Genomic DNA, 57,671 nt, shown 5'->3' on the forward strand with positions numbered 1-57,671 from the left:
CACGCATTACTCACCCGTTCGCCACTCTCACCAAACAGCAAGCTGCTTGGATCCCGTTCGACTTGCATGTGTTAAGCACGCCGCCAGCGTTCATCCTGAGCCAGAATCGAACCCTCCACAAAAAAAACTTGCAGAAAGCATCCGAATAGATGACTCTCAAAAACAAAATTGACAAGCAATCCTTTTAAGGAAAAGGACACACTCACAAAAACCACACCCCAATTCAACCCCTCCCAGGGAACCCAACAGCACAAACACCATCAGGCTTGAGGCATACTGGCAATCATTGACTATAAAGAAGTAGTACAAACACGCTCTTGAGTTCTCAAACCACCACCACACATCCACCGAGCAACTCTCTGAAGCAGAGAACCACTCGCTGAGCGGCAGCAAGAGATAAACTTACACGGTCATTGCGATTCGTGCAAATCAAGGCGCGCAAGAATCCAAGGAATCGGCTTTATGGCGCGGTTCCTTCGGCGTGTCGCAAACAGCCTTCGAACGCTGTTCTGATATCAGAATATCCTTCTTTGCGTTGCTGGGGAGTAACACACTCACCTGTTCATCGGCATGTCACGAGAATTCATCGTTGGTTCACTGACTCCGGTTGCTGTAATGACACCGATACCGAATATGAATCGATAACTTGGATACTTCTGCAGCCGCGATGTTCCGCAAGTCGTTGCCGACACATCGGGAGATGGGCATGCAAAGGCTCAGTCACATCAAAAGGCTCTGTTAAACCAAGATTGACATGAATTCCACCGGACTACCCCTCAGTCGGCTCCGCCGACAGCTCCCCTGACAAGGGGAGCCAAGAATAAGGGGGGGCATGTCAATCTTGGTTTAACAGAGCCATGCAAAAAAGGGACTTCCCTTGATGGGAAGTCCCCTTTAGGTAGCTATGCAGCTAGAGCCTTACTCAGGCCAGGGTGTTCGGATCGACCGGAACGCCCGGGTTCATCGTGGAGGTGATGGTCGCCTTGGTCAGGTAACGGCCCTTCACGGTGGCAGGCTTGAGACGCTTGACCTCGTCGGCCACAGCCTTGAAGTTCTCGTCCAGAGCGGCCTCGTCGAAGCTCATCTTGCCGATGAGGAAGGAGAGGTTGCCGTTCTTGTCGACGCGGAACTCGATCTTGCCGCCCTTGATGTCCTTGACGGCCTTGGTGACGTCCATGGTCACGGTGCCGGTCTTCGGGTTCGGCATGAGGCCACGCGGACCGAGCACACGGCCGAGGCGGCCGACCTTGCCCATCATGTCCGGAGTGGCGACCACGGCGTCGAAGTCGAGGAAGCCGCCCTGAACCTTGGCGATCAGGTCGTCATCACCGACGATGTCGGCGCCGGCCTCGGTGGCCTCGGTGGCCTTCGGGCCACGGGCGAACACGAGGACCTTGGCGGTCTTACCAGTGCCGTGGGGCAGATTCACGGTGCCGCGAACCAGCTGGTCGGCCTTGCGCGGGTCGACGTTCAGACGGAACACAGCCTCGACGGTCTGGTCGAAGTTGTAGGAGGGCATGCTCTTGAGCAGAGCGATGGCCTCGTTGGCGGTGTAGAGGTTGTTGCGATCGACGCGCTCAGCGGCTTCGCGGTACTTCTTGGAACGCTTTACCATCTGTCTATCTCCTTATCAGTCCGTAACCGTGATGCCCATCGAGCGAGCGGTGCCCTCGATGATCTTCATGCCGGCCTCGATGTCGCGAGCAGACAGATCTTCCATCTTGGTCTCAGCGATCTCGCGAACCTGCGCCTTGGTGACCGAACCGACCTTGTGGGTCAGCGGGTTCTCGGTGCCCTTCTCGATGCCGGCGGCCTTCTTGAGCAGAGCCGCGGCCGGCGGGGTCTTGAGAACGAAGGTGAAGGAGCGATCCTCGTAAACGGTGATCTCGACCGGGATGACCTGACCCATCTTGTCCTGCGTCTGGGCGTTGTACGCCTTGCAGAAGTCCATGATGTTCACGCCATGGGAGCCGAGGGCCGGACCCAGCGGCGGGGCCGGGTTGGCCTTGCCTGCCTGAATCTGCAGCTTGATCAGCGCTGAGACTTTCTTCTTGGGAGCCATATTATGGTTCTTCTTTCTATAACGCGGTTCAAATGGTCGCCGTCGGCGGTCCCGCTCCCATCATGCGCGGTCTTGACTCGTTATTTTTTCCGTACATGGCAAGGGGTTGGTGCCGCGGGCGGTCTCCTCCCGCAACTTATATTGCTGTGCTGTGCTAGCGGGTCTTCCCTCCAGACACAAGCTTTCCTATTATGCGGAAGCGAGTGGACAAATATGACGGGGCGAATGGCGTGGAGAAACGCGGTAAGGATTAGGCTCTGTTAAACCAAGATTGACATGAATTCCACCGGACTACCCCTCAGTCGGCTCCGCCGACAGCTCCCCTGACAAGGGGAGCCAAGAATAGGGGGCTGTCAATCTTGGTTTAACAGAACCAAAGATTAGTAAGGAATCGGCCTGCGATGCTGCTTTGTCCGCAGCTTGGAGGCTGCTCTTCTTCTCTCCCCAGTCCGCTTCCGCGGTCAGCCCCTCGTCAGAGGGGGCCAGGTTGAAATAGCAAAAAGCCCGACCACTGGGTCGGGCTTTAGAAAGGTTCTGAAATTCGTCGGCGCGTGCGGAGAACGCCGTCCGAAACCGAAGGCGTACGAAGGTACGTCGAGGCTGAGGAAAGGCGTTATACGCTCTGCTGACGGGAACTGACGTGCAATGATGCGTGCGACTTCAAGGCGCACCGAAGGAAGCGGTACAAAGGTACCGCGACTGAGGAGCAACGCGGAAGGCGCTCCATCATTGTGCGTCAGTCGAGCTTTTGGACCTGGTTGAAGCCCAGCTCCACCGGCGTATCGCGGCCGAAGATGGACACGAGCACGGTGAGCTTCTGGGTGGTGGGCTCCACATCGGAGACGACGGCGGCCATGGTGGCGAACGGACCATCGGTCACGGTGACCTGATCGCCCACGGAGTAGGAGACCTCGACGGTGCGCTTCTTGGCGGCGGCCGGCTTGTCGCCAGCGGCCTTGAGTGCCTCGGAAGCAATCATCGGAGCCATCATCTGGACGACTTCCTTGCGGGAAAGCGGAGCCGGATCCTTGGTGGGGCCGACAAAGCCGGTCACACCTTCGGTCTCGCGGACCACACGGCGGGCGTTCTCGTCCGGCCACATGCGAATGAGCACGTAGCCCGGCACACGCACGCGGGTGATGACCTTCTTGCCCTTTTCGGTGTGCTTTTCGACCTCTTCCATGGGCACCTCGACCTGGAAGATCTGGTCTTCCATACCGAAGGAGGCCACACGGGACTCGATGTTGGTCTTCACACGCTTCTCGTAGCCGGAGTAGGTGTGCAGCACGTACCACTTGCCCTCAAGGGTGCGCAGGGACTTGGAGAATTCGTCGACGGCCTGCTGACCGGCATCGGTCTCTTCGGCCTGCTCGGACTCGTTGATCTCGGTGTCCTCATCGTCATCGAAGGAGACGACGGGAGCGGCCGGAGTTTCGGCAACGGGAGCTTCAGGTTCAGCGGAACCTTCGGTTTCAGCCTCGGCTGCAGCGGCCGGCTCGGCCTCGACAGCCGGTTCTTCGGCGGCAGGAGCTTCGGAAGCTTCAGCAGCGGGTTCCTCGGTGGGCGCGACGGCGTCGAGGTTCTCGAGATTCAGTTCATCACTCATGCGTTGTCATTCACCTTCAGGTTGTACGGATCAGCCGAACACCCAGAGCACGAGCTTAACCAGACCGAAGTCCATGCCCGTGACCAGGGCCATCAGCAGCAGCACGAAGATGAACACGGCCAGAGACCAGAAAAACAGTTCCTTGGCAGTGGGGGTCACGACCTTGCGAAGCTCGTCGACGATCTGCTTGATGAACAGACCGATACGCATGAAGACATTCGGCTTGACTGCCTTTTCACTGTTGCTCGTCTTAGCCATTCCTGTACCTCGCGTCAGCTACTTGATTATCGAAAGACTTGGCAGGGAAGGCGGGACTCGAACCCACAACCTACGGTTTTGGAGACCGTTGCGCTACCAATTGCGCCACTTCCCTAGGTGAAATCCACCTCGGCGTGCATTCCGTAGAGAACGCTTCGCCATGGCGAAACCGCCGAATCGACATATTAGCGGGTGCCGCGGATTATGGCAAATCGCGTGTTGGATGAGCGGGCCGAGAAACGTTGCCGAATACGCGAACAGCCGCCCGGCACAAGGGCTGAGCGGCTGTGGTGATGCGTGGAGGCATCGGCGTGTCTTATAAAATCTATTCGACCCATTCCTTCATACGACGCATGCCTTCGGCGAGGTCTTCATCGGCGAGGGCGTAGGAGAAGCGGAGGTAGCCGGGGGCGCCGAAGGCCTCGCCGGGGACGGCGGCCACATGGGCCTCGTCCAGCAGGGCGGCGGCGAAGTCGGCGGAAGTAGCGCACACGGTGCCGTTGGGGCCGAGCGGCTTGCCCAGCAGGGCGGTGATGTCCGCGAAAGCGTAGAACGCGCCGGTCGGGGTCGGGCAAATGACGCCCTCAATGTCGTTCAGGGCGGCCACGATGGCGCGGCGGCGCACGTCGAAGGCCTTGCGCATCTCGTAGATCTCGTCCAGCGAACCGGACACGGCGGCCAGGGCGGCGCGCTGGGAGATGTTCGCCACATTGGAGGTCATATGGCCCTGCAGCTTGGTGGCGGCCTTGGCCACCGCGGCCGGGGCGATCATCCAGCCCACGCGCCAACCAGGCATGGCGTAGGTCTTGGCTACGCCGTTGAGCACGAGCAGCTGATCGCGGCATTCGGGCACGGCGGCACCGATGTAGGTGGTGTGGGCGTCGTCGTAGTTCAGGTGTTCGTAGATCTCATCGGAGATGATCCAGATGTGGTGCTCCACGGCCCAGCGACCGATGGCCTCCACGGTCTCCGGCTTCCACACGGCGCCGGTCGGGTTGTTCGGGGAATTGACGATGATGGCCTTCGTGCGCTCGGTACGGGCGGCCTCCAGGGCATCCAGGGACGGCTCGAAGTTCACGTCGGCACCCGCGAACACTTCGACGGGCACGCCGCCGGCGAGCTTGACGGCCTCAGGGTAGCTGGTCCAGTACGGGGTGGGGATGATGACCTCGTCGCCATCGTTGAGCAGGATCTGGAAGGATTCGTAGACGGCCTGCTTACCGCCGTTGGTCACCACCACCTGGTCGGGGGTGATCTCGTAGCCGGAGTCGCGCAGCACCTTGGCCGCGATGGCCTCGCGCAGTTCCGGCAGGCCCGGGGTGGGCGTGTACTTGTAGTTCTTCGGGTCCAGGCAAGCGTCAGCCGCGGCCTTGACCACGTTGGCGGGAGTCGGGAAGTTCGGTTCGCCGGCGCCGAAGCCGATGACGTCCAAGCCGGCGGCCTTCATTGCCTTGGCTTTGGAATCGACGGCGAGCGTAGCGCTCGGTGCCACATTGTTGATACGGTCGGAGAGAGTCTGCCAATCAGCCATAGTCATGGTGATTATGGTAGGACTACCGCGCGAGAAAACGCCAGGGTCACACGAGGACGAGGTTGTCGCGGTGGACGAGGGGGTGGGCGTACTGGGGGCCGAGGAATCGCTTGAGCTGGGCGGTGTTGCGGCCGAGCATCTGCGGAATCTCCTCGGAATCGAAACCGGACAGGCCGCGGGCCAGATGTTCGCCGGATTCGGCGTCCACCCACACCGGATCGCCGGCGGAGAAGTCGCCGTGGACCTCCAGCGCGCCGGCGGCCAGCAGCGAGGCACGGCCGCCGCGAATCGCCTCGGCGGCGCCGGCGTCGACCACGATGGAGCCGCGCGGGTCGGCCGCGAAGCCGATCCACAGGCGACGGGCGGAACCGCGGGCCTTGACGGGGGCGAACACGGTGCCCACCGGGTCGCCCATGAGCGCGGGACCGGCGTTCGAGGCGCACGTCAGCACGGTCGGGATGCCGGAGACGGCAGCCACGCGGGCGGCCTCCAGCTTGGTGACCATGCCGCCAGTGCCCACTTTGGAGCCGGAACCGGAAACCTGCACGTCGCCCAGAGCGTCGATGACGTTCGGCACGTATTCGATACGACGGGAGCCGGGTTGCGAGGGCGGCGCGGTGTACAGCGCGTCCACGTCCGTGAGCAGCACCAGCGCCTCGGCACGCACGAGATTGGCCATGAGCGCGGAAAGGCGGTCGTTGTCGCCGAAGCGGATCTCGTTGGAGGCCAGCGAATCGTTCTCATTGATGATGGGAATCACGCCGAGGTCCAGCAGACGGTCCAGCGTGCGTTCCACGTTGCGGTACTGGGTGGCGCGGATCGTATCCTCCGCGGTGATGAGGATCTGGCCCACGTGGATGCCGAAACGGGCGAACGCCGTCTCGTAGCGGGCCATGAGCAGGCCCTGTCCCACGGCCGCGGTGGCCTGCTGGGTGGCCACGTCCGTGGGACGGGAATCGAAGCCGAGCGGGCCGAAGCCGGCGGCGATGGCGCCGGAGGAGACCAGCACCACGCGCGCGCCCATGAGCCGCACCTGTGCCAGGGCGGCGGCCAGCGCGTCGAGTTTGCCGGGGTCAAGGTGACCGCTCGGCTGCGTCAGCGAACTGGAACCGACCTTGACGACGATGGTGCCCGCGCCGGCGATGGCCCGGCGGACTTCGGCTTGACTCGGAGTGCTCATGGTTCCTCGATTATGTGCGTCGATTGTTTCGCGAAGGTGGCGGTTGAGGCTGTACATGTTGACTTGGACTCCCCTCAGTCACGCTTCGCGTGCCAGCTCCCCTCAATGAGGGGAGCCGAAACTACTCGTCCGAATCCTCGCCGCGGCCGAAGAGACTGGTCTCGTCGTGACGGTCGTCGTCGATGGACGGGTCGGCCCAGTGACCGGCCTTGCGTTCGGCCATCATCGCCTCGCGGACGGCGGCGCGCGCGTCCATCATCTCGTGATACTGGGCGCGGCGTTCGGAGTTGGAACGGCGACGGGAACGCGGGTCCAGCTCCTCCAGGCGGAGGTCCTTGCCTCGGGTGCCCAGGTTGGAGCCGTCCAGCATTTCGGCGCCGGCGGAGATGGTGGGATCCCAGTCGAAGTCGACCATGCGGTCGCCGCGGCCGATGCGCACCTCGTCTCCCGGATGCGCGCCCTTGCGGCGCAGTTCATCCTCCACGCCGAGCTTGGCCAGACGGTCGGCCAGGTAGCCCACGGCCTCGTCGTTGTCGAAGTTGGTCTGCATGACCCAGCGCTCCGGCTTGGAGCCAAGCACCTCGAAGAAGACGTCGCCGTTGCCGAGCTCGCGGCGTTCCACCGTGAACTCCAGCGCGTTGCCGCCTTCGTCCGCACGACGGGAGCGGCGGGACGAGGACTCGAGCGGCTTGATGACCACGCGGGCCTCCTCCTCGGCCTGCTCGCGGTTGGCCACCTCCTCGCGCATCTCCTTGACCAGCGCGGACAGCGCGAAGTTGAGCTCCTTCAAGCCCTCGTGCGAGGCGGTGGAGATCTCGAAGACCTTCAGTCCCATGGCTTCGAACTCCGGGCGTACGAAATCGGCCAGTTCCTTGGCCTCCGGCACATCGACCTTGTTGAGGATGATGAGGCGCGGACGTTCGGGGATCGGGATGGCGCCGAGCGGCAGCTCCAGCTTGTCCGCGTAGAGTGCCAGCTCCTTTTCGAGTGCCTGGTAGTCGGACATCGGGTCGCGGTCCGGCTCCAGCGTGGCGCAATCGATCACATGGGCGATGATCTCCGTGCGCTCGATGTGGCGCAGGAACTCCAGACCCAGGCCCTTGCCCTCGGAGGCACCGGGAATCAGGCCCGGCACGTCGGCGATGGTGTAGCGGGAGTCGCCGGCGATGACCACGCCGAGGTTCGGGACCAGCGTGGTGAACGGGTAGTCGGCGATCTTCGGCTTGGCGGAGCTCATGGCGGCGATCAGGGACGACTTGCCCGCGGACGGGAAGCCGACCAGCGCCACGTCGGCGATGGACTTGAGCTCCAGGATCACGTCGCGTTCCTCGCCGGGCTCGCCGAGCAGGGCGAAACCGGGGGCGCGGCGGGTGCGGTTGGCCAGGGCGATGTTGCCGAGGCCGCCATTGCCGCCCTGTGCGGCCACGAAACGGTCGCCCTCGTGCCTGAGGTCGGCGAGCTGCTCGCCGGGGTGCTTGGGGGCGCCCTGCGCGCCTCGGGCGGTGAAGATGACGGTGCCGCAGGGCACGGGCAGGATGAGGTCGGCGCCCTTGGAGCCGTCCTTGTTGTCGCCCAGGCCCATGGTGCCGCTGCCTGCGGTGCGGTGCGGCATGAAACGGTAGTCGAGCAGGCTGGTGGCGTTGCGGTCCGCCACGAAAATCACGGAGCCGCCGTCTCCGCCGTTGCCGCCGTTGGGGCCGGCGAGCGGCTTGTACTTCTCACGACGGATGCCGGCCGAGCCGTTGCCGCCGTCTCCGCCCTTGACGTGGACGGTCACGCGATCTACGAAATCACTCATATGGTTAACCTTACAAAAAAGCCGCGTCCTTACGGGCGCGGCTTTACAAGCTGATGATGAATCGTTCAGGCGGCGATCACGTCAACGACCTTGCGGTCACGACGGACACCGAACTTCACGGAGCCGTCGGTGAGGGCGAACAGCGTGTGGTCCTTGCCCATGCCGACGTTCTGGCCCGGGTGGAAGTTGGTGCCACGCTGGCGAACGATGATGTTGCCGGCCACGACGGCTTCGCCGCCGAACTTCTTCACGCCGAGGTACTGCGGGTTCGAATCGCGACCGTTGCGAGAGCTGGACGCACCCTTCTTATGTGCCATGATCCATGGTCCTTTCTATGACTCAGGCGATCGCCGTGATCTTGACGGCGGTCAGCTGCTGGCGGTGGCCCTTGCGACGAGCAACGCCGGTCTTGTTCTTGTACTTCTGGATGTTGATCTTCGGGCCCTTGGCCTCGTCATCAACGACCTCAGCCTTGACGGACACCTTAGCCAGATCGGCGGCGGCCAGCGTGACGTTGGCGCCATCCACCACGAGGGCGACCGGGAACTCCACGGTCTCACCCTTCTTGGCGTCGAGACGATTCACGAGGATGGTATCGCCAACCTCGACCTTTTCCTGATGGCCACCGGCCTTCACAATCGCGTACATAGTAATTCCTTTTATGTTTTGGAAAGCTTGCTTGCCCAACGCGCACCGAGCCTGCGGTCAGACACCGAGTTTCGAATCTACACCTACACACGGACGAAATCAAATGATTTTGTTCCGCGTGTCAAGCGCAACACACCAGCTCCTGCGCCGGTTCTTCGGCCGGGTTGGCCGGGTTGGCGCCGACCCGATGCCGCAGTCCGGCACCGGCTGATGCCGGACCGTTGCCGGCTGGTGTGTTGCGACCGTCAAGACTTTAGAAGTTCAGGGTTGGTTCCATGGCCCGCCACGCGGGGCCGGACTCAGGCCGCCTCCCCCGCGTTGTTCGCCGCGACCGCGGCGGCGGCGATCTGCGCCAGCTTGGCCTTGACATCCGGGCTGGAACCAGCCGGTTCGGGGGCCGGCGCGGTGCCGCGTCCATGCTTGTTGGTCTTGACGAACGGGTCACCACCCCTCAGGGCGTACGGATCGTCGTAATCCGCCGAGACCGTGGGCTGGTCGTGGAGGATGAAGCCGCGGCCCTTGCAGGTGGGGCATTCCTCCGAGAACGCCTCGACCAGACCCTGGCCGATACGCTTGCGCGTCATCTGCACGAGGCCGAGCGAGGTGACCTCCGCCACCTGATGCTTGGTGCGGTCGCGTGCCAGGCATTCGATGAGGCGGCGCAGCACCAGGTCGCGGTTGGCGGGCATGACCATGTCCACATAGTCGATCATGACCATGCCGCCGATGTCGCGCAGGCGCAGCTGGCGGGCGATCTCCTCGGAGGCCTCCAGGTTGCAGCGCGTGACCGTCTCCTCCAGGGACTTGCCCTTGCCGATGAAGCGGCCGGTGTTGACGTCGATGGTGGTCATGGCCTCGGTGCGGTCGATGACGATGGAACCGCCGGAGGGCAGGTAGACCTGACGCTCCATGCCCTTCCTGAGCTGGGAGTCGATCTGCCACTTGTCGAACACGTCCTTGCCCTCGTGCTCGGCCGGGTCCCACTTCTCCAGCTTGTCCTTGAGATCCGGGGCCATGGTGTCGAGATATTCCTCGATGCGGTCGTAGACCTTGTCGCCTTCCACGATGAGCTTGGAGAAGTCGTCGTTGAAGATGTCGCGCACCACGCGGATGGCCACGTCCGGCTCGCCCTGCAGCAGCTTCGGGCGACGGCCGTGCCAGAACTCCTCGCGCTTGGCGTTGATGCGCTCCCACTGGCGCACCAGCGATTCGAGGTCCTTGACGATGGCGTCCTCGGAGGCGCCCTCGGCGGCCGTGCGGATGATCACACCCATGTCCTTCGGGGCGATCTTGGAGACGATGTTCTTCAGGCGCGAACGTTCGCGCTCGGACAGCTTGCGGCTCACGCCGGTCATGCCGCCGGAGGGCACGAGCACCAGGAAGCGGCCGGCGAGCGTGACCTGGCTGGTCAGACGGGCGCCCTTGTGGCCGATCGGGTCCTTGGTGACCTGCACGAGCACCGGATCGCCGGACTTGAACGCCAGCTCGATGCGGCGCGGCTGGCCTTCGAGGCGGGCGGCGTCCCAGTTGACCTCGCCGGCGTACAGCACGCCGTTGCGGGCCTGGCCGATGTCCACGAATGCGGCCTCCATGCTCGGCAGCACGTTCTGCACGCGGCCGAGGTAGATATTGCCGACGGTCTGGACCTCCTGGATGTCGGAGACGTAATGCTCCACGAGCACGTTGTCCTCGACCACGGAGATCTGGGTGTGATGGTCGCGTTCGCGCACCACCATGAGGCGGTCCACGTTCTCGCGGCGGGCCAGGAAGTCCTGCTCCATGAGCTGGGACTGGCGGCTGCGTTCGCGGCGGTTGTCGCGGCGACGCTGCTTCTTGGCCTCGAGACGGGTGGAGCCCTCCACGTCCGTGATCTCGTCGATGTACTGCTGTTTGCGGGAGCGGCGGATGACCTGCTCGCCGTTCTGGTCGTCGGCGTTGTCGCCGCCCTTGCCACGGCGACGGCGACGGCGACGGGTGACGGTCTGTTCCTCGTCATCCTCGTCACGATCCTCGCGCCGGCGGGAACGGGCGTCCTCGTCGGTGTTGGTCTCGGCGTTCTCCTCCTCGCCGGACGCGGACGCGGCCTCGCTGCGGGAGCCGCGGCGACGGCGACGGCGACGGGTACGGCCGGAATCGGCCTCATCCTCGCCATCCTCCTCGGCGATCGGGTTGTAGACGATGTCGTCCAGCTCGAGGTCCTCCTCGATCTGCTCGACTTCGGCGGCGGCACGGCGCTCCTGGGCGTTCAGACGGCGGGAACGACGGGAACGACGCGATTCGGAGGCGTCCGCGGACTCGTCCGAATCGGACTGGCCCTGCTGGCTCTGCTGACCCTGATCCTGGTTCGCGGAGGCACGACGGCGGGTGCGGCGGGAATCGGATTCCTCGCCTTCGTTCTCGTCATGCTCGTCGCCGGAGTCCTGATCGTCACGGTCGTCACGCGCGGGACGCTCGGCACGGTCGTCGCGATTGGCGCGACGGGAGCGGCGGCGGGACGGACGTGCGGAATCGTCGTCCTCATCCTCGTCGTCGGCGGCACCATCGCGGGAATCACGGCGGTCGTCCGCACGGCGGGAGTCCTCATCGGACTGGCTGCGGGAGCGACGGGAGCGGCGGGACGGACGCGGCTCGTCATCGTCATCGTCGGTGGCGGCGGAATCGGTTTCATCGCCGTCATGCAGGGGTGCGGCGGGCAGCACCGGCTCTTGGAAGAGCAGAGAGGTCATCGGCTTGGCGCGACGGGGCGTGTCATGGCCGCCGATCGGCAGGGAATCGACGGCGTCCAGCAGACGCTCGTCGGCGGAATCCTCGTGGTCGCCGCGGGAGGCGCGATCATCGCGGAAGTCGCGCTCGTCATGCTCGTCGCGGAAATCGACGGAACGACGGGAACGACGGCGAATCGGACGATCCTCGTCGTAGTCGTCATCGAACGCGGCGGCACGACGGGAGCGGCGCGACGGACGCGGCTCGTCGTCATCCTCGAAATCGGCGGCGCGGCGCACACGGGAACGGCGGACCGGACGGATATCGGCCTCGTCATCCTCGGCGGCACGGCGAGACGGGGCGTCCTGAGCCGCGGAATCGTCCTTCGTCTGGGCCTGGGTGATGACGGACAGGGAGGGGGCCTCGAACAGGGGCGCGGTGCGGGCGGAATGCTCCTGGACCTGCAGCTCGAGGGAGGCACCGGCGGCACCGGCGCCACGCACCACGCGGCGACCGCCACGACGGCGACGCACGGGGGCGGGGGAATCGGCCGGCTGGGATGCCGAGCTTGCGGAGGAAGCGGCGTTCACCGTGTTTTCGGCGCCCGCGACGGCCTCGGAAGCGGCATTGGATACGGTTGAATTATCGGTTTCGCCGTTGACGAAACCCTCACGGTTGTCAGTGGGCACAATGCTCCTCGCGACGCGCTGCATCACGGCGCCATCCAGGCCTGTACGCATGTCACACCGTGCTCTCACCACGGCCGCGCGGTTCCGCGCTTGCGTAGAGGCAACTTCGTCTCAAGTCTGTCCTGCGAACGGCGGACACCGGCGCTTGCGTTGTCTCACTTTCGAGAGCCGCAAGGGGATCGACGCCATCTCGCACGCTGACGGTCATGCAGAACCGCCGTCTTTCAGTATGCCACACTTTTCGACGGCGACGTGCCCGGCCCCGAAACCCCGGCCGCGGGAGCGTTCACACGAGCCAGGCGAGCAGCAGGTCGGCCAGCAGCGTCAGGTCGGATTCGGGCACCTGCTCGTCGTGCTTGTGGGCCAGCAGCGGGTCGCCGGCGCCGAGATTGACGGCGGGGATACTGAGCTGGGAGAAGCGGGCCACGTCGGTCCAGCCGAGCTTGGCCAGCGGCTCGCGGCCGGTGCGTTCGCGGACCAGTCGGACCAAATCCTGGGCCAGCGGGGCGGCGAGGCCCGGACGCGCGGACGGCGACTCGTCCTTCATCTCGATGCCGTAGCCCCCGAAGACACCGCCGGTGGCCGTGTGCTCGCCATTGCCGAGTTCGGCGCCGGCGTCCGCACCCATCATCAGGGCCTTGGCCTCGGCCAGCGACTTGTCCGGCGCGAAACGGTAGTTGACGTGGACCCGGCACTCGTCCGGGATGACGTTGGTGCCCTTGCCGCCGGAGATGAGCGTGGCGTTGAGGCCTTCGCGGTAGTCAAGGCCGTCCACGTTCACGGTGGCGGGCTGGTAGGCGTTGAGGCGGTTCAGGATGTCGGCGGCCTTGTGGATGGCGTTCTCGCCCATCCATGCGCGGGCGGAGTGCGCGGCCATGCCGTGGGTGATGACGTCGAAGCGGATCGTGCCGTTGCAGCCGCCCTCGATGCCGCAGTTGGTGGGCTCGCCGATGATGGCGAACTCGCCCTGGATCCAGTCGGGATGGGCTTCGACGACCTTCCTCAGGCCGTTCTTCTCGGCGGCGACCTCCTCGTGGTCGTAGAAGACGTAGGTGAGATCCACCTTGGGCGTGGTCTGCGGGGTACGGCCGTCAAGGATGGCGGCGAGGTAGAGCATGACCGCGTCCGAGGCCTTCATATCCGTGGCGCCGCGGCCCCACAGCACCCGTTCGCCGGGGTGCGCCTCGGCGATGTCCTCGCGGATGAGCGGGTCGCCGGGTTCCAGCCAGCGCGGCGGGAAGTTGTCGATGACGGGGACCGTGTCGATGTGGCCGGCCAGGATCACGCGGCTCGCCTTGCCGAAGTCGGTGGAGGCCACCACGGTGTCGCCGTGACGGCGGACAGTCAGGTGGGGCTGCCGCTTGAGGAAGGCCTCGGTCTCGTCGGCGAGGGGGCCTTCCGCATCGGAGACGGAGAAGTTCTCCATGATCTGGGTGAGCAGGTCGGCAAGCTGTTCGTCCCGGGAGACGGCTGGATTCAGGGTAATCGGCTGGGTATTCGTCATGCCCACCAGCGTACCGCGCGGGCGGCGTGCGCCCCGGCAAGGCCCGGTACTTGAGATTTGGCCGCCGAAATCATGCAGGTGTGCCACACTGGGGGCGGAAAGCAGGGAGGAATATGACAGGTCTGATCAGCGCCATGCAGGGCTTCTGCGTCATCGGCATCGTGATCTTCGTGGGATACGTGGCGGCGCGTATGCGCATCGGCGGCCCTTCCGCGCAGATGGTGCTCAACCGGTTCTCGTTCTTCGTCTCTAGCCCGTGCCTGATGTTCGCGATCCTGTCCAAGGAACCGATCTTCGACATCTTCCATCCTTCGATCATCGTGGCGTTCCTCTCCGCGGTGCTGGTGGGCGTGGTGTTCCTGATCCTGAACCGGATGTTCTTCCATCTCAAGGCCCCGGACGCCACCATCGGCGCGCTCAATTCGCTGTACCTCAACTCCAACAACATCGGCCTGCCGGTGGCCACGTACATTCTGGGCAACGGCGCGCTGGTGGCGCCGATCCTGGTGATGCAGCAAGCGCTGTTCACGCCGATCGGCCTGACGGTGCTGGACGTGACCACCAAGGGCAAGGTCTCGATCAAGGAGATCGCCAAGCAACCGCTGCACCAGCCGCTGCTCATCGGCTCGCTGCTGGGCATCGTGGTCTCCGCGCTCAACGCCAAGCTGGGTTGGTTCCCGGTGCCGAACTTCATCTACGACCCCATCAACATGATCGGCGAATCCGCGGTGCCGATGATCCTGATGGCGTTCGGCATGTCCCTGCACGGCACCAAGCCGCTGCAGAAGAAGGGCGACATCCCGGCCATCTTCACGGTGGCGGTGCTGAAGAACATCGTGATGCCGATCATCGCGTTCCTGCTGGCGTACTTCGTGATGGGCTTCCGCGGCGCCGAGCTGTACGCCTGCGTGGTGCTGGCCGCCCTGCCGACCGGACAGAACGTGTACAACTACGCCGCCCGGTACAACGTGGGCCTCACCTTCGCGCGCGACGGCATCCTGTTCAGCACGATGACCAGCCCGGTGTTCATCGCGATCATCGCGTTCCTGCTGAGCTGAGCGGCCGCGGACGTTTCTTACGCACGCAGGGCGATGAGGCGGGCGATGTTTTCGGCGGCACGGGCCAGGTTGGCGGGGCCGTCGGCCAGCGCCTTGTCGAGCGTGACGGCGCCGGGCACGATGCCGAACACCGCGTCGATGCCGAGTCCGTAGAGCTGGTCGATGCCCTCCCCCACGCAGCCGGCGAACGCGATGACGCCGATGTCCGGATTGCCCTGATGCGCGGCCTGCGCCACACCCATCGGCGTCTTGCCGTACTGGGTCTGGAAATCGATGCCGCCCTCGCCGGTGAAGCAGTAGTCCGCGCCCTCCGATTTGGCGGCGAGCCCCACGGTCTCGGACACGATCTTCACGCCGGAGCGCATCTGCGACTTGGTGAAGGCGAGCAGGCCCGCCCCAAGGCCGCCCGCCGCGCCGGCACCGGGCGTATGGGCCACGTCAAGACCGAGCTGGTCGTTGATGATGGCCGCGTAGTAGGCCAGGTTGGCGTCCAGTTGCCTGACCATGTCCGGCGTGGCGCCCTTCTGCGGTCCGAACACGGCGGAGGCTCCCTTGGGGCCGACCAGCGGATTGGTCACGTCGGAGGCGATGAGGATTTCCGTTTCGGCAATGCGAGGGTCAAGACCGGAGCTGTCGATGGTGACAAGCCGGTTGAGGAATCCGCCGCCGCGCGGGATGGGATTGCCGTCCGCGTCGAGGAAGCGCACGCCGAGGGCTTCGGCCATGCCGGCGCCGCCGTCGTTGGTGGCCGAGCCGCCGATGCCGATGATGATGCGGCGGGCGCCGTCGTCAAGGGCCGCCTTGATGAGCTGTCCGGTGCCGTAGGTGGTGGTGACGAGCGGGTTCTTGGTGGAGTCGTCCACGAACTGGATGCCTGATGCGGCGGCCATTTCGATGACGGCGGTGTTCCCGGAACCGAGCACGCCGTAGGCGGCGCGCGTGGAACGCTGGAGCGGATCCAGCACGTCCGCATGACGCAGGGAACCGCCGGTGGCGTCCACGAGCGACTGGACGGTGCCTTCGCCGCCGTCCGCCATGGGGACCATCACGTATTCGGCCTCGGGGAACACGGCGGCGAGCCCTGTGCGGATGGCTTCGGCCGCCTCGCGTGCGGTCATGCAGTTCTTGAACGAATCAGGTGCGATAACGAACTTCATTGTTGGTTTTCCTTGCTTGGTTTGGCCAGCCGGCGCCGATGCATCTCCGAGAGGACTACCCCTCAGTCAGCTTCGCTGACAGCTCCCCTGACAAGGGGAGCCGCGAAAGCGACACCGGATTGGCGATTTTCTTCCGGATGGAATACATCCTCTTAGAACAGGCCGGTGGTCAGGCAGGCCACGGCGGTCATGGTCAGGCCCACGAGGCTTTCGAACGGCACGGACTTCATGCGCTCGCCGACCGTCATCTTCATGGACTGTCCGGTGACGTGGAAGTAGTTGCCGTGCGGCAGATGGTCGATCACCGTGGCGCCGGCCTGCATGGTCACGGCGGCGGCCACCGGGCTCACGCCGAAGTCCAGGATCGAGGCGCCGAACGAATTGGAGCCGAGGATCACGCCGGTGGAGGTGGACGCGGTGGCGGCGGCCATGAGGATGCCGGCCAGCGGGGCGAGCACGGAGCCGGACACGCCCCACGCCTTGATGAGGTTCACGATCTGTGCGGACAGGTCGGAATTGGTGATGAGGCCGCCGATGGCGCCGGCGCCGATGAGGATGAGCACTACATCGGTCATGCGGCCGATGCCGGCCTTGGAGTAGTCGAGCAGGTGACGGCCCTTGCCCATGGCGAACAGGCCCACGACGGCGGCGAACGGCAGGATGTACATAGCGTCCACCTGGAATCGGGTGAGCAGTTCGATGTTCAGCACGTTGCCGATCGGGTTGACGAGCAGCAGCGCCACGGCGATGACCGGGGCCACGAGCGCACGCCCGATGGACGGCAGGGAGGCGTCGTCCGCGGCGTCGTTGGCGTCGACCTCGGCGGCGGTCGGCGCGGCGCCGCGGCCACGCAGCAGGGTGGCGAGCAGCACGGCCATGGCCAGGCCGCAGACGGCCGGAACGAAGCTGCCGATCATCACCGAGGAGTGGGGCACGTCGAAACCGGAGGCGGCGGCGATGGCGTTCGGGTTCGGGGAGATGATGTTGCCGGCCTTGCCTCCGCCGGAGAGGGCCACAAGCAGCGCCACCTTGGAGATGCCCAGCCGGTTGCCGACCTCCAGCGCGATCGGCGCCACGATGAGCACGGCCACGGGGATGAATACGCCCACCGCGCAGATGATCATGGTGGCGAGCGCCAGCGAGAGGATGGCGAATCGCTCGCCGAATACGGTGACGATGGTCTTGGCGATGCGGTTGGCGGCGCCGGATTCCATCATTACACCGGCCAGCACGCCTGCCGCCAGCACGCGCACGATGGTGCCGACCACGCTCTGGCCGCCCGCGACGATCACGTTGACGGTCTGGGGCAGCGTCGCGCCGCCGATTACGCATCCGACCACCGCGCCGAGCATGAGCGCGTACGTGGCGTTGAGTTTCTTCAGAATCAGGACGATCGCCACGGCCAGGCCCAGCAGGGCGGCCCACCAAGCGATAGCGACACCTTCCACCATGGTGAATCTCCTTTGATCGTGTATGTGTGGATGGTCCCAGTATCGCGTACCTCGCCATATCCCAACAACCATCCTCGAACCAGAAAATCCCATGGTTTCCCCAATACCGTCTGTTACCGGTACCATGTCAGGAGAAGAGAAAGCGAACCCGCCAATCGAATGGGACCGCTACGCGAAGGAGCGCGAGATGGACATCGACCCGCACATCGCCACCACCATCGTGGAGAACATCAAGGGCGTGCTGCAGCACGACATCAACTTCTTCAACACGGAGGGCCGCGTCATCGCCAGCACCGACCCCACACGCATCGGCACCGACCACGAGGCGGCGCTGCTGGCAGCACGGACCGGCCGGATTGTGGCGGTGGACGCCGAGCACCCGTTCGCCGGCGCGCGCGACGGCATCAACGTGCCGGTCATGCAGGGCGACACGGTGATCGCGGTGGTCGGCATCACTGGCGAGCGCGCCCGTGTGGAGCCGTTCGGCAACGTCATCAAGAAGATGACGGAGATCCTGGTGCGCGAGAACCTGGAGCAGGTCTCCCGGTTCGACCGCCGCATGATGATGACGAATCTGACGAACCTGCTCATCGCCCCGCAATCGGATGCCGCGCCCATCGGATATCTGGCCACCACGCTCGGCGTCGATCTCGAACGACCGCGCATCGTGGCGGTGGGACGGCTGGAACACGGGACAGGCGGCGATGCCGGCGCCACACAGGACGGCACCTATGATGCGCTGGACGCGCTGCTTGGCGGCGATGCCGAGCAACTGTACACGATTTACGGCGGCGAGTACCGCCTCCTGCTGGACGCCGCGCGCTTGACTGCGGATGAGACTCGTGACCTGCTCGTCCGGTTGGGCGACGCGGCGGCGCGCATCAACGGCAGGCGGCTGGCGTTCGGCATGGGAGACACGGCCCACACCGTGGCGGAATACCACCGCTGCTACCGGCAGGCCCGCACGGCGGCGTTGTGGTCCGTATTCGCCGGAGACCGTGCGCGAACCGGGATGGCGGACGCATCGGCCGCGGGCGCCATGGACACCGCCGGCGTCGGCGTCGATGGCGGCGTCAACACCGGCACCACAGCGACGCAAGTCATGGCCTACGACGACATGGGCATCGGCCTCGCGCTATGCTCAGTGCCCGACGACACCGCCGCGCGATTCGTCCGGAATGTGTTCGACGGGCTCACTGAGGAGGAAATCGATGAAGCGGACGCCGTGTTCGACGCCTACACGCGGCACAACGGCAGCATCTCACGCACCGCCGAGGAGCTGTTCCTGCACAAGAACACCGTGCAGAACCGATTGAACAGGATCACCCGACTCACCGGCTACAATCCACGCGAGCTGGCCGATCACACCACTTTGGCCACCGCCTTCACGCTGCGCCGGCTCATAGGCATGGCAGACAGCAGGATTCGATAGCATCGCCGCTCACGGAAAAACGCGAGGCTACTCCCCCAGCCGGAAGTCGCGCAGGGAGTCGAGTACCGGATAGGCGGCGTCGGCGGGCAGCGGGGTGCGGGCGCAGGCGTTGAGGCCTATGGCGTGGGCGCCTGCCGCTAGCGCGGAGGTGACGCCGCTGGCGGAATCCTCGAATACCAGGCAGTCGTCGGCCGGCACCCCGGCCAGACGGGCGCCACGCAGGTAGGGCGCGGGATCGGGCTTGTGCGGAATATCATCGTCCCCACTGACGATACCGACGAACATGCCTTCCGGCGCCGCGGCCACCACGCGCGAGGCGAGCGAGAACGGCGAACCGGTGACCAGCACCGAGGGGATGCCGTGCCGACGCAGCTCGGTCAGCACATCCCATGCGCCCGGCGTCCACGGCACGTCGTCGCCGTACATTGCGGTGACATCCGCCACCAGAGCGGCGATGATCACGTCCGCGTCGAGCCGCACGCCCGCCTCCTGCAGCACCTTCGCGCACACCGGCAGCGGCGCGGCCGTCATCCTGAGACTCAACCCCTCGTTCCAGACCACGCCGTTCGATTCAGCGCAATGACGTTCGGCGGCCACCCACAGCGGGTCGGAGTCGACCAGGGTGCCGTCCAGGTCCCACAGCACGGCCTTGGGCGTCCATGCGATGGAACCACGATGCTCATATTTCACTCGGCACACAGCTCCCCCATTGCGGTCTCCGATCGATCACCTTACAAAGCAAGTCGGCTCTGCTGAACCAAGATTCGACATCAATCCCATGGATCCATCGATCTTGGTCCAACAGAGCCTAACCAATCAGGCCGCGTGCAGAACCGTCTGGTACACCGGCTGCAGGGTCACGGACTCCAGTCCCGCCGTCTGCTGGTCGACGTTCTCCATGCGGGCGGCCATCGCGGATTCCACGTTCACGTTCGCGCCTTCCTTGATGGGCGTGATGGTGAGCACCAGCTGGTTGCGGTTGTCCTCGAGCTGCTGCACGTATTCCTTGAGTCCGATCTCCCACACGTCGCCGTTGCAGAAGTTGTCGTCCACCAGGGTGCGGCCGCACCACAGCCAGCCGATGTCGCCCGAGTAGCGCACGCGCAGGCGCATGTCCTCCACGCCGTCGGCGGCGAGCAGGTCGTCGGGCAGGTCGATGACGTAGCGCGTGTCGGACAGCTTCCGCACGACGGGCTCCGCGGCGACCGGCTGGTACCGTACGCTCTGCTCGGCGAGGAAACCGGCGGGATAGGAGCTTACGGCGACGTTCGGCCGAGTGGATTCCACGACGATTCGTCCGTCCAGTTCGTAGACGGCGGCACCGTCGTTGACGATGCTGGGCCGGGCCGGATCCTGTGCGACCGGATCGCCGGCGAACACCAGCGCCTTGCCGCCGATCACGGTCATCGCGTCGGCCTTGGCACGGCTCAGGCACACGATGTCCACCGCGTGGCCGGCCTCGTCCGAAATCGGGAAGGATTCCATATCCGCATCCGCCGGTACATGATGCACGGTGCCGTCGGCGAAACGGAACCAGCAGTCATCCATGCCATCGGGCCTGAGGAACACGAAGGTGCGGTGTGCGGCACCGGCAGGGGCGATCACGGTGACGGGCTGCGCGGTGGCGGCGGTCAGCGTGACGCCGTCGAGGTCCATGTTGAACGGCAGGATGCAGTTCTCGTCGGAGGCCAGACCGATGCCGTCGAACCGCACGGTTTCGCCGGAAGCCAGCGTGACTTCGACCGATTCGCCGTGCTTGGCCGGCATGCTGGCGTGGTCCTGGAAGTTGTTGAGGAACACGAAGCCGCGTTCGCCATCGGTGCGCACGCACCAGCGCAGGGTGTCCATGTCGGTCGGGGCGATCGACTCCTGGCCTTCCGGCACGGCCACACCCAGCGGGCACAGACGTTCGGCAAAGGCCAGCGCGAAGTAGTGCACGGCCTTCATGCGGCGGTAGGATTCGCGCGCTTGACCGAATTCGCCGAGCGCCGCCTGGAAGTCGTAGGAGATCTTCGGCAGCTGGCTTTCGTTGAGGTAGATGCCGTCGCCGATCGGGTTCGAGCCGCCCTGGAACATGTAGTAGCCCAGGAAGTTGCAGCCGGAGGCCATCTTGATGTTGGACATGGCGTCCACGGACTTCATCGGCAGCACGAAGCGGTAGTTGTACGAGCTGAACATGCCGCCGCCCATCTCGCAACAGGCATACGGCTTGGTTTCCGGCTCGTAGGTGGGGGCGAATTCCTCGCCGCGCGGGCAGTCGTTGGAGTGGAAATCGCGGTACACGTATTCGTCGGTGACCGGATGCTCGCCGGGACCCGCGTAGAACAGCCACGGGCGGTATGCGTAGCCGCCCCACAGCGGCAGCACGTCGTCGGGCACCGGGGAGCCGCCCCAACCGGTGTTGGTGTAGAACGGCACCGAGATGCCCTCCTCCTCGGCGATGCGGCGCAGGGCATGCACGTAGGCGAAGCCGTCATGGCCGCCGGGCACCCATTCGTTGGTGATGCCGGTGGTCATCTCCCACGGGGAGGAGGAGTGCATGTACTCGTTGTCCAGCTGGGCGGCGACGATCGGACCGCCGTCCTTGAAATACAGGCCGTCCAGCTGTGCGGCGATGTGCGCGTACAGGTCGCGCACCTTGTCCAGGAAGCCGGGATCCACGGAACGGACCTCGTACGGCTTGCCGTACATCCAGTCCGGGATGCCGCCGTTGCGCACCTCGCCGTGGTCGAACGGGCCGAGACGCACGATGACCTTGAGCCCATGCTTGGCGCACAGCCGGATGAACCGGCGAATGTTGCGACGGCCGGTGAAGTTCCACTGGTTCTCGTGCTCCTCATGATGGTTCCAGAACACGTAGGTGGCGATGACGTTGATGCCGCCGGCCACCATCTTGGCGAGCTGCTCGTCCCAGCGCGAGGGGTCCATACGCGAGTAGTGGAACTCACCGCAGACCCCGTAGAACGGCTTGCCGTCGAAGGTCATGTAGTAGTTGGTGAAGTCCACGGCGGTGCCGTCCGGAGCCACTCCCCAATCGTTGCGGGTGATGGAGAAGGGGGTGATGGCCTTCGGCGTGAAGCCGGTCAGGTCGAGGGTGTTGGACATGGGTTTTTGCCTTTCGGAGATAAGAAGCATGAGATGGGAGTGGCGGGAGCAACGGATCGCCTCTGGCCCAGCAATTACGGACTCGCCTACGGCGAAGAACGAAACGAAGTTTCGTTAGTTCGCTTACCGCGTCAGTCCCGCAATTACGGACCTCGCTACGCGAGGGCTCAATATAACCTTCGCTCGGCTATCGCCTCGCTCAGGCTGAGCCTACGAACAGTCCACTGGACTGTTCGCTTAACGGCTCAGCCTTTTACCGATCCGGCCACCAGGCCGGCGACGATCCACTTCTGGCAGAAGATGAAGAAGAGGAACACGGGGATGAGGGCAATGGTGGTGATGGTCATGAACAGCGGCCAGTTGGTGCTGAACTGGCCCATGGCGTTGAACACCTGCAGCACGAGCGTCTGCTTCTCGGTCGAGGAGATGTAGATGTTCGGGGTCATGAAGTCGTTCCACGTCCACATGGTCTCGAAGACCACCACGGTGACCAGGATCGGGCGGATGAGAGGCAGCACGATCTGCCAGAAGATGCGGAACGGGCCCGCGCCGTCGAGACGTGCAGCCTCGAACAGTTCCTGGGGCAGGCCGCGCATGTACTGCACGATGAGGAAGTAGCAGAACGTGGCGCCGGCCAGGTACAGCACGATCAGGCCGAGCAGGGTGTCCACCAGGCCGAACTGCGCCTCCATCTTGTACTGCGGGATGAGCAGCGTCTGTCCGGGGATCACGAACGAGAGCATGAGGAAGGCGCCGATGCCGGCCGTGAGCCTGCTGCGCTTCTGCACCATGCCATAGGCGGCGAGCGCGCCGATGATGACCATGAAGAACACGCCCACCACGGTGACGATCAGCGTGTTGATGGTGGCCTGCACCACCGGCAGGTTCTCCAGCGCGTAGGCGTAGTTCTCAAGCGTGAAGTGCGTGGGCAGTCCGAACGGGTCGGCGGCCATGTCGCCCGAGTTCTTGAAGGTGTTGACCACCACCACATACAGCGGCACGGCGCAGATCAGGGCGATGGCGATGACCACCACCGAGCGGATGGCGGAGCGGATGCGTTCGCGCTGGCTCATGGACAGTCCGTGTGCGGCGGACGTCGCGGGGGAAGTCTGCTGCATTGTCTGCTGTGCGGTCATGACAGCCTCTTTTCGATCAGCGAGGTGACGATTTGCTGCAGTGCCACGAGAATCACGCAGCACAGGAAGAACATCACGCCGAGCGCGGATCCCACGCCGTAACGGCCGGAGCCGATACCGGTGACGATGATGGACTGGGTGACGGTGTAGGTGGCGTTGCCGGGGCCGCCGGTGGTGAGGGTGAACGGAAGATCGTAGACCTTGAGGCCGCCGGTCAGGAGCATGAAGATGGAGACGCCCATGGCGGGCACCATCTGCGGCAGGGTGATGTGGACGAACTGCTGGCCGCGCGTGGCGCCGTCCACCGAAGCCTGTTCGTACAGGTCGGCGGGGATGGCCTGCAGATAGGCGAGGTACAGGGTGGCGTGCCAGCCGACCTGGGCCCATACGGCGATGAAGATCACGCAGAACTTGGCGAGCGCCGGGTCGGACAGCCACGGCACCGGGCTGATGCCGAGCTTGCCGAGCACCGTGTTGACCGCACCGGTGCCGAGCGGGGAGAAGATGTACTGCCAGACCAGTCCGAGCACGGCCATCGATGGCACCGAGAAGAAGAAGAACAGGGAGCGGGCGAAGTTGCGTCCGAAGAACTTCCGGTTGAGCGTCACGGCCAGGGGCAGGGCGATGGCGGTGATGAGCACGGTGGTGGCGATGGTGTAGAGCAGGGTGAATCCGAGGCCGGCGAGCAGGGTCTGGTCCTGGAAAATCGCCTGGTAGTTGGCGATTCCGACGAACTTGGCGTTGGCGAAGTCATAGCCGTCGTAGTCGGTGAGGCTGAAGACGATGCTCTGCAGGAACGGGATGAGCACGATGACGATGTACACCGCGAGCAGCGGGAGGAGGAACCTCACCGAGGTCAGGTTCTCCACGAGGTTGCGGCGCTTGCGATCCTTGGCGTGGATGGCTTCGAGGTTCCGGTCCAGACCGATGGCCCGGGCCGGGGCCGCGCCCGCCGCGGAGGAGGCGGACGCGGAGATCATTGCGGTTGCCTGTGACATGTCGTTCACCTTCAGGACAGCGTCTTGAGCTTGGTGTCCAGGTTGGCGGTGGCCTGGGCGGGGGTGATGGAGCCGAGAGCCACCTGCTGCAGCTGGGCGAAGGTCTCGGCGCGCAGGGCGCTACGGCCGCTGGTGGGCCAGCCGAGGGTGTTGAGGTAGACGTTGCCGGTCTTCAGGTACAGGTCGTACGGCTCGGTGAAGGTCGCGTCGATGTCCGGCGTGTAGTTCTTGGTGGCCGGGATCAGGCCGAGGTTGTCCTGGATGAGCTTGAGGCCCTCCTCGGAGGAGAGGAAGTCGAGGAAGGATTCGGCCGCCTCGAGCTTCTTGCCGTCGATCTTGGCGTTGATGGCGTAGCCGGAGTCGGCGGAGCCGGGGGCGAACGGCGTATCGCCCTTGTGCAGCATCGGCATGCGGCCGAACGCGAAGTTGATGCCGGCGTTCTTGAAGGTGTTCACATCCCAGTAGCCGGAAGGCATCACGGCGAGGCGTCCGGCGGCGAATTCGGAGCGGACCTGGTCGTCCGCGAGGCCGGTGACCTCGGAGCCCATCACGCCGGCGTCGAAGAGCTTGGCCCATTCCTTGTAGTACTTGGTGTAGCTCTTGGCGAACGTGGAGTCGCCGTCGCCGATCTGCTGGTCGATGCTCTTGGACTGCTTGGAGGAGTCATAGCCGATCCAGCCCTCCACCAGAGCGCCGAGGCCGGCCTTGGGCTCAAGGTAGGGCTTGTCCACTCCGGCGTCCTTCAGGGCCTTGAGCATGTCGATGAACTCGTCCCAGGTCTCGGGGATGGTGTCGTAGCCGGCCTTGGCGAGCAGGTCCTTGTTGTAGGCGTAGGCGTTGGTCCATGCGGTCACGGACATGCTGTAGACCTTGCCGTCGATGGTGGATTGCGCCTTGTTCGTGTCTCCGATGCGGTCCATGAACGATTCGTCGGTCAGGTCCTTGGCCACGCCGTTCTTGACCAGGTCGTTGAGCTGCTCGGGCGGGGCCACGTAGACGTCGGCGAGCTGGCCGCCGGAGATGCGGGTCTGGAGCGTCTGCTGGTAGCCGGCCTGGGCGCCGTTGGTGGTGCTGAACTTGATCTTGATGTCCGGGTTCTTCTTCTCGAAGGCGTCGATGATCGGCTGGTACAGGTCCTGGGTGTTGTTGGCGAAGAACGAAAGCTCGGTCTTGCCGGAGGCGGAGCTCGATCCGCAGGCGGCCAGGGATGCGATCATGGCGACGGCGACGCCCGCACCGATCAGTGATTTCAGGGACTTCATGGGAGGTTTCCTTTCTTCAGGGCGAGCTCGCGCCAGCCCACCGGCATTGGTGGGTTTCGCATGCCCGTCAACAGTTATGGATTTCTTGAGGGGAATGACTGCTGTGTCATCCCTCTATGTTGTTGTTTGTTGATACTATCGTATGGCTGTTTTTGATGTGTTTGTTTGCTTTTCCTGCTTACGAATAGTGAAAAATTGCTTTTGCATTATGGGAGGGGAGTCGGCCTTTCCGCTATTGCGTGCGTTCATGGCATGTCTCCTTCGCTTGCCGAATCCCAATGGGCCGGGCATCCGACATATCGGGAATGGATGACTCCAGTATCCCGCCTTGATCCTGTTCCGACAACTACTTGCAGACCATATATTTGCCTGGTTTTCTGCATTTGACTGTTACGGAGACTACCCCTCAGTCGGCTTCGCCGGCAGCTCGTCCTGCAATTAAGGACGAACTTCGTTCGCAGTCCACTGGCTCGACTGTCGTCTCGCACATCGCCTACAAACAGCTCCGCTGTTTGTTTCACGGCAATGTCCTGACAAGGGGAGCCAAGAATGGGGGATGCGTCAGACTTCGGGCAGCACCATCATAAAAAGGCCGGTTCCCCTCGGAGGTGGGGAACCGGCCGAAATCAGACGCGCGGGCGGTCACGAGGGCCGCAGACGCCTAGCTTGCACGGAGAGCGGTCGGGCGCGTCACAGCACGTGACGGTTGGCGATCTCGTCGGCGAACAGGTTCGCCTGGATGTGGCTCGGGTCGAGGCCCAGGGCGTCCCGCAGGAACTCCGCGGCCTTGGCCTTGTCGCCGTTGCCGATGTTGGCCAGCGCCATGAGGTACAGGCAGTGGATGCGGTTCATCTTCGTGTAGTCGTTCTCGAAGATGAGGAAGTCCGGCAGCGAGACGGCGAAGTAGTCGATCTTGACCTTGTCGTCGAGATGTTGCTCGCCGTAGTCCAGCAGGCGGTAGAAGCGGGCGTTGGCGGGGCCTTCCTCGCCGAGCGCCTTGTGGGCGAGACCCTGGAAGAGGATCATCTCGGCGGGCTGGTCGTTGTAGTACATGGCGCCCTTCACCTCGTCGGGGCCAATGGTGGCCTGGCGGAATTCGGCTTCCGCGGCCGTCTCGTCGCCGAGGTGGCGCTCCACCACACCGAGGTAGTAGTGGATGTCGTTGTCCTTCTGGCCTTCGAGCTTGCCTTCGCCGAGGTTGTGCGGGTAGGACAGGGTCCGGGTGAGCAGGTCCTTGGCCTTGGCCCAATCGCCGGCGGCCATGGCGTCCTTGGCGAGCAGGGTCAGCGCGATGCGGTACTGGCCGGTGATCTTGCCTTCGCCGCCCTCCCACGGGTGGAAGCGGCGCTGGCCCATGAGCTCGTAGGCCTTGGCGTAGTTGCCGGTCTGGTTGAGCACGGTCAGGTATTCGATGTACAGGTCATCGCGTTCGGCCACCACGTCGAGATGCTTCTCGAACTCCTCGAGGCGCTGGGCGTAGGTCCAGCCGACCTTGCGGTGCAGCTGGTCGAGCTCCAGGAACACGCGGGCGTCGGATTCGTCGAGGCGGTAGGCCTCCTCAATCTCACGGCCGGCGGAGGCTGCGTCGCCGCGCTTGTTGTAGTAGGCGAGCGCCAGGTTGCGGTGCACGGTCGGGAATTCCGGGTCGCGGTCGCGCGACTGCTCCCACAGGGCGATGGCCTTCTCGGCCTGGACCTTGTCGTAGTATAGGCAGCCGAGGTAGTACGGGGCCTTGGCGCCGTCCACCACTTCGATGGCCTTCTCCAGAGGCGCGATGTCCTCCAGCTTGTTCGGGAAGCAGTAGTCGCTCGGTGCGGCCTCGGCGGCCTCGAACGCGGCCTTGGCCTCGGTGTCGCGGCCGAGTGCGGCGAGGTAGTAGCCCTCGTAGTACCTGACCATCGGCTTGGTCTGGTCGGCCTTGGCGAGTAGGCCCAGGGCTTCCTCGTAGGCGCCGAACAGGGCGTAGTCGCGTGCGGCCTGCAGGTAGTTCTCGTGGAAGCCGCGCATGAGGCCGGCGAGTTCGGCGGGATCGGCGCCGGCGATCACGCGCTCGTTGCCGGAGACGAAGTCGAACTCGTCGATCTTCAGGTTCTCGGCGAGCGCCGCGGCGGCCTCGTCGGTGCGGCCGAGCCTGCGCAGCACGTACGCCTTGAGGGCGCGGGCCTTGATGTTCATGGTGTTGCGGGTCAGGGCGTTGTCCACGTACTCCAGCGCGTCCGCGAAGTCGCCGCGGCGGGCGGCGATGGCGGCCATGTAGAAGAAGGCGCGCTCCTTCTGCGTGTCGTCCCAGGTGGCCTTGAAGAAGGCGTCGAAGGCCTTGTCGTACTCGCCCTGGTAGAAGAGGGCCAGGCCGAGGTTGTAGTGCGGCTCGGAATCGTACGGCTGGGTGTTGTGCTTGGTCAGGCGCTTGATGGCGGTGCGGAAGTGGGTTTCGGCGCACTTGAACACGCCGCGGCGCAGCTGCAGGCGGCCGTAGGCGTTGTTGATGCGGGCGTCCTCCGGATCGCGCTTGAGGCCTTCGAGGTAGTACGGGTCGGGCATGTAGGTGGCGTGACGGTACTGCTCCAGGTGCAGGCCGGCGAGCAGCAGCTCCTCGTTGGTGGCGATCTTCTCGGGCTCGTCGGCGGCCTTGGCCGGCTCCGGCAGCTTCTCGATCTTCTTGGGCTGCGGGGTGTAGTCGATGAGGACCTTGCCGTCCGCGTCGGCCACGGTGGCGGTGATTTCGGTGGCCGGCACGTCTCCGGTCTCGAATTCGGCCCTGACGATGTCGTTCGGGCTGATGGTGCCGGTGTAGGAGTACAGCGTCCGGCCGTCCTTGGTGGTCACGGTGACGGTGGCGTTCTCGTACACGCTCGTGGCGTATACGGTCACGCGACCCTGGCCGGCCTTGAGACCCTGCGCTTCGATGCCTTCGGTCTCGCCGGCGGCGCCGAACGTGTCCTCCGGGCCGATCTCCAGGTTCACTGCGGCCTTGATGGAGGCGTTCTTGACCTGGCCGACCTGCTTGTACGGCATGAAGTACTGGGTGAAGGTCTTGCCTTCGTACGGCTTGAGCCAGGTGAAATCGGGCTGGTTGTCCGTGAAGACGCCGGTCATGAGCTCCACGTACGGGCCGTTGGCGTCGGTGAGGTTGCGGTCCCAGGCGCGGCCGAAGTCGCCGTTGCCCCAGGTCCACTGCTTCTTGCCCGGGGAGACGTGGTGGTCGGCCACGTGCAGGATGCCGGCCTGCTCGCCGAAGTCGTAGCCGCCCACGAAGTTGTAGTCGGAATGCGCGGCCATGTAGGAGGTCGGCACCGGCACGTTCTTGTAACGGCCGATGTCCACACCCTCGGAGTAGTCGTGCTTGTAGTAGGTGCCGGTGGCGATCGGGTAGCGGGAGACGTCGCGCTTGCCGTGGTCCATGACGGCGATGACGTCCGGCGGCATCACGGTCTTGGTGTGCTGGTTGACCGGAACGGCCGGGTTGGCCCACCACAGGAAGGTCTGCGGCAGCGAGGTGCCGTTGTACAGCTGCGCGGAGATCTCGATGTACGCCTTGCCGGGGTGCAGGGCGATCTTGGTGATGACCTGGGTGCCGTACATCTGGTCGGTGTCGTGGCACAGCACGGCCTTGCCGCCGTCCGCCAGCTCCTCGACCTTGTAGTCGACCGGCAGGTAGGTGGTCGGGCGGTGGTGCTGCGGCCAGTTGAACTCGATGCCGCCGGAGATCCACGGGCCGGTCAGGCCCACGAGGGCGGGCTTGATGACGTCGTTGCGATAGACGAAGTCGTAGCCGTTGGTCTTGTCCTTGGCATACTGGATGCGGCCGCCGAGCTCGGGCAGCACGGTCACTTCGAGGTATTCGTTCTCGATGATGACGGCCTTGTAGTCCTTGTCGTGCTTCTCGTCGCTGATGGTCTCGATGACCGGGTACGGGTAGACACGGCCCGAGCTGCCCTGGTAGACGCGCTTCTCGATGAACTCGGGGTTCTTGTCCGCGGCGCCGATCTCGTAAGTAGGGATGGTGATGACGGTGTCTGTGATGGTGACGGCCATGATGTGCTCCTCCGTTGGATGCTCATGCTGGTTACGTAATGTGTAATCCATTGATTACTTGCTTACAGACTAAACCTGTTTTTCTGCGCATTCTAAAGTTTTCCTGCCATGTCATAGAGAAAAATTGCGCATGCCGAAGTCTTGCGGATTCATTATGATGAACACAATCGGACACATCGCCGAGCGGGTCGAGGACGGCCGCGCGGCGTGAGAGGTTGGAGGCACCCATGAAACCTGCGGAGCACAACATCGACAACGCGGACTCGGAGTTCTACATCTACACCCCCAGCAAAACGGCGTTGAGCACGTTCCTGTACCCGCTGCGCGCGGGACTGTTCCATTACGAGGCCGGCTACCGGCAGGAGCGCAGCTCGTTCGACAGTTTCCTCATCATGGCCCTGCGCAGCGGATCGTTCACCGTCCGCACCGATCAGGGCGAACAGCAGGCCCGGAAAGGCGACTTCGTGCTGCTGGACTGCTACGGGCACCACTCATACGGCACCGACGAGGACAGCGAGGTGCTGTGGCTGCATTTCGACGGCACGATGGCGCGCGCCTACTTCGACCTGATCAACGGCAAGCTCGGCTCGGTGTTCTCGCTGCGGGATCCGAACTACGCGCTGACCAGGATGTCCAATATCTACGAGACGTTCCATACGGCATCGCGCGTGAGCGAGGCTCAGATGGCGAAGTACATCACGGACATCCTCACCGAATTCGCAATGGCCGCCTCCGACAGCGACGCCACCGTGCAGCGGCAGCCGCACGCCATCGAGGACGTGCTCGCCTATATCTCCAATCATCTGAGCGACCCGCTGCCCATCGACGAACTGGCGGCACGCGCGTTCATGAGCGAATACCATTTCATCCGCGTCTTCAAGAAGAAGACCGGATACACCCCGCACGCCTATATCGTGGACGCGCGCATGCACGCCGCGAAGTACCTGCTCATCAATTCGGACATCCCGCTGAAGCAGCTGTGCGAGGAGTGCGGCTTCACCGACACCAGCACGTTCTGCGCCGCGTTCAAGCGCAAGAACGGCGTCTCCCCCATCGAATTCCGCAGGCAAAGCGAGGTGGGACGATGACTCCCATGACGATGCGCATCGGCAATGCCGGCGACGGTGCCGAACCCGGCATCAGCGCGCAAGTGACCGATTACGGGGCGCGTCTGATGTCTGTCGTCGTACCGGATCGCGACGGCAATCCCACGAACGTGCTGCTGGGGCCGCCTTCGGCGGGCGACTACGAACACGACGATTGCTACCTGGGCGCGATCATCGGCCGCAACGCGAACCGCATCGCCGGCGCACGGTGCGCCATCGGCGGCAAAACCTACCAGCTGTCAGCCAACGAGGGCACCAACAGTTCGCACAGCGGGCCGGACGGCTACGAACATCGCCGCTGGACCGTCATCGAACATGGGCGGGACTCCATGACGCTGGCACTGACCTCGCCGGACGGTGACCAGGGATTCCCGGGCACGATGGATATCCGGGCCCGTTACGGCGTTGCCGGAAACGCGCTGGACCTCGTCATCGACGCGGATTGCGACCGGACCACCATCGCCAACATGACCAACCATGCCTACTGGAACCTTTCGGGCGAGGGCAGCGGGAACATGCTCGATCAGGAACTTCAGATCTTCACCGACCGCTTCTGCCCGACCGATGAGCGGTTCATTCCGCTGCCCCATGCCCCGGTCGAGGGCACGGCGATGGATTTCCGTACGCCGCGTGTCATCGGCGAGGCCCTGCGGTCGGGGCTCGATGCGAGCGACGCCCAGATTCTTGCCGCACGCGGATACAACCATGCGTTCGTGTTCGAGGACGCCGCAGGGCAACTGCCGGGCGCCGCCGCACTTGAGCCGAGCCGGTTGGACGGGAGCAAGCCAGACGAACCGGGCCATCCTGATGCACCAGATGCATCCGGCGCATCAGGCAGCCCGCGCAAGCCGGCCAACGGCAATGGACTGCGCAAACTGGCGAGCGCGTACAGCCCGCGCACCGGCATCCGCATGACGCAATACGCCGACGCCCCGGCCGTGTTGTTCTACAGCGCCGGATTCATGGACGACGTTCCCGGCACCAGCGGGCACACGTACGGCCCGTCGGCCGGCTATGCCCTGGAGCCCGGCTTCGTGCCGAACTCCATCAACGACCCATCCGAGCTCTCCCCCAAGCTGCCCGCCGGACAACATTATCGGCTCCACATCCGTTGGGAATTCACGGTGAATGACCGTTCCACGCATCAGCCCACCCCTGCCGTAAAAGATTAAAGAACGGACGGACACCGCCAACGTGGACGGCGACGGAAGCTGGAACCACATAGGTCCGTTCGGCTAGACGCCCGAATCCGGCTCCTTATACGGTGGCCACAAGCGTACCAACACCACCGGCAAAGGAGCCCTCATGTCCTCATGCTCCGACGATGGAACGTATGACAATCGTCATACACCAAGGTATGATAATGAAATACAACTCAACATCGAGATACATCCGCATGCACTGCAGGCGCATCATCTCACCAGGGAACAAATCGAATCCGCATTCGATACACGCCTTGGACCGGCAAGAATTCGATGGCGTGACCACGCGACGGACCCGCAGCGATGGGCGGTCATAGGATTCGACCAGCATCGCCGGCCAATCGAACTGGTTTACGTGAAGACGGCGGACTCAGAGCCGCTCGTCATTCATGCGAACTATCTCACCAAAGGATTCTTCACGGAATGGAGCCGAGCATGAAGCAGTACATAGCCGAAGATGGCACACCGATTACCGACAATATGGTCGACCGCTGGGCGCAGGAGGCTGAAGACGGCTTCCCGAATTCGACACTCACACGGGAGAACGACCCGTTCCCTCCAAGTCGAGCCGATATGAAGGCACACACCATCCGTATGCCGGAAGAGCTGTGGAAACTGGTGGAGGCGGCGGCTCAGGCCAAAAAAGTCACACCAAGTGAATATACCCGACAGGCACTAGGGCAAAGTCTCGCCCAAGCCGGGCTCACCCGCGATCAGAAAATCCTCATCTACGCGCAAACGCATCATCTGACGAAAGAGGAAGCCATTGATGAATTACTGGATAAAGCACTGGCATGAGTAATCGACCGTTCCGGCGCTGATTCGATCAGGCCACACGGAACGATCGATTACTCATTGATTGGCAATTTGCCCGGCAATCGCCAGGCAATGCAACAGGCCTACTTGGCCACGTATGCGCCGGCCAGCTCGTCCAGGCGGGCGGCGAAGCGGGGCCAGTCGGTCTTCATGGCGGTCAGGAGCTTGCGGTTCGGCACGTCGTCGATCGGCACCCAGCAGATCTCCTTGCTTTCGTCGTCGTTCGCACGCGGCTCGACATGGTGGCCGGGCTTTTCGAACGCGAAGACGGTGGTGTACGCCCACGGGCCGTGGTCCTCACGGTAGGAGCCGACCACCTCGATGTCCTCGGGGGTGATGTTCGCCTCCTCGTAGCTTTCGCGCAGCGCGCCCTCGATGGGCGATTCGCCGTCCGCCGTGGCACCGCCGGGGATGCCCCACGTGCCGCCTTCCGCACTCCATGCCGCACGGTGCTGCATCACCACGTCCGTCACCTTGCCGGTGGCCGGGTCGCGGCGGGCCAGCAGAATGCCGGACGCGCCGTTGGTGCCCCAATGCTTGCGGCCGCAGGCGCAGTCCACCCAACCATCGCCGGGCTGGTGCACGTTCTCCACGGGCGGCAGGTTATCCTTGCCCGCCGCCGGGATACCGGCCGCATCCGCCGCCTCGGGCGCGCTTTCGCCGCGCTTGACGTTCCACAGGTCGGTCCAGTCCACGCCGAGTTCGCGGGTCAGCTTGCGCAGGAGCGGCAGGCTGATGCCGATGATGCCGTGCGGGTCGCCTTCGATGCCGTCGATGAACGCACCGCCGAAGCCTTCCAGCGTGAACGATCCGGCCACTTCCAGCGGCTCGCCGGTGGCGATGTACCGTTCGATGTCCTTGTCCGTGAAGTCGCCGAACTTCACGACGGCGTGGCTAGCCCCGCGCGCCACGCGACCGGTGGCGAAGTCGATGACGCAGTGGCCGGTCCACAGCTCGCCGCTGGCCCCACGCATCCTGCGCAGGCGTTCGCGCGCGACTTCGGCGCTGTGCGGCTTGCCGTAGCATTCGCCGTCCAGCAGGAACATCGAATCACAGCCGATGATGAGCGGGCCGACCGTGGCGCGCGTAAGTCCCGGCTGCATGGCGATGACGTTGGAGATGGGTTCGGTGACGGTCGGCATATCCACGCCGGAGAAGTCACGGGTGGTGGCGATGCGGTCCTTGGAGTAGTCGATGGCCTGGGTTTTCTCGGCAGCGGCGTTTGGCGTACCGGAGCCGGGCTCGGCGGCCTTGGCATCCTCGGCCTGCACCTCGGCGGCACGCAACGGGTAGGCGATCACACGTTCGCCGGTCGCGGCGGCGGCCGACGCGGCCACATTGCGGTAGGCGCGGTGTACGGCCTGCGCCTTGGCCTCGGCCAGGATCATCACCCGCTGATCGACGGTCAGGTCATCGACCGTCACGCCGGCGGTCCGGGCGGCGGACTCCAGCGCGGCGGGCTCATCCACATGCGAGACGCGAATCGTGGGGCAGATGCCGGCCGCATACAGCACATCGCGGCGCGGCTTGGACTTGGACGCAAGAATCAGCGGAATGGACATTCAACCCTCCTGGCTTAGGTTCACTACCTTGCATTGTATGGATTGGCGCGGGCATTGGCCCTGGCCGCATCCTTACATCTTCGACACGCCCGGGTGAAGTTCCGTGCAACGATTCGCGAGCTTCGCACGTATATACCTGTGAACGCGACGAAAGGGAGACGGTCATGGGTTGGTTTACGGCGGCACGACGAGGCGGAGGCGGGCGTAACGGTACATCCGCCGGAACCTCCAAAGCCGCCGATGCCGCCGACGGCCGAGCCAACGCACATGTCACGTCCGACGACACAGCCTGGCCCGCCAGAGCCACCGGCACCGTCAATGCCTGCGACGAAACCCATGTCGCGACCGACGAGGCTACCGAAACCCGCGCCGCGACCGATCGTCGTCTGATTCGCGCCATCGTCAGCCATGGTTCGCAGGAGGCGGCCGACCAGCTGGTGCGCGCGTATTTCGATGACGTGTGCGCTTTCATCTGGCGCACGACCGGCGACCGCGACCATGCGCTCGACCTCACGCAGGAGACGATGATCGCCGTCCTACGGGCGCTATCCACCTACGACCCCGCCAAGGCGTCGGTGCGCACCTGGATGCACGCCATCGCCTCACGCAAGGTGATCGACGCGCGGCGGGCGCAACGCATCACGATCACACCGTTGGACCCACAGCCCAGCACCGGCGCTGGCACCGGAAACGGTGACATCGTTGGCAATGCCATCGCCAACGGCACCGCCGAGCCCGTCGCCGGCACCAAGCAGGCGCGGGATCCGGCCGAATCACAGGCCGACGCCGACCTGCTGACCCGAATCGAGACGTTCGTCTCCCGGTTCGACGCCGGCACCCAGGAGATTTTCCACCTGCATACGGCCGCCGGACTCACGTTCCCGCAGATCGCGCAGGCCCGCGGCGAGCGCACGGAGGCCGTGAAGGCCCGCTACTACCGACTTATCCAAGCGATTCGAAAGGAGTTCGGCGATGAACGAGCAGACTGATCGCAACATCACCGCGGATTCCGGCAGCCGCCCATACAACGGCGTCCACACCGTCAACATCACTGCGGACACCATCAACCGGGCCGCCGACCGCGGTGACTTCGACCGTATGGAATCCCGCATCATGCGGGCCCTAGCGGCACGTACGGCAGCCGCGGCCGCTACGGATGAGCCCAAGTTCGGGGCACGCACGACTGCCGGTACAGTCAATGCCAGCGTTGCCACAGTGCCGTATGCCGGCCATACTGACAGCAATACCTCATACGATGCCCTCGTTACGCACGCGACCGCCCCGCACAATGCTCCGGAGAACACATCGGCGGACGAAGCCGTCAACACTGCCATCGCCAACGCTTTGGCAGCCTCGCCGCTACGCCGCGAACACGCGATCGCAACGGCGGTCCAAGCGGGAGTGCCCAAGCGTGTCACCCTGTGGTCCACGCTGCGCGAGGCGCGCGGATCCCTGCGCCTGCGGGACCTGTTCTTCGGCGCATGGGACTGCGTGGCCGTGGCACTGGTGATGACCGTGGCCGTCTGGCTGATCCCGTTCCTGCGGATACTGTCCGACGGCGCGCGCGTCTTCACCGACCCTGGCATCCTGTACGCAAGCATGTTCCTGACCGCACCGTTCATGTACGAGGCCACGCATCTGCTGGTGCGCTGGCGCGAGCATGAGCAGCGAACCGACGAATTGCTGCGCACGATGCGCTGGTCGTTCGTCCGCCTGTGCGCGCTGCGCATGCTGGTGGTGGGCGCGGTGGCGGCCACGTTCATCGTGGCGTATGGACTGTGCGTCAACGCGGTCGGCATGCAGATGGGATTCGTCGGATCGAACGGCATAGCCGGTGTGGCAGGCCTACCGAATGCAACCGAAACGACCGGATTCGTCACGGCGGCAAACGCCCCGATCTCCCGGTTCTCGCTGGCGACGTTGCTGGGCGTGGCGTTCAGCGCGCTGTTCCTCTTCGGCATCGCGCAGTTGACGGCGGACGTTCGCTGCCGATGGCCGTGGACGATGGCCGTGGTGCCGGCCGCATGGGTGGCGCTGGGCGCGGTGCTGCTGGCCTGGCACGACGTACTGACTCCGCTGCTGACCGGCCTGCCACCGACGGTCGCGCTGGTCACCGCCGTGGCGACGGGCATCGCCTACTTCGCGGCGATGAACCGATTCGTACGCCTCTCCCCCGCCGTCGCGCGGTTCGCCTGATTGCCACGTCTGACTGCGCCAAAACCAGAATTGGCTCAATACCTTTAACTACCCCTCAGTCGGCTCTGCCGACGGCTCGTCCTGCAATTAATGACGAACTTCGTTCGCAACTTACTAGCTCGACTGTCGTCTCGCACATTGCCTACAAACAGCTCCGCTGTTTGCTTCACGGCAATGTCCTGACAAGGGGAGCCAAGAAAAGGTGCGGCTCGCTTCCACCCGAAAGGATCTACCATGCTCACTGTTGACAACGTATCCAAGAAACTGTCCGGCAAAACCATCCTGCACGACATCAACCTGGAGTTCGACCACGGCGTCTACGGCCTGCTCGCCCCGAACGGCGCGGGCAAGACCACGCTGATGAAGCTCATGACCACGCTGCTCTTCCCCGACACCGGCGCGATCCGGCTGGACGGCGAGGACATCACGGCCCTCGGCGAGCGCTATCGCGGCCAGGTCGGCTACCTGCCGCAGGATTTCGGCTACTACCCGAACTACACGCCACGCCAGTTCCTGCGCTACATCGCCGCGCTGCAGGGCATGCCGCGCGCCGGGCTTGGCGAACGCATCAATACCCTGCTGGACATGGTCGGGCTCGCGGATTCCGCGAACAAGCGGATGCGAACGTTCTCGGGCGGCATGATCCAGCGCGTAGGCATCGCGCAGGCGCTCGTGCATGACCCGCGCATCCTCATCCTCGACGAGCCCACCGCGGGCCTCGACCCGAAGGAGCGCGTGCGCTTCCGCAACATCATCCACTCGTTCGCCGCCAATCGCATCGTCATCCTTTCGACCCACATCGTCTCCGATCTGGAAACGATCGCAGGACATATCGTGATGCTGCGCGACGGCACGGTGTTCGCCAACGCCGCGCCCGCCGACATCTGCAAGTCGATGGAGGGCAAGATCTACGAGGTGCCGGCGGACATGCCGCTGACCGGCGGACAACGATTGCTGTCCGAAGTGCAGTACGGCGGCGTGACGCGGCTGCGCATCTACTCGCCCGAGCCCATCGCCGGAGCCTCGAGTCTGCCGGTGCCGGGCATCGCGCCCACCGGCCCGGTCGCAGTGGCACCGAATCTCGAAGACGCTTTCCTGGTCATCTACGGAGGCTGAGATGAGCACGTCACGACCCGCACGGCACGTTCGACTCCAATCGGGTGTCAGCGTAACGGACTTGACCGCCGCCAAGACCGCAGCCGCCGGCGCAACCCGAACCGCCCTGCATCCCCTGCGATTCACCGGCACCGAGCTGGTCAAAATCGCGCGACTGCCGTTGGTGTGGGCGTTCGTCGCCGTGTTCGCGATGGTGAATCTCATGCTGGCCGCGACCGTGCCTGCGAACACCGTCGCGCTGCACAATTACGCGAGCGCCGTCGCCGTGACCATCGGCGGCAGGACCGGCACCGACTTCAGCCGGAAGCTTGCGCAGGTCGATACCGGTTCCGGCGAGTCCGGCAACGGCACTGTCGCCGACATCACCAACGACACCGCTGCCGGCGGCACGGCGACCGGCGTGCCTGCCGCAACCAACACGTCTTCATCCCAGTCAGCCGCCGGCACCGACGATGCCACTGTCGACAGCCCGGCAAACGACGCATCACCCACCGACGCAATCGTTATCACCGCACGAATCCCCGCCGATTCCACGCTGACGGACGACGAACTGCACCGGCAGCTCACGGCCGTCACCGCGGGCGTGACGAACACGCTCGCCTCCTACGATCCGTCGCCCATGCGCGATGCGGTGCTCGCGCAGGTCGCCGGTGATCCGGTGGCCACCTGGCTGATGCAACGCAAGTACGATGCCTACGCCGCTCGCGTGACGCATCTGACCGCAACCGGAGCGGCGATGGACCTGGCGGCCGGGACGGCCACCGATGACACGTTGCTGCACTGGTCTCGCATGACCGGCTATCTGTTCTTTGAGACCTGCGCTCTGGCGGTGCTGCTGATGGCGTTGGCGCTCGGTTCCGAACGCACGTCCGGCACCGAGCAGCTGTTGATGACCACTCGCACGGGTCGGCGGCTCACGGCGCCGAAAATCGCAGCCGGACTCATCGCCTCGACGGTGGCGTACCTGCTGCTCGTGGCAGCGATCGTGGTGCCGTATCTCATGGTGTTCGATGTGCGCGGCGTGTGGAGCGCGAGCGTGTCCAGTCAGTTCAACACGGTGTTCGGGCAACAGCCGTTCATCACTTGGTGGGATCTGACCATCGGACAGTATCTGTTCGTGAGGCTGGCGCTGGGGTTGGCGGTCACGTTGTGCTTCGCGCTGTTCACGGCGGTGTTGGGATTGCTGATCCGCAATACGTTCGCGGTGGCGGGCTGCGTGGGCGTGGCCGTACTGCTGGTGATCGGACTTGTGGGTGCAGCGCATTCGCTGGGATTGCCGTGGCTCGCGTGGGTCGGCGGGTTCAATCCGGTGGGCGTACTGCTGCTGCGTGAGCAGTGGTTCACCGAACTCGGGCTCGACGCGCCGACCGCGTTCTGGGAGACCGGCGTGACCGCATGTTCGCTGGCGTATCTCACGGCTGGCGTGCTGCTGGCGCGACGTTCGTTCAATCGTAAAGACCTGAAATAGCAAAGGAGCCATCATGACATTGTTCGCAGCGGAGATGCGCAAGATCTGGCGCCCGCTTCCCGTACTGATTCTCATCGCGATGGGCGCGCTGTGGACGTTCGTCGGCATCCTGCCGGCCTTCGACGACTACACCGCCACCGACCGCGTGGCCTGGACGGCACTCAATCTGTCCAGCGAGCGACGGCTTATCGACCGTTACGGCCCACTCACCGACAAGAGCACCATTGACAAGATGAAGGCGGACATCCCACGCCTCGAAAAGCAGGTGACACGCGATATCCAGATGCACCCGACCGAAGCCAAGACGCTCGGCATCAGCGACTTCGCCGGCTATGAGCGCTGGCACGACTCGATTGCCAGCGGAACGTTCTACCCCACCGGCGCGCCCAACACAATCACCGATGGCAGGACTTCGACCGGCGCGAGTACGGCCGAAAGCGCCGCCATCGACGCCGCCAAGCGGGCGAAGGACCCGACCGAGCACATGACCGAAGAACAGCAACGCGCGGTGGGCGAGGCCGACCGAGTCATCACCCAGGATTCCGAGGCGTTGCAGGATCTGTACAACATCAGCCTGCTGATGAGGCATTTCCCCATCACTCAGGCCGACGCGCAGCACAATCTGACCAATTCGGTGGAGATGCTGCGGTCCACTGCCAGCACCGATCACCCGATCACGGCATTGCAGAAACAGTTCGAACACGATTACCGGGCGGAGGCGGAGAATGGCTGGTCGGCCGCGATCTCCGGCGGCTGCGCGACCACGGACATCACCGGCAAGACGGTCACGAACGAGACCGACGGCGAGTCGAACGGCAATGGCGGGACCGGGACCGGTGATGCCGCCAACGGTGCGAACGGCAGCGACGGGAACAGCAAATCCGGCACCGCAGACGACAACGGCACAAATGACAACGGTTCCAGCGCGAGCGGGACTGGCGATGCCGGCGCCGTGGACGCCAGCGGTTCCGAATCAGCAAACGATAGCAGCAACGGCGATGGCACCGCAGACTACGCCCAGCTCGGCACCGGATGCGACCCGAATGACGCCTCGCTCGGTTCGCAGTCGTACCGCGTGCCCGGCACGATGCCGAAGGCCGTGACCGAGCGGCTGGCCCGTTACGCCGCGGACCCCGGCCGATCCAGCTACATCCAGTACAACGTGGTGGAAAAGACGTGGACCTATGCGGCCATGGTCGCCGTGTTCTCGGTAATCGCCTCCGCCGCGATGACCGTGCCGGTGATGGTGCGCGACCGCGGCCGTCGCATGACGCAGCTGCAGTGGGCCTCGCGCTCGGGCCGTGCCGGGCAGCATGCGCGCGTGGCGGCGACGGCGTCCAGCTCGCTAATCATCGGGCTCGTGTCGCTGGCCGTGTTCGGCATTCCGTTGGCGGTGATGCTACGTGACTTCCTTGCCGTGCCGGTGCTGAATCTCAACTCGAACGTGAGCGTCGCCGGAATCTCACTCGAATCTCTGTTTGGCGCGCCGATCGTGCCATGGGCCTATTGGACGTTCGGACAGTACTTGGCGATCATCAGCGCGACGGTGCTGGTGCTGACGCTGGCGATTACGATGGTGGGCGCGTGGCTGTGCCGTTCGATGCGCTCGATCATCCGGATGCTGCTGGTGATGGTGCCGCTGCTGTCCCTCGTGCTATTGCCATCGCGGTTCATCTACTTCCAGAACATGTTCCTCATGGGCAACTGGTTCACGAACCGACTGACCGTGCCAGGGCTGGAGGCGTGGATGCCGTTGGGCGTGCTGGCGCTGTCCGCGGCGGCTTGGATGTTTTCGACGTTCCGGCTCGGTCGCCGCGAACTGTTGATGAGCTGACCGGCTGCGTCGGTTCTGCAGCCGGTATGAACCAATGCCGACCGCTGTACATCAACGCCAGCCGACACCAGCCGATGCGAACCGTCACTAAGTATGCGGCCCAACCATGGCTCCGCATACTTAGTGAGGTTTTACAGAGCAAAACAGACACTATGTATGCGGATGCTTCGTTCAGCCGCATACATAGTGTCTGTTTCGTGGTTGTTCAGCAGTAAGAGGGCCGATAAGGAATCACTCCGATCGGACTCCCCTACCGCCGTTCGATCTCCACGCCCTTGGTGTTGATGGGCAGGTGCAGCACGCGCCAGTGGCCGGATGCCAGCTGGGTGGCGGCCACTTGGTCGATGGCCTCGCGTGCGTTGCCGTAGTGCAGCACAAGCACGCACGGGCCGGCACCGGAGACGGCGGCGGCGTAGCCCTTGGCACGGAACAACTCGATCAGTTCGGCGGACGGCGGCATCAGCGGCGTGCGATACGGCTGATGCAGTCGATCCTGCGTGGCCGTGAATAGCAACGCATTGGCCTGCGCGGCCGCGGTGGCGAACGCGGCAGGAGTCACCTGACCGGCGCCTGCGCCTGCGGAGTTTCCGCCCAGCGCATCGGCGCCACCCTGGGCCTCGGCCTGTGCCAGCACCACCGGGTTCATCGCAGCCGGCAGCAGACCCACACGGGACACGTTGTACACCGCGTCCTTATGCGGCACTTCCTTCGGCAGCGCCTGGCGCGCCTTTTCGGTGGACAGCTCGTAGTCCGGCACGAACACGGCCGCGGTGATGGCCGGGTCGACCGGGTAGTTGACCGTGTGGAAGCCGCCATGCAGCGGTTCGCCGCCGGGGATGGCCACCGAGCCGACGCCTTCGGCGGTGGCGAAGTCCCAGGAGACAGTCAAGCCGCCGAATACGGCCGGAGCCACGTTGTCCGGATGGCCTTCGATCTGCGCGGCCATGTCGAAGATGGCCGGACGGTTGAGCTCGCCGGGCTGGGCGAAGGCCGCGGCCGCCGCGATACCGGCCACGATGGCCTCGGCGGAGGAGCCCATGCCGCGGGCCTGCGGAATGTTGTTGGTGGCCTCGAGCGTGAAGCCGAGACGTCCCAGGCCAAACGTGGCGCAGGCGCGGCGGAAGGTGGAGACCACCAGATGGGTTTCGTCGCGCGGAAGCGTGTCCTCGCCCTCGCCGTGGATGAACACGTGGGCGATGCCGTCGGCGGGGTCGGGGTTGAGCGTGAAGGTGAGCTCGTCGTGGTAGTCGAGCGCCAGGCCCACGGTGTCGAAGCCGGAGCCGAGGTTGGCGGACGTGGCGGGCACGCGCACGCGCACCTGTGAACAGATTGGATTCATGGTTGTTCCTTAAAAAAACGAGCTCCCCTCAGCCTGCTCCGCAGCCGGCTCCCCTCTGTGAGGACGTTGCCGTGAAGCAAACAGCAGAGCTGTTTGTAGGCAATGTGCGAGACGACAGTCGAGCCAACAACATGCGAACGAAGTTCGTCCGTAATTGCAGGACGAGCTGTCAGCGAAGCTGACTGAGGGGAGCTCCACGCTACCGGGAATCACACTGCGTGCGATGCCGTATTATGCTGCGACGCTCACTACTGTTGAAGCACGAAATCAGTCCAGCACGCGCAGGATGGACGGCTCGCCGGTCACGAAGTCGAGCGCCTGCACGGCCTTGACGGTCTCGCGCAGCGTCTCCTCGTCGGTCAGGTGGGTCACCACGCGCAGCTGCTGGATCTCGCCGTCGTAACCGGGGTCGGTCATGGTGGGCTTGAGGTCCTGGTTCACGCCGTTGATGGACACGCCGTTCTTGGCGAACTCGGCGGCGATGGCGGCCAGCACGCCCGGCTTGTCGTGGATGAGGAAGCGCACGGCGAACGCGGCCTTGGAAGCGTTGATCGGAGCCTTCTTCAGGTTCTTGTACAGCGGGATGGACGGACCGGTGCAGCCGGCGGCGATGTGACGGGCCTCGGTGACCACGTCGCCCACCACGGCGGAGGCGGTCGGAGCGCCACCGGCGCCGCGGCCGTAGAACATGAGATCGTCGGCGGCCTCGGCCTTGACGAACACGGCGTTGAACGAACCGTGCACGGAGGCCAGCGGGTGGGTCTCCGGGATCAGGGCCGGGTAGACGCGAGCGGAGACGCCGGCCTCGCCGTTCTCGACCACGGCGAGCAGCTTGATGACCTTGCCCTCGGCGGTGGCGGCGGCGATGTCGTCGGCGGTGATCTTGGTGATGCCCTCGACGGACACGTCGTCGATGGTCACGGAGGTGTGGAAGCCGAGCGTGGCCATGATGGCGGCCTTGTTGGCGGCGTCGTAACCCTCGATGTCGCCGGTCGGGTCGGCTTCGGCGTAGCCCTTGGCCTGGGCGTCCTTCAACACGTCGTCGAACTGGAGGCCCTTGGTGGTCATCTCGTCGAGGATGTAGTTGGTGGTGCCGTTGACGATGCCGAGCATGCTGGTCACCTTGTCGCCCACGAGGGACTCACGCAGCGGGCGCAGGAACGGGATGGCACCGCCCACGGCGGCCTCGAAGTAGATGTCGACGCCCTTGGCCTCGGCCGCGGCGTAGATCTCCGGACCGTACTTGGCCAGCAGCGCCTTGTTCGCGGTGACCACGGAGGCGCCGGACTCGATGGCGGCGAGCACGAACGTGCGGGCCACGGTGGTGCCGCCGATGAGCTCGACGACGATGTCCGCGTTGGTGGCCACGCTCATGGTGTCCGTGGTGACGATGGACTGGTCGATCCACGGGAACTGCTCGGTTTCCTTCGGATCCAGGCATGCCACACCGGTCAGCTCGATCGGACGGCCGATGCGGGCGGACAGCTCGTCCTTCTGCTCGACGATGAGGCGGGCGGTCTGGGAGCCGACCGTGCCGGCGCCCAGCAGGCCTACGCGAATCGGGGTTTCGTTCTTTTCTGCCACTTGAGGGGTCCTTCCAAAGAGGTATTGCTCCACGGCCATTGTACGGATTGATTCCTACAGCGGCCGGGAATCGTCCATTCGACTTGCTTGCCTTTGCCGGTACCGGCTCACTCGCTCACGTCGAGGGCGAGCAGGTCGTCGATGGTCTGGCGGCGCAGCATCACGTGCGCGTCGGACTCACTCACGGCCACGACGGCCGGGATGAGCGCCTGGTTGTAGTTGGAGGCCATCGTGCGGCCGTACGCGCCGGTGACCGGCACGGCCAGGATGTCGCCGCGACGCAGGTCGGCGGGGAGTCTTACCTCGTGCACCACGATGTCGCCGGACTCGCAGTGCATGCCGCACACGCGGGCGAGCATCGTCTCGTCGGAACCTTCACGGTTGGCGAGGCGCGCGGTGTAGTCGGCGCCGTACAGGGCCGGGCGGATGTTGTCGGACATGCCGCCGTCCACCGAGACGTACACACGCTCGTTGATCGGGTTGCCGGCGGAATCCTTGGCGTCGGACAGGTGCACGTGCTTGATGGTGCCCACGCGGTACAGCGTCACGCCGGCGGGGGCCACGATGTAGCGGCCGGGCTCGAAGCTGATGGCAGGCGCGGGCATGCCGAGCGCGCGGTTGGTGGCGGTCACGGCCTCGGCCAGGCGGGTGAGCTCCACATCGATGTCCATCGAGTCCTCGCCGTCCGTGTAGGCCACGGAGTAGCCGCCGCCGAGGTCGATCTCCGGCAGGGTGAAGGCGTCGGTGGCGTACAGGGTCTTGCGCAGCAGCATCATGCGCTTGGCGGCCTGGATGAAGGCGGTCGCGTCGTGGATGTTGGAGCCGATGTGCGAGTGCGCGCCGACCAGTTCGAGCACGTCCTGGTTGGCCAGAATGGTCTTGAGCACGGCGATGGACAGACCGTCGGCGATGGCCGTCATGGCCTCGGCCAGCGCCTTGTCCTTGTCGGAGACCTCTTCGTGGGAGAGGTCGTACGGGTACTTGACGTCGTACTGCAGCTGTCGTTCGTGATGTTCGGCCGGCTCGTTCGGCGCGGCATCGGCTACGGCGTTGGCGGCCGGCGCGATGCGCGCGTTCGTGACGGCCGGCGTCACGTCGGCGAGGTTGTTCAGCACCGTGTCCAGCACGGAGGCGTCCGCACCGGACGGCAGCAGCGGCACGCCGAACTTCTGGTCCTCGTGCGCGGTGGAGATGTACTCGTGGCCGCCGGCGTGGACACCCACGGTGACGCGCAGCATCACGCGGGCGCGCTTGCCGAGCCTGCGGGCGATGGCGGCGATACGCTCGGGCTCGTTCGGCTCGTCCACCACGATCTTGGCGAAGCCCTGCTCGATGGCGAGGGCGATCTCCTCGTCCGACTTGTTGTTGCCGTGCAGCACGAGGCGGCGGCCGGGCACGCCCGCGGCGAGGGCGATCTTCATCTCACCCATCGTGCAGGTGTCCACGAGCATGCCTTCGGCGGTGACCAGGCGCACGATCTCCTTGGACAGGAACGCCTTGCCGGCGAAGCTCACATGCGTGGTGGAGTTGTTGAACGCCTTGGCCGCGGCGGACACGAAGTGGCGTGCACGGGCGGCCACCTCGTCGGTGTCGATGAGGTAGAGCGGCGAGCCGAACTCGTCCAGGAGCGATTCGGCGGTGCGACCGTGGAACGTGATGGCGCCGGTCGCAGGGTCAATGGCCGTGGCGGCCGGCCAAATCGGTGAAATAGGCATGATGCAGGTCCTTTTACTTGGACTACCCCTCAGTCACGCAGTGCGTGACGGCTCCCCTGACAAGGGGAGCCGAGGGAAAAAGTCACATCTTCTCCGGAGCGGTGACGCCGAGCAGGTCGAGGCCGGCGGCGATCACGTCGCGCACGGCGTCGTTGAGCTTGAGGCGTGCGGCGGCGCGGGCGGGCTCCGGGGCCTTGGCGATGCGCGCGGCTTCGGCTTCGTCGCCGCGGGTCTCCGGGTCGGTCAGCTCCATCGGCACCACGCGCTCGACGTTGTACCACTTGTGGTACGCGGCGGCCAGGTCCTCAAGGTAGTGGGCCACGCGGTGCGGGGCGCGGGCGTCGCCGGCCAGGGTCAGCAGAGCCGGCCACTGGGCGAGCGCCGCGAGCACCTCGCCGTCCGCCTCGGTGTCGAGCAGGCTCAGGTCGGCGCCCTCGTACGTGATGCCGGCGGCCTCGGCGTTGCGGTCCACGTTGCAGGAGCGGGCGTGCGCGTACTGCACGTAGTAGACCGGATTGTCGTTGGAGTGGGAGGCGAGCAGGTTAAGGTCGATGTCCACCGGGGAGTTGTAGTCGGTGCGAGCCAGCGAGTAGCGGGAGGCGTCCGTACCGATGGCCTCGACCAGGTCGTCGATGGTCACGACGTTGCCGGCGCGCTTGGACATGCGTACGGCCTTGCCGTCCTTCAGGACGTTGACCAGCTGGCCGATGAGGATCTGCATGTTCTCGCCGGGCTTGTCGCCGAAAGCGGCGCACATGGCCATCATGCGGCCGATGTAGCCGTGGTGGTCGGCACCGAGCATGTAGATGGCCACGTCGGCCGGGTCGGTGTCGCGGTGGCGCTTGTTCCAGTAGTACGCGATGTCCGCGGCGAAGTAGGCGAACTCGCCGTTGGACTTGATAATCACGCGGTCCTTGTCGTCGCCGTGCTTGGTGGACTCGAACCAAGTGGCGCCGTCCTTCTCGTAGATGTCGCCACGCTCGCGCAGCACCTCGATGGCGCGCTTGACCTCGCCGTCGGAGTACAGGCTGTTCTCATGGAACCACACGTCGAAGTGGACGCGGAAGTCCTTCATGGACTTGCGGATCTCGTCGAACATCATCGGCACGGCGCGCTTGCGGAACTCCTCGCGCACCTCGGAATCGGACTCGCCGATCGGCTCGCCGTCGGCGTTGAGGCCCTGGTCCTCATGCTGCAGCGCGGTGAGCTCCACGCCGTCGGCCTTGGCCTCGTCCTGGACGCGGCGGGCGATCTCGTCGATGTACGCGCCCTTGTAACCGTCGAACGGGGTCTCGGTCTGGTAGCCGGCCTCGCCGAGGTCATTGGCGCGGGCCCAGGCGGCCACAAGGGACTTGGCGAAGCGGTTGATCTGCTCGCCGTGGTCGTTGAAGTAGTATTCGCGCACCACCTTGGCGCCGTTGGCCTCGAGCACGCGGGCCATGGAATCGCCGGTAGCGGCCCAGCGGGTGCCGCCGATGTGGATCGGGCCGGTGGGGTTGGCGGAGACGAACTCGAGGTTCAGGGTCTTGCCGGACAGGTGGTCGTTGCGGCCGTAGGTGGAGATGCCGTGCTCGTCGGCGGGCGCGTTCAGCACCTGGTCCACCACGGCGGCGGCCGAGGCGGAGTCAAGGGTGATGTTGATGAAGCCGGGGCCGGCCACTTCCACGGACTTGATGCCGTCGGCCTCAGCGAGCGCGGCGGCGAACGGTTCGGCCAGGTCGTGCGGCCTCATGCCGGCCTTCTTGGCCAGCTGCATGGCGATGTTGGAGGCCCAGTCGCCGTGGGCGCGGTCCTTCGGGCGCATGACGGCGAGCTTCTCGACGGGCGGGATCAGATCGTCGGTGAGGGTGCCGGCCTGACCGGCAGCGACGAGGTTGTGGGCAATCTTGGAAATCAGTTCACTTAAGGCTTCAGGGCTCATTCTTTCAAGGATACCGGCAACGGTGACGTTTGCGGCGTGCGGGCCGCCCTGTCCCGGCGGGCCCGGCGGAGCATGCGACCCGATACATACCGACTGACGGTATGTATATAGTGCAGGGCAGACCAGCATCCAGCCAAGGAAACATCATGACCAATCCGCAATCCACCCGTTCGCCGTTGCTCGGCCGCGACTTCATCCTGCTCGTCGCCGGACAGGGCATCTCGCTGTTCGGCAATCTCATGCTTCGATTCGCGATGGCCATGTGGGTGCTGGACGAGACCGGCTCGGCCACCATATTCGGCTCCATTCTGGCGATTTCCGTGGTGCCGATGATCGTGCTCTCCCCGTTCGGTGGCGTGCTGGCCGACCGTGTGAACCGCCGTACCATCATGGTGGCGCTCGACGCCGTTTCCGCCGTGCTGGTGCTGGCGAGCGCGCTCACGTTCGCCGCGGTGGGCTTCAGCATCGTGGCCATCACGGTGATGCAGGTGGCCCTGGCCGTGCTCGGCGCATTCGAGACGCCGACCGTGCAGGCCGCACTCCCCCAGATGTTCCGCGATTACGGCCAGGGCACGCTGCGCAAGGCGATGGCCGTGGTCAACCAGGTCCAGCAGCTCGGCTCGCTGCTGCCGAGTTTCCTGGGCGGCGTGCTGTACGCGATGTTCGGCATCCGGCCGATGATGGTTGTCACCATCGTGAGTTTCGCCGCGGCGGCCGTTCTCGAATGCTTCATCCGCCTGGCCGCGCCCGACCGCGGCGACGAGAAGCTGCCCACGCCCCTCGAGGATCTCAAGGCCGGCATGCGATTCCTGGTCAGGGACCGGCCGAACGTGTTCGCGCTGCTGCTGTTCGCGGCATCGCTGAATTTCGTGATCATCGGCAATTCAGCAGTGGGATTCCCCTACGTCATCCGCACGGTGCTGGGCTTCGACGCCACGGTCTACGGCGTCGCGGACGGCTTGGTGGGCGTATCCGGTGTGGTGGGCGCGTTCGTCGCCGGGCTATTCGCGGCGAAGCTCACGATGCGCGGGTTCCCCTTTGCGATGGTGGGGCTGACGGTGTCGCTCCTGCCGCAGGGCATCGTGTTCCTGCTGCCGGTGTCCGCCTGGGTGAAGCTCGTGGTGCTGGTGGGCTTCACGTTCGGCACGATGGTGGCGAGCTGTTTCTCGAACCTCATCGCCGTGCCGACCATCCAGCTCAGCACGCCGGACGCCATGACCGGCAAGGTGATGGCGATGGTGGCGGCGGTGAGCATGTGCGCGCAGCCGCTCGGCCAGATGGCCTATGGCTGGGCGTTCGACCACCTGCCCGTAGCCGCAGTGCTGTTGGCCTCGGCCGGATTGCTGGCATTGGGTACCGCGGTGTCGGTGCCGCTGTCCAGGCGGTTCGAGGCATAACAAAACCGGCCTCCCCTCTGGGAAAGCCGGCTGTGATGTCGTCAGTCAGTCTCAGTCACGCAAGGCACAGGCCGAATCAGTCGAAATCGGCGCCCAACGCCTCGAGCTTGCCGCGGAAGTCCGCATAGCCACGGTCGATGAGCGAGATGCCGTGCACATCGGACGGGCCGGACGCGGCCAGCGCGGCGATCAGGTGCGAGAAGCCGCCACGCAGATCCGGCACGTCGATGTCGCGGCCGGTCAGCGGGGTCGGCCCGAAGATCACGGCCGAATGCTTGTAGTTGCGCTGCTGGAAGCGGCAGGGCAGGGATCCCAGGCACTCGCGGTACAGCTGGATCGTGGCGCCCATCTGCACGAGCGGCTTGGTGAAGCCGAAGCGGTTCTCGTAGACCGTCTCGTGCACGATCGACAGGCCGTTGGCCTGGGTCAGGGCCACCACGAGCGGCTGCTGCCAATCGGTCATGAAGCCGGGGTGCACGTCCGTCTCGATGGCCACGGGCTTCAGGTCGCCGCCCGGATGCCAGAAGCGGATGCCCTTGTCGGTCACCTCGAACTTGCCGCCCACCTTGCGGAACACGTTGAGGAAGGTCATCATCTCCGGCTGGGTGGCGCCCTTGACGAAGATGTCGCCGCGCGTGGCCAGCGCCGCGGCGGCCCAGGAGGCGGCCTCGATGCGGTCGGTCAGCGAGGTGTGCGTGAAGCCCTGCAGCTCCTTGACGCCCTCGATGCGGAACGTGCGGTCCACGTCCACGGAGATGATCGCGCCCATCTTCTGCAGCACGGCCACGAGATCCATGATCTCCGGCTCGATGGCCGCGCCGGACAGCTCGGTCTTGCCTTCGGCGAGCACGGCGGCCAGCAGCGTCTGCTCGGTGGCGCCCACGGACGGGTACGGCAGGTGGATCTTCGCGCCGTGCAGGCCGTTCGGGGCGGTGATGTGGATGCCGTCCTTATGCTCCTTGTCCACCGTGGCGCCGAGCTTGCGCAGGGTCTCCAGATGGAAATCGATGGGTCGGCCGCCGATCGCGCAGCCGCCGAGCGCCGGGATGAACGCCTCGCCCAGGCGGTGCACCAGCGGGCCGGAGAACAGGATCGGGATGCGGGAGGAGCCGGACAGCGTGTCCACGTCCGCCACGTCCGCCAGCTGCACGTGCGAGGCGTCGATGGTCACGATGCCCTCCGCGCCGTTGACGTCCACGCTCACGCCATGCAGGCGCAGCAGGTCGGAGACCACGTGCACGTCGCGGATCTCCGGCACGTTCTTCAGGACCGACTTGCCCGGTGCCAGCAACGCGGCCACCATGGCCTTGCTGACGAAGTTCTTCGCGCCACGCACCTTGATGGTGCCGTTCAGCGGCTTGCCGCCCTCAACATGCAGCACATCGTTCGGATTCTCAGCCACGCCAACTCTCCCATTCCTCATCCGGTTCGGCGAAACACTATCGTCCAGTCTGCCATAACCCATGTGCGCACATGGTGAAAGGCGACATGAATGCGCTCCCAGCAGAGCAATCGCCCGTAATGCCGCCGACCGGCATCATTCGTTGGTACAGTGGCCTGTGGAGGGCCGGCCGAAGCGGACCGGGCCGCCAGGTGGGGCCAAGCCGCGCGAACCGCGCATCACAGGCTCCGCCGCACGCAGGTCACGCCAATACCTGACACCTGCCACAAGCAAAGGAGCATTTATGACCACCGTCGCCGTCATCGGCTGCACGCACGCCGGCACGTTCGCCGCCACTTCGATTCTCGCCGAGCACCCTGATTGGACCGTTCACGTCTTCGAGCGCAACGGCACGCTGTCCTTCTTGTCCTGCGGCATCGCGCTGTGGGTGGGCGACCATGTGTCCGACCCGAAGAAGATGTTCTACTCCTCCCCCGAGGCGCTGGCGCAGGCGGGCGCGACCATGCACATGCGCACCGATGTGACGTCCGTGGACCTGGGCGCCAAGACCCTCACCTACCGTCCGCTGGACGGCGGCGACGAGGCCGGTGCGGCCGGCGAACAGACGCTCGCGTTCGACAAGCTCGTGGTGACCACCGGCTCGCGCCCGGTGATTCCGCCGATTCCGGGCATCGACAGCCCGCATGTGCTGCTGTGCAAGAACTGGGACCACGCCATCGCCATCAAGGAGAAGGCGAAGACCGCCAAGTCCGCGGTGGTGATCGGCTCGGGCTACATCGGAGCCGAAATCGCCGAGCAGTTCAGTCTCACGGGCGTCAAGACCACGCTGGTGGACGGGCTGGACCGTCCGCTGGCCAACAACTTCGACAAGGCCATCACCGACCAGGTGGCCGCCGCGTTCGAGGCGCACGGCGTGACGCTCGCGCTCGGCCAGAAGGTGGTGGAGTTCCGCGACAATCCGGACGACACCGTCACCGTCATCACCGAGAAGGGCGAGTACACGGCCGAAATGGCGATTCTGGCGGTCGGCTTCCTGCCGAACACCGACCTGCTCAAGGGCAAGGTGGACATGCTGCCGAACGGCGCGATTATCGTGGACGACTACATGCAGGCCTCCGTGCCGGACGTGTACGCCGCCGGCGATTCGGCCACCGTGTTCTACAACCCCACCGGCAAGCACGACTACATCCCGCTGGCCACCAACGCCGTGCGTCAGGGCCTGCTCGTGGGCCGCAACATCGAGACGCCGACCGTGAAGTACATGGGCACGCAGGCCACCTCGGCCGTGCAGCTGTACGACCTGTCGCTGGCCGCATCGGGCCTGACCAAGGCGGGTGCCGAACGCCGCGGGCTCACGGTGCGCGAGACCGAGCTCGTGGACGACTACCGTCCGGACTTCATGCTCACCACCACACCGGTCACCTCGATCCTGACGTGGGACCCCAAGACCCGTCAGGTCAAGGGCGGACAGTTCTGCTCCAAGGCGGACATCTCCGGTGCCGCGAACGTGATCTCCATGGCCATCCAGGCCGGTTTCACCGTGGATCAGCTGGCCAATGTGGACTTCCTGTTCCAGCCGAACTTCGACAAGCCCGTCTATTACGTGGGCGCCGTGGCCATGAAGGCCGCCGCGGAGTGATTCCGATTCCAAAAATGACGGGAATCCTGCCCCGGTAAGGTGTTCCGCCACCGGTAAGGTGTGTCTTCCGTACAAGGCTCTTTCCTGGTGCGGCGGACACATCCCATAGCGTTACTTTTCACGAAATGAGGCCATAGCTCGTGAAAAAGGCACGCTGAGTCGTTCTCAGTGTTACCTTTTCTCGAACTATGGCCTCATTTCGTGAAAAAGGCACGCTGAGCGCTCATCAGCGTTACCTTTTCACGAAACATAGGTTTATTTCGAAAATAGTAACGCTGACAAGTGCACGGCGATAGTCACTAGCTACTGCAAGACCTATACGACTTCAAGGAACTTAAAGACTCGCCTTGATCTTGTGGGCGAGTTCGGCGTCCCACATGGCGCCGGTGGCGGACATCACCGAATCCGCGCCAGCCTTCTTGTACGCCGCGTAATCGGCGGGCGAGACCACGCCGCCCACGCCGTTGATGGCGAAATCGAGGCCGGTCTTCTCGCGGATGGCGGCGAGACGGGCCACCATGTCGAGGCCGGCGCCGCGAATCGCGTTGCCGCACACGCCGGAACGGTCACGGCCCGCACCGGGCAGGGCCTGGTTGCCGTCCTTGTCCACAAGGCGCGCGGAGATCGTGTTGATGGTGCTGAAACCCTGCACGGTGCCGCGGCCCACGGTGGAACGCACCATGAGCTCAAGGTCGTCGTCGCTGGGGATGTATGCAAGCTTGATCATCAGCGGCGTATCGCCGATTGCCTGCTTCACGGCCTCGGTGATGCGGCCTACGAGCAACGGGTTGTGGCACAGGAGACGGTTGTGCCCCTCGTTCGGGCAACTGGTGTTCATCACCATGAGCTTCGCGCCGGTCTCCTTGACCAAGCGGGCGGTGGTGGCGTGGTCGGCGATGTAGTCGTCCTCGCTCATGCCCTCCACACGTGAGCCCTGGAAGCTCGGCACCAGCACTTGGCCCGGGCCGGCCGCGGCAATGGCGGCCTTCATGTCCGGCTGCCAGACGTCCGGGTCCTGCGAGGGCACGCCGAAGCTGTTGGAGATGGAAATCGGCAGGTCGTAGTTGGTGTCCGCCAGCACGCCTTCGTCGAGTTCGGCGCTGCCGGGGGTCAGCGAGCCGTCCGCCGACCTGGGGTGCACGGCCAGCACGTTCGGGAACGGATTGCAGCCCCATGCGCGCGAGCGCACGGTCTTGTAGGTGGCCAGGTCGAAGCCCATGCGGAAGGCCGCCGTGGTGTAGCGGCTGTTGAGCAGCGGGCCGGCGGGGATGCCGAATGCGAGGTTGACCGGCTGACCGAGGAACGTTTCGGTCGGGGTGGCTGCGGAGCCGGAGTCAGCCGATGCGGCTGAAGCGGCTTCATCCCCAGCCAGCGCCTGCGCGAACGCCCCGAACGGGCCTTGCGCGTAGTTGTCCTCGTAAGTGCGGTTCACATCGTAGAAAGGCTCGAAATCACTCATGACTCAACCATAAAACACACCGCGCCAACGGCTCACCGCCATCCCGCTATTGCACGGGCGCAAAAGCTCACGCCGCAACTGAATCATACGGAGACCGCCACTCACCCCATCATCGCGCCGATGAAGGAAACGATCGCGACGGCAGCGTTGAGCACCACGAACGTGATGAACGCAGGCGAGGTCCAGCCGGCGTAGGTGTCCGGGATGGAGCGGTTCTCGCGGCGGTATTGCGCGAGGCTTCGGCCGTAAAGCCCCAGCACGATTGCCGAGCCGATCACGCCGACCAGCGCGAGGACGATCGAATACACCAGATAGCCGTTGTCGCTGAGCTGACCGGCGAACAACGTATCGATCACACCGGAGAGGATCGCGTTGTTGAAGATGTGCAGCGCGATGGACCAGACCAGCGAGTATTCCATCGCCACGAAGCCCAGGATCAGGCCGAACAGGAAGGCGAACGTGCCCTGCACCACGTCGTCGTGGAAGAGGCCGAAGGCGAGCGCGGAGGTGAAGATCGCGAAGTTCTTGCCCAACGGCTTGAGCTCCTTCATGAGCACCCCGCGGAACATCACCTCCTCGCAGATCGGTCCGACGAGTCCGATGTACAGCCACATGCTCACCGTCACGGCGGATTCGTTGATGCTTTCGGACGTGGGCGAGACCAGATCGATGCCGCCCATCGACAGCAGCATCTGCACCAGCGAGACGCTGCCCTGCACGCCCAAGCCCAGCACGATGAACACGAGGAACCATTGCGGGCGCATGCGTCCGCCGCCGTATCGGCTCACGCGACCGCGCTGGTTGGGCTCGCCGTACGTGTCCAGATGCGGGCCGCCGAGCCAGAATTCGCGGCTAAGAATGTCGCGGCGGCGCATGAGCAGTAGGAACCCGAACGCCACGGCCACGGAAATCAGGCTGATGATGCCGTCGTCGCTGGAGTAGGTACCTCTGCCGGAAGCGAAGAATCCGGTGGAGGCGACCATGGTCACGATGCCGGCGGCGATGATCGCGCCCGCGTACATCATGCCCTCATAGGCGAAGGTCAGGCCCATCGCACGGCCGACCACCTTCCGACGCCATGTGCGCCATGCCTGCCGCGGGTCGACGGGAACCACCGGAGGCACCGGCGTCACCGGACGCGGCGGGTAAGGCTGGTACGCCTGATACGCCGGATACGGGTATTGCGGCCGATACTGCGGTTGCGCAGGCTGCGGAGGATACTGGGGCGCAATCGGCTGCGCATACTGCGGATACTGCTGGTATCGCTGCGTAGAGTTCGGCATGACGGGCTGTGCGGGCTGCGGCACGGCCGGCCCCGCCGTCGGTACCGCGTATGGGATCGACGGCTGCTGTGCCGCCGACGCTACGTACTGTTGTTGCGGCATCGCCGGAGCTGCAACCGACTGTTGCGGCATCGCCGGGTACGGTACCGGTTGCGTAGGCTGCGCTGGCATCACCGGGGACGATGCCGGACCGCCGGATGGCATCGGCTGGTACCCGCGGGACGCATTCGACTGCCCCTGCGGAATCGGCTGATATTGGTTCTGAGACGACTGGTACGGGTTCGTCCGGTTTGTCTGCAACGGCTGCCCCGACTGGACAGCTTGATACTCGTTCGGTTGGATCGTTTCATCCGTCTGCGGCGACTGCCGGGACTCCCCCTGTCCCGGCTGCGGCCCATGCGATTCGTTCGGCTGGTTCACATCGTTCATGCTCATGCGGCCCAACCTATCCGCCGTAACTGAACGAATCGTGAGGATGTCCACAAATGTCGACGAACATGCGGGGGCGCCAGGATGGCCAAGGCCGTGTGGAATATCCGGCCACCCATGCGACGAGCCGGTAGGATGGGCACCATGGGCATTGAGAAGGGGACGCCGGTGCTGGTGGCCGCGGTCGACAACGATCGCATGGCGCTGCTGGCGTTGAAGGGGATTCTGCCGCAACTGCTGCCGTCCGCGCAATGGCTGTGGGGCGTGGGCAATGCGGACGAGGCCGTGGCCAAGGCGCTCAATCCGGAGACACGGCCCCGACTGTTGCTGGTGGATATGTCGCTTGACGAGGCGACCGGCGTAAGCGTCTGCCGCAAGATCCGCATGCGCACCGACCGTGTGATGCTGCTTGGCATCACCGCGTTCTCGGTGGATACGTATGCAGAGCGTCTCGCGGCCGCCGGTGCGCAGGGCATCGTATCGAAGGCCGACATCCCACAGTTGGCCAAGGCATTGCGCACAGTGGCCGCCGGCGGCACGTTCGTCCCGAATTCCGTGGCATCAGTGACGTTCCGGACGGCGGCCGACGCGCATCGCCTGCTGCTGGATAACGGTACGACGGCATCGATTGGCAACGGCACGGCCAACGCAGGCGCAGAGGACGCCGGGCATCGCGCCGCCAAACTGGGAGCTAAGGAGTCCGAAACCCTGCACCTGCTCTCCCGCGGACTGACGTACGACCAAATCGCCGCCCAATGGGGCGTGGCCGCCTCCACCGTCCGCACCCACGCCCATCGAGCCGTAGACAAACTAGGAGCCCACTCCCTAGCCCACGCCATTGCATTGTGGCTGAGCCGTTAAGCGGGAAGTCCAGTGGACTTCCCGTAGGCTCAGCCCGAGTGAGGCGGCAGCCGAACGAGGGTAACGATGAGCCTGGCTGAAAGCCAGTCCATAATTGCAGGACCGGAGGGGAGCCGTTAAGCGAACAGTCCAGTGGACTGTTCGTAGGTTTAGCCTGAGTGAGGCGACAGCCGAACGAAGGTAATAATGAGCCTGGCTGAAGGCTGAGCCGTTAAGCAAACGCCGGCGGCGTTTGTAGGCGAAGGTTTGACGACAGTCAAACCAATGAGATGCGAGCGAAGCTCGTCCGCAATTGCGGTAAGTCCATAATTGCGGGACCGGAGGGGAGCCGTTAAGCGAACAGTCCAGCGGACTGTTCGTAGGTTTAGCCCACGTAAACGCAACTCCCCTCAGTCAGCTTTGCTGACAGCTCCCCTCAGAGAGGGGAGCCAATACCCCTTATCTCAGCGGAATCCGCGCGCTGAGGATCCATGTGCCGTCCTGGTGGCTGGTGTTGAGCGTGCCGCCGAGCGATTCGATGGTCGTACGCTGCAGGGCAAGTCCGTCTCCGCGTCCGTGACCGTGCACGAGTGTGCGCCGTTCGTCGGCGAGCGCGTTGACTTCGCTGACAGCGACGCAGTCGCGGCTTATGTCGATGAACAGGCTGTACGCGGGCTCGTCGCCGGCTTCAGCTCCGCTACCGGCCGACGTCTCGGCCCCACCATCCGGCTCGCCGGCCGCCACGGACATCGCGCAATGCCGCACGATGTTCGCGTAAACCTCCTCCAGTAATCCCATCGTCGCGCGACGTACAGGCTCCGGCACCTGCGCATCCGGCATGATGTTGAGCCGGCTTACGCCCGCAAACCCCAGCATGCCCATCGCACGGTCCTGGTCCTCCACGTATTTCTCCACGATCACGTCGAAAGAATCACGGGAAACCTGCGGCGCAGCATCCACATCATCCACCGAGCCCGACGCACGCAATTCCCCCAAATCACGCTTGCCGTTGAGCACGTCGATGACCTCATGCACCCGGTCCAGCGCGTGGTGCGACCGCGCGTAGATCGCGTCCAGCAGCTCATCCAGTTCCTCGGCGTTCTCCACGCCTTTGGCCCGCCAGGAGAGCATCGCGATGGTGGACATGTCGTTGGCCACCGAATCGTGGATCATGTGGGCCAGTTCCTGTTCGCGGGTCACGCGGCCCAGTAGCTGTTCGGCGCGTGCGGCACGCTCCCCCGCGGCGGCGGTCCGACGGAACGCGGCGCTGCATACGGTCAGGAATCCCAGAATCATGAGATCCAGCATCAGCGTGGCCACAAATATGATGATCGGATACTGCGGCAACGCCACGCTCGCATCCGCAGGAACCATGACACCAGCCTCCGTCGAGGCTTGCCAGTTGATGTCGTTGAGCGAAGCCACCACACTCCGAATCACGATGCCACCCAGCGAACCGAATCCGAACCACGCGCACCCGGCCGCATCAAGCACCGAGAATCCAACCGGCAGCGCGACCGCGGCCCACCGTGGCATCACGTACCCGATGGCCAGGAACCACGCGGTCAAAGCGACCCCTCCGGTCGTCCACACGCTCCAATTCGGCAGGGCGCCGGCAATCAGGCACAGCACCGGACCGGCCACGCACAACACGCGCGGCGCGAACGGCAGCGCAGCCACCAGCACCAGCCAGACAAGCGCGCACAGCATCTGCATGGGACCACTTGGCGGCACGGCGACCATCGCCACC

Annotated in this window: 42 protein-coding genes, 1 tRNA gene and 1 rRNA gene (1 of these 44 running past the window's edge); 14 read left to right on the forward strand and 30 right to left on the reverse strand. The window is 64.7% G+C overall.

The window, feature by feature from the left end; translation table 11 throughout:
- The 13 genes from JS536_RS04950 to dapE form a co-directional block, all read right to left on the reverse strand.
- Positions 1 to 122, reverse strand: a 16S ribosomal RNA gene (locus JS536_RS04950); the annotation flags it as partial.
- An 800-nt stretch (positions 123 to 922) separates the two neighbouring features.
- Positions 923 to 1,615, reverse strand: coding sequence for a 50S ribosomal protein L1 (gene rplA, locus JS536_RS04955; RefSeq protein ID WP_109056810.1), 693 nt, complete (start codon positions 1,613 to 1,615; stop codon positions 923 to 925).
- 15 nt (positions 1,616 to 1,630) lie between these two features.
- Positions 1,631 to 2,062, reverse strand: coding sequence for a 50S ribosomal protein L11 (gene rplK, locus JS536_RS04960; RefSeq protein WP_003829785.1), 432 nt, complete (start codon positions 2,060 to 2,062; stop codon positions 1,631 to 1,633).
- 736 nt (positions 2,063 to 2,798) lie between these two features.
- The gene (gene nusG, locus JS536_RS04965) at positions 2,799 to 3,668 is read right to left on the reverse strand and encodes a transcription termination/antitermination protein NusG (protein WP_214356017.1); all 870 of its coding nucleotides are present in this window, start codon (positions 3,666 to 3,668) and stop codon (positions 2,799 to 2,801) included.
- A gap of 30 nt (positions 3,669 to 3,698) precedes the next feature.
- Positions 3,699 to 3,926, reverse strand: a complete 228-nt coding sequence (gene secE, locus JS536_RS04970; RefSeq protein WP_214356018.1) for a preprotein translocase subunit SecE — start codon at positions 3,924 to 3,926, stop codon at positions 3,699 to 3,701.
- A gap of 39 nt (positions 3,927 to 3,965) precedes the next feature.
- Positions 3,966 to 4,041: transfer RNA gene (locus JS536_RS04975), tRNA-Trp, on the reverse strand.
- A 210-nt stretch (positions 4,042 to 4,251) separates the two neighbouring features.
- Complete coding sequence (locus tag JS536_RS04980) at positions 4,252 to 5,457, reverse strand: pyridoxal phosphate-dependent aminotransferase (protein WP_214356019.1); 1,206 nt, start codon at positions 5,455 to 5,457, stop codon at positions 4,252 to 4,254.
- A 46-nt stretch (positions 5,458 to 5,503) separates the two neighbouring features.
- The gene (proB, locus tag JS536_RS04985; RefSeq protein WP_214304814.1) at positions 5,504 to 6,637 is read right to left on the reverse strand and encodes a glutamate 5-kinase; all 1,134 of its coding nucleotides are present in this window, start codon (positions 6,635 to 6,637) and stop codon (positions 5,504 to 5,506) included.
- A 121-nt stretch (positions 6,638 to 6,758) separates the two neighbouring features.
- Entirely contained in the window at positions 6,759 to 8,435 is a 1,677-nt protein-coding gene (obgE, locus tag JS536_RS04990; protein ID WP_214356020.1) for a GTPase ObgE, read from the reverse strand.
- Between the two features lie 65 nt (positions 8,436 to 8,500).
- Positions 8,501 to 8,752 (reverse strand): 50S ribosomal protein L27, encoded by a 252-nt coding sequence (gene rpmA / locus JS536_RS04995; protein WP_034527102.1) that lies wholly within the window; start codon positions 8,750 to 8,752, stop codon positions 8,501 to 8,503.
- A gap of 22 nt (positions 8,753 to 8,774) precedes the next feature.
- The gene (gene rplU / locus JS536_RS05000) at positions 8,775 to 9,083 is read right to left on the reverse strand and encodes a 50S ribosomal protein L21 (RefSeq protein WP_109056804.1); all 309 of its coding nucleotides are present in this window, start codon (positions 9,081 to 9,083) and stop codon (positions 8,775 to 8,777) included.
- A gap of 299 nt (positions 9,084 to 9,382) precedes the next feature.
- Positions 9,383 to 12,499 (reverse strand): Rne/Rng family ribonuclease, encoded by a 3,117-nt coding sequence (locus JS536_RS05005; RefSeq protein ID WP_217625113.1) that lies wholly within the window; start codon positions 12,497 to 12,499, stop codon positions 9,383 to 9,385.
- A gap of 262 nt (positions 12,500 to 12,761) precedes the next feature.
- A complete protein-coding gene (dapE, locus tag JS536_RS05010; RefSeq protein WP_214356022.1) occupies positions 12,762 to 13,979 on the reverse strand; it encodes a succinyl-diaminopimelate desuccinylase in 1,218 nt (405 codons plus the stop codon).
- Positions 13,980 to 14,092: 113 nt separating this feature from the next.
- Here dapE and JS536_RS05015 point away from each other — a divergent pair, with 113 nt between their 5' ends.
- Positions 14,093 to 15,037, forward strand: a complete 945-nt coding sequence (locus JS536_RS05015; RefSeq protein ID WP_214356023.1) for an AEC family transporter — start codon at positions 14,093 to 14,095, stop codon at positions 15,035 to 15,037.
- A 17-nt stretch (positions 15,038 to 15,054) separates the two neighbouring features.
- On the opposite strand, the gene JS536_RS05020 is transcribed toward JS536_RS05015, so the two are convergent.
- The gene (locus JS536_RS05020; RefSeq protein WP_214356024.1) at positions 15,055 to 16,194 is read right to left on the reverse strand and encodes a glycerate kinase; all 1,140 of its coding nucleotides are present in this window, start codon (positions 16,192 to 16,194) and stop codon (positions 15,055 to 15,057) included.
- Positions 16,195 to 16,346: 152 nt separating this feature from the next.
- The gene (locus JS536_RS05025; RefSeq protein ID WP_214356025.1) at positions 16,347 to 17,645 is read right to left on the reverse strand and encodes an SLC13 family permease; all 1,299 of its coding nucleotides are present in this window, start codon (positions 17,643 to 17,645) and stop codon (positions 16,347 to 16,349) included.
- 187 nt (positions 17,646 to 17,832) lie between these two features.
- Between JS536_RS05025 and JS536_RS05030 the strand changes: the two genes are divergently transcribed.
- Positions 17,833 to 19,077 carry a sugar diacid recognition domain-containing protein gene (locus tag JS536_RS05030; protein WP_214356026.1) on the forward strand — a complete coding sequence of 415 codons (1,245 nt, stop codon included), beginning with the start codon at positions 17,833 to 17,835 and terminating at the stop codon, positions 19,075 to 19,077.
- 27 nt (positions 19,078 to 19,104) lie between these two features.
- On the opposite strand, the gene JS536_RS05035 is transcribed toward JS536_RS05030, so the two are convergent.
- The 6 genes from JS536_RS05035 to JS536_RS05060 form a co-directional block, all read right to left on the reverse strand.
- A complete protein-coding gene (locus JS536_RS05035) occupies positions 19,105 to 19,767 on the reverse strand; it encodes an HAD family phosphatase (RefSeq protein ID WP_214356027.1) in 663 nt (220 codons plus the stop codon).
- Positions 19,768 to 19,893: 126 nt separating this feature from the next.
- A complete protein-coding gene (locus JS536_RS05040) occupies positions 19,894 to 22,182 on the reverse strand; it encodes a beta-galactosidase (protein WP_214356028.1) in 2,289 nt (762 codons plus the stop codon).
- Between the two features lie 245 nt (positions 22,183 to 22,427).
- The gene (locus JS536_RS05045; RefSeq protein WP_214304820.1) at positions 22,428 to 23,255 is read right to left on the reverse strand and encodes a carbohydrate ABC transporter permease; all 828 of its coding nucleotides are present in this window, start codon (positions 23,253 to 23,255) and stop codon (positions 22,428 to 22,430) included.
- 59 nt (positions 23,256 to 23,314) lie between these two features.
- Complete coding sequence (locus JS536_RS05050; protein ID WP_240544264.1) at positions 23,315 to 24,316, reverse strand: sugar ABC transporter permease; 1,002 nt, start codon at positions 24,314 to 24,316, stop codon at positions 23,315 to 23,317.
- A gap of 11 nt (positions 24,317 to 24,327) precedes the next feature.
- Positions 24,328 to 25,578, reverse strand: a complete 1,251-nt coding sequence (locus JS536_RS05055; RefSeq protein WP_214356029.1) for an ABC transporter substrate-binding protein — start codon at positions 25,576 to 25,578, stop codon at positions 24,328 to 24,330.
- A gap of 690 nt (positions 25,579 to 26,268) precedes the next feature.
- Positions 26,269 to 29,613: a DUF5107 domain-containing protein gene (locus JS536_RS05060; protein ID WP_214356030.1), complete on the reverse strand. Its 3,345-nt coding sequence runs from the start codon at positions 29,611 to 29,613 to the stop codon at positions 26,269 to 26,271.
- A gap of 227 nt (positions 29,614 to 29,840) precedes the next feature.
- Here JS536_RS05060 and JS536_RS05065 point away from each other — a divergent pair, with 227 nt between their 5' ends.
- From JS536_RS05065 to JS536_RS05080, 4 genes are all read left to right on the forward strand, one after another.
- Positions 29,841 to 30,701, forward strand: a complete 861-nt coding sequence (locus JS536_RS05065) for an AraC family transcriptional regulator (protein ID WP_214356031.1) — start codon at positions 29,841 to 29,843, stop codon at positions 30,699 to 30,701.
- A complete protein-coding gene (locus JS536_RS05070) occupies positions 30,698 to 31,891 on the forward strand; it encodes an aldose epimerase family protein (protein WP_214356032.1) in 1,194 nt (397 codons plus the stop codon). The genes JS536_RS05065 and JS536_RS05070 overlap by 4 nt, the downstream gene beginning before the upstream one ends.
- Before the next feature lie 133 nt (positions 31,892 to 32,024).
- Entirely contained in the window at positions 32,025 to 32,360 is a 336-nt protein-coding gene (locus JS536_RS05075; protein ID WP_214356033.1) for a hypothetical protein, read from the forward strand.
- Positions 32,357 to 32,719 carry a hypothetical protein gene (locus JS536_RS05080; protein WP_214356034.1) on the forward strand — a complete coding sequence of 121 codons (363 nt, stop codon included), beginning with the start codon at positions 32,357 to 32,359 and terminating at the stop codon, positions 32,717 to 32,719. The genes JS536_RS05075 and JS536_RS05080 overlap by 4 nt, the downstream gene beginning before the upstream one ends.
- A 101-nt stretch (positions 32,720 to 32,820) precedes the next feature.
- Here the strand turns inward: JS536_RS05080 and JS536_RS05085 are convergent, their stop codons facing one another.
- The gene (locus JS536_RS05085) at positions 32,821 to 34,299 is read right to left on the reverse strand and encodes a Maf family protein (RefSeq protein WP_214356035.1); all 1,479 of its coding nucleotides are present in this window, start codon (positions 34,297 to 34,299) and stop codon (positions 32,821 to 32,823) included.
- Between the two features lie 164 nt (positions 34,300 to 34,463).
- On the opposite strand from JS536_RS05085, the gene JS536_RS05090 reads away from it, so the two are divergent.
- The 5 genes from JS536_RS05090 to JS536_RS05110 all read left to right on the forward strand — a co-directional run bounded on the left by JS536_RS05090 (position 34,464) and on the right by JS536_RS05110 (position 40,913).
- Positions 34,464 to 35,288, forward strand: coding sequence for a sigma-70 family RNA polymerase sigma factor (locus JS536_RS05090; RefSeq protein WP_214356036.1), 825 nt, complete (start codon positions 34,464 to 34,466; stop codon positions 35,286 to 35,288).
- Complete coding sequence (locus JS536_RS05095; protein ID WP_214356037.1) at positions 35,272 to 36,495, forward strand: hypothetical protein; 1,224 nt, start codon at positions 35,272 to 35,274, stop codon at positions 36,493 to 36,495. Before JS536_RS05090 ends, JS536_RS05095 begins: the two co-directional genes overlap by 17 nt.
- A 234-nt stretch (positions 36,496 to 36,729) precedes the next feature.
- Positions 36,730 to 37,611: an ABC transporter ATP-binding protein gene (locus JS536_RS05100; protein ID WP_214356038.1), complete on the forward strand. Its 882-nt coding sequence runs from the start codon at positions 36,730 to 36,732 to the stop codon at positions 37,609 to 37,611.
- Between the two features lies 1 nt (position 37,612).
- Positions 37,613 to 39,079, forward strand: a complete 1,467-nt coding sequence (locus JS536_RS05105) for a hypothetical protein (RefSeq protein WP_214356039.1) — start codon at positions 37,613 to 37,615, stop codon at positions 39,077 to 39,079.
- A 13-nt stretch (positions 39,080 to 39,092) separates the two neighbouring features.
- On the forward strand, positions 39,093 to 40,913 hold the full coding sequence (locus JS536_RS05110) for a hypothetical protein (protein WP_214356040.1): 1,821 nt from the start codon (positions 39,093 to 39,095) through the stop codon (positions 40,911 to 40,913).
- A gap of 250 nt (positions 40,914 to 41,163) precedes the next feature.
- Here JS536_RS05110 and JS536_RS05115 read toward each other — a convergent pair whose 3' ends face one another.
- The 4 genes from JS536_RS05115 to argS all read right to left on the reverse strand — a co-directional run bounded on the left by JS536_RS05115 (position 41,164) and on the right by argS (position 47,472).
- Positions 41,164 to 42,252: a homoserine kinase gene (locus JS536_RS05115; protein WP_214356041.1), complete on the reverse strand. Its 1,089-nt coding sequence runs from the start codon at positions 42,250 to 42,252 to the stop codon at positions 41,164 to 41,166.
- Between the two features lie 267 nt (positions 42,253 to 42,519).
- Positions 42,520 to 43,836, reverse strand: coding sequence for a homoserine dehydrogenase (locus JS536_RS05120; RefSeq protein ID WP_214304793.1), 1,317 nt, complete (start codon positions 43,834 to 43,836; stop codon positions 42,520 to 42,522).
- A gap of 107 nt (positions 43,837 to 43,943) precedes the next feature.
- Positions 43,944 to 45,551 carry a diaminopimelate decarboxylase gene (locus JS536_RS05125; RefSeq protein ID WP_214356042.1) on the reverse strand — a complete coding sequence of 536 codons (1,608 nt, stop codon included), beginning with the start codon at positions 45,549 to 45,551 and terminating at the stop codon, positions 43,944 to 43,946.
- Between the two features lie 82 nt (positions 45,552 to 45,633).
- Positions 45,634 to 47,472: an arginine--tRNA ligase gene (argS, locus tag JS536_RS05130; RefSeq protein WP_214356043.1), complete on the reverse strand. Its 1,839-nt coding sequence runs from the start codon at positions 47,470 to 47,472 to the stop codon at positions 45,634 to 45,636.
- 146 nt (positions 47,473 to 47,618) lie between these two features.
- Between argS and JS536_RS05135 the strand changes: the two genes are divergently transcribed.
- Entirely contained in the window at positions 47,619 to 48,869 is a 1,251-nt protein-coding gene (locus JS536_RS05135; protein WP_214356044.1) for an MFS transporter, read from the forward strand.
- Positions 48,870 to 48,945: 76 nt separating this feature from the next.
- On the opposite strand, the gene murA is transcribed toward JS536_RS05135, so the two are convergent.
- Positions 48,946 to 50,271, reverse strand: coding sequence for a UDP-N-acetylglucosamine 1-carboxyvinyltransferase (murA, locus tag JS536_RS05140; protein ID WP_109056779.1), 1,326 nt, complete (start codon positions 50,269 to 50,271; stop codon positions 48,946 to 48,948).
- Between the two features lie 283 nt (positions 50,272 to 50,554).
- On the opposite strand from murA, the gene JS536_RS05145 reads away from it, so the two are divergent.
- Positions 50,555 to 51,910: an FAD-dependent oxidoreductase gene (locus tag JS536_RS05145; protein ID WP_214356045.1), complete on the forward strand. Its 1,356-nt coding sequence runs from the start codon at positions 50,555 to 50,557 to the stop codon at positions 51,908 to 51,910.
- A 334-nt stretch (positions 51,911 to 52,244) separates the two neighbouring features.
- Here JS536_RS05145 and JS536_RS05150 read toward each other — a convergent pair whose 3' ends face one another.
- Both JS536_RS05150 and JS536_RS05155 read right to left on the reverse strand, forming a co-directional pair.
- A complete protein-coding gene (locus tag JS536_RS05150) occupies positions 52,245 to 53,369 on the reverse strand; it encodes a diguanylate cyclase (protein WP_214356046.1) in 1,125 nt (374 codons plus the stop codon).
- Between the two features lie 101 nt (positions 53,370 to 53,470).
- Positions 53,471 to 55,087 carry a CPBP family glutamic-type intramembrane protease gene (locus JS536_RS05155; RefSeq protein WP_346427459.1) on the reverse strand — a complete coding sequence of 539 codons (1,617 nt, stop codon included), beginning with the start codon at positions 55,085 to 55,087 and terminating at the stop codon, positions 53,471 to 53,473.
- A 138-nt stretch (positions 55,088 to 55,225) separates the two neighbouring features.
- Between JS536_RS05155 and JS536_RS05160 the strand changes: the two genes are divergently transcribed.
- Positions 55,226 to 55,942, forward strand: coding sequence for a response regulator transcription factor (locus tag JS536_RS05160; RefSeq protein WP_214356047.1), 717 nt, complete (start codon positions 55,226 to 55,228; stop codon positions 55,940 to 55,942).
- A 438-nt stretch (positions 55,943 to 56,380) separates the two neighbouring features.
- Here JS536_RS05160 and JS536_RS05165 read toward each other — a convergent pair whose 3' ends face one another.
- Positions 56,381 to 57,671, reverse strand: the 3' portion of a protein-coding gene (locus tag JS536_RS05165; protein ID WP_214356048.1) for a histidine kinase. Its footprint extends 131 nt past the window's final position; only the last 1,291 of its 1,422 coding nucleotides appear in the window; its start codon lies beyond the right edge, outside the window; it ends in the stop codon at positions 56,381 to 56,383.

The sequence above is a fragment of the Bifidobacterium sp. SO4 genome (assembly GCF_018555355.1).
Taxonomy (GTDB): Bacteria; Actinomycetota; Actinomycetes; order Actinomycetales; family Bifidobacteriaceae; genus Bifidobacterium; species Bifidobacterium miconisargentati.

Coding starts and splice junctions, on each gene's coding strand:
- rplA (WP_109056810.1), bottom strand. CDS start 1,615: ATGGTAAAGCGTTCCAAGAAGTACCGCGAAGCCGCTGAGCGCGTCGAT.
- JS536_RS05050 (WP_240544264.1), bottom strand. CDS start 24,316: ATGTCACAGGCAACCGCAATGATCTCCGCGTCCGCCTCCTCCGCGGCG.
- JS536_RS05040 (WP_214356028.1), bottom strand. CDS start 22,182: ATGTCCAACACCCTCGACCTGACCGGCTTCACGCCGAAGGCCATCACC.
- JS536_RS05100 (WP_214356038.1), top strand. CDS start 36,730: ATGCTCACTGTTGACAACGTATCCAAGAAACTGTCCGGCAAAACCATC.
- JS536_RS05060 (WP_214356030.1), bottom strand. CDS start 29,613: ATGGCCGTCACCATCACAGACACCGTCATCACCATCCCTACTTACGAG.
- nusG (WP_214356017.1), bottom strand. CDS start 3,668: ATGAGTGATGAACTGAATCTCGAGAACCTCGACGCCGTCGCGCCCACC.
- JS536_RS05150 (WP_214356046.1), bottom strand. CDS start 53,369: ATGAGTGATTTCGAGCCTTTCTACGATGTGAACCGCACTTACGAGGAC.
- JS536_RS05045 (WP_214304820.1), bottom strand. CDS start 23,255: ATGAGCCAGCGCGAACGCATCCGCTCCGCCATCCGCTCGGTGGTGGTC.
- JS536_RS04980 (WP_214356019.1), bottom strand. CDS start 5,457: ATGGCTGATTGGCAGACTCTCTCCGACCGTATCAACAATGTGGCACCG.
- JS536_RS05110 (WP_214356040.1), top strand. CDS start 39,093: ATGACATTGTTCGCAGCGGAGATGCGCAAGATCTGGCGCCCGCTTCCC.
- proB (WP_214304814.1), bottom strand. CDS start 6,637: ATGAGCACTCCGAGTCAAGCCGAAGTCCGCCGGGCCATCGCCGGCGCG.
- JS536_RS05105 (WP_214356039.1), top strand. CDS start 37,613: ATGAGCACGTCACGACCCGCACGGCACGTTCGACTCCAATCGGGTGTC.
- JS536_RS05015 (WP_214356023.1), top strand. CDS start 14,093: ATGACAGGTCTGATCAGCGCCATGCAGGGCTTCTGCGTCATCGGCATC.
- secE (WP_214356018.1), bottom strand. CDS start 3,926: ATGGCTAAGACGAGCAACAGTGAAAAGGCAGTCAAGCCGAATGTCTTC.
- JS536_RS05085 (WP_214356035.1), bottom strand. CDS start 34,299: ATGTCCATTCCGCTGATTCTTGCGTCCAAGTCCAAGCCGCGCCGCGAT.
- JS536_RS05055 (WP_214356029.1), bottom strand. CDS start 25,578: ATGAAGTCCCTGAAATCACTGATCGGTGCGGGCGTCGCCGTCGCCATG.
- JS536_RS05030 (WP_214356026.1), top strand. CDS start 17,833: ATGGACATCGACCCGCACATCGCCACCACCATCGTGGAGAACATCAAG.
- rplK (WP_003829785.1), bottom strand. CDS start 2,062: ATGGCTCCCAAGAAGAAAGTCTCAGCGCTGATCAAGCTGCAGATTCAG.
- JS536_RS05155 (WP_346427459.1), bottom strand. CDS start 55,087: ATGAGCATGAACGATGTGAACCAGCCGAACGAATCGCATGGGCCGCAG.
- rpmA (WP_034527102.1), bottom strand. CDS start 8,752: ATGGCACATAAGAAGGGTGCGTCCAGCTCTCGCAACGGTCGCGATTCG.
- JS536_RS05160 (WP_214356047.1), top strand. CDS start 55,226: ATGGGCATTGAGAAGGGGACGCCGGTGCTGGTGGCCGCGGTCGACAAC.
- obgE (WP_214356020.1), bottom strand. CDS start 8,435: ATGAGTGATTTCGTAGATCGCGTGACCGTCCACGTCAAGGGCGGAGAC.
- JS536_RS05125 (WP_214356042.1), bottom strand. CDS start 45,551: ATGCCTATTTCACCGATTTGGCCGGCCGCCACGGCCATTGACCCTGCG.
- JS536_RS05145 (WP_214356045.1), top strand. CDS start 50,555: ATGACCACCGTCGCCGTCATCGGCTGCACGCACGCCGGCACGTTCGCC.
- JS536_RS05005 (WP_217625113.1), bottom strand. CDS start 12,499: ATGCAGCGCGTCGCGAGGAGCATTGTGCCCACTGACAACCGTGAGGGT.
- JS536_RS05070 (WP_214356032.1), top strand. CDS start 30,698: ATGACTCCCATGACGATGCGCATCGGCAATGCCGGCGACGGTGCCGAA.
- JS536_RS05135 (WP_214356044.1), top strand. CDS start 47,619: ATGACCAATCCGCAATCCACCCGTTCGCCGTTGCTCGGCCGCGACTTC.
- JS536_RS05020 (WP_214356024.1), bottom strand. CDS start 16,194: ATGAAGTTCGTTATCGCACCTGATTCGTTCAAGAACTGCATGACCGCA.
- JS536_RS05025 (WP_214356025.1), bottom strand. CDS start 17,645: ATGGTGGAAGGTGTCGCTATCGCTTGGTGGGCCGCCCTGCTGGGCCTG.
- argS (WP_214356043.1), bottom strand. CDS start 47,472: ATGAGCCCTGAAGCCTTAAGTGAACTGATTTCCAAGATTGCCCACAAC.
- JS536_RS05090 (WP_214356036.1), top strand. CDS start 34,464: ATGGGTTGGTTTACGGCGGCACGACGAGGCGGAGGCGGGCGTAACGGT.
- JS536_RS05075 (WP_214356033.1), top strand. CDS start 32,025: ATGTCCTCATGCTCCGACGATGGAACGTATGACAATCGTCATACACCA.
- rplU (WP_109056804.1), bottom strand. CDS start 9,083: ATGTACGCGATTGTGAAGGCCGGTGGCCATCAGGAAAAGGTCGAGGTT.
- JS536_RS05095 (WP_214356037.1), top strand. CDS start 35,272: ATGAACGAGCAGACTGATCGCAACATCACCGCGGATTCCGGCAGCCGC.
- JS536_RS05065 (WP_214356031.1), top strand. CDS start 29,841: ATGAAACCTGCGGAGCACAACATCGACAACGCGGACTCGGAGTTCTAC.
- dapE (WP_214356022.1), bottom strand. CDS start 13,979: ATGACGAATACCCAGCCGATTACCCTGAATCCAGCCGTCTCCCGGGAC.
- JS536_RS05115 (WP_214356041.1), bottom strand. CDS start 42,252: ATGAATCCAATCTGTTCACAGGTGCGCGTGCGCGTGCCCGCCACGTCC.
- JS536_RS05080 (WP_214356034.1), top strand. CDS start 32,357: ATGAAGCAGTACATAGCCGAAGATGGCACACCGATTACCGACAATATG.